A 57,671-nucleotide genomic window follows, 5' to 3' on the forward strand; every position below is an offset into this window, starting at 1 on the left:
TACAAGCGTGGCATTGGTCTGTAACTGTAACCTTATTTTCTGGGCAAGCCTCACAGGCAATTTTGATAACTGATACTAATGGTGGATGGTAGATTCTCCTATCAGCATCCATATCAGCAAGACCTTGTGTAATGGCTTCGGTTTTGTCAGCTGTTCTTGCGTCAAGACCTATACACATCCTTAGTCTTTCGCCCATTACAGCTCTTTCCCTGAAGATATTTTCCCTGTAGGATGCTTCTTCACCAGGGAGGATATTATATACTTCTAGGCCTATATCTGTCAGTGGCCTATTCTCATAAGCAATCTTCGCAATTGCCTCAAAGGCCATCCTTCTTATGTTTAAAATATCTATGTACGATTCTTTCATTTAATACCTCAACTAACTTAATCTTTTCTTATTTATTGGCTTCTGCCCTTCTCTTGTCCCTATCAACTTTGATAGTCGCATACATTTTTTCCATAAGAACTTCTGGTTTAGCTTTGGTTATGTACTCGTCATCTATTTTTAAAATAGGTGATAATCTTTTTGAATTTTCTACTTCATCCATTATGTTCTTATAAACTATTTCGATTTCTGGCGCATCGCCAAGACCATCTACTTCATAAGCAATTTCAACATCTTTCTTTACAAGCTCAGCGGAATCATGTAAGTATTCATTTCCGTGGGCTGTACATCTTGCACATGAACATATAGTTACCTTCATCTCAGTCTCCTTTTTATATTCTCAGTATGATTGTATCAAATATAACGAAATATTTCAATATGAATTATATATAATCATCAATTGGTATTTCTATTATAAAAGTAGAACCCTCTCCGAGTTTACTTTCTATGTCTAGATTGAAAGAAAGTGTATCAGCAATATGTTTTACAATAGAAAGGCCAAGTCCAGTTGATTTTAACTTCCTATCTCTTGATTTATCAACCACAAAAAACCTCTCAAAAACCCTTTTTATATCGGAACTTCCTATTCCAATGCCAGTGTCTTTTATAAAAATCCTAAGCGACCTATCTATAAGAATCGAAGAAATTTCGATAGATCCACCTTCCTTGTTGTATTTGATGGCATTTTCATAAATGTTTGATAAAAGGTCCACAAAAAGAGATTTGACTGTGTGAATCCTGTAGGAAGTCAAATTATTTTCCACTTTTATATTTTTCTTAACTGAATTTTGCCTAAACTTATCGATGATAATATCCATCTCTTCCTTGATATCAACGTAGGATTTTTCTATGTCTAGGCCTTTTTCATCAAGTTTTGAAAGTCTAAGGATATCGTCAATTATTTCAAGGAGCCTATTTCCCTCATCAAAAATTATCTGGGCAAATTTCTTAACATCTTCTTTTTTGGCAATCCCTGTAGCAATGAGCTCTGCATAGCCATTTATAGAGGTGAGTGGACTTTTTAGTTCGTGGGTGACATTGGCAGAAAATTCCCTTCTCATAAGCTCTGCCTTCCTTGTTTCTGAATAATCAATGATAATTACTACAAAACCCATGTTTCCATCATCATAAATTGGGTCGATAAAAATCTTTAGGTGGTAGGAATTTACATCAAGGGCCAGGCTTTTTGACCTGGATAAAATCCTTGCTTCTCTTAAGGCAAGCTTGTATTCTTTGTCATCTATGAGCTTATCAAGCCTAACCTTCTCATCCTTATTTAAAAAAACCTTGGCCGAATCATTCATCAGTTCTACCTCACCCTTAGGATCAAATACTATAAAGCCTTCTTCCATATTTGAGGTAATATTTTTTAACTCTTTGATTTGCCTTTTTAAGATGGAAATGTTTTTCTCAAGTTTGATATTTTTGTTAAGAAGCTTGCCATAAATCTTGCCTACATCTTCAAAATCTTCGCCAATGTGGTCAAAGTCGTAGTATTTGTCAAATTTCGAAATTTCTTTGGCATAGGTATCTAGTCTTTTGTCGATATAAAAGTGAGATGATGCCAACAAAATCATTAGAATTGCCCAAAATAAAAGACAGAGTATGTATTGGTTTGTATAAAAACTAACAACCACAGCAAGGGCGGTAGCTATGGTTGTTGTAATAATTAATGATTTTTTAGTTAACTTTTTCATATCTCTCCAAATTTATAACCAAGGTTTCTTACGGTTGAAATGTAGGAGCCTGCATCCTTTAGCTTGGATCTGAGGCTTGCTATATGAACATCAACAGTCCTAGTCTCGCCTTGGTAGTCATAACCCCAGATTTTTAGGAGGAAATCTTCCCTGGTAATGACATTGGCAATATTGTTCATAAATAAAGATAACATCTCAAATTCCTTGTAGGTAAGGTCGATTTTTTCTCCATTAACCTTCACAGTTCGTTTTTTGGTATTAATGCTTAGATTTTTGTAGGTGAGATGGTCGTTATCAGCCTTATTTACTCGACGCAAGATAGCTTTAACCCTTGATAGAAGTTCTAGGATAGAAAATGGTTTGGTGATATAATCATCAGCCCCACTTTCAAGGCCCAAAACCTTGTCAAATTCATCAGTTTTTGCTGTAAGAATTATAACAGGTATATCAGAAAATTCCCTAAGCTCTTTTAGGATTGTGACTCCGTCCTTTTCTGGAAGCATGAGGTCTAGAAGCAAAAGTTCGCAGGGATTTTCCCTAATTTCCTTTACTATTGACCTACCATCCTCAAAGGATTTTACTTGATAGCCTTTTTCAGTAAGAGCATAGGATACTAGATTTCTAATTGCTCCATCATCTTCAACTACATATATCATTATAACCTCGTTGCTAATTCTGCCACCCTGGCAAGCCTGTCGCCAAGCCTTTCAAAGTATTTAAAAAGTAAAATTTTATTCGATAATTCTACTGCACTAATCTTGTCGTTTTTATTTTCATCTGCCGCAAAGTTAATGGCATCAATAAATAAGTCGTTATTAATTTGGTCTTTCTCGATTGTATCAAGGGCTAGGTCCTTATTATTGGTCACAAAGGCCTTGATGCCATCTTCTAGCATATTTTTTTCATTTTCGATGAATTTTTTAAGAAAATCTATTTCTTTTTCAGAAAGCCAATAGGATTTTAAGATTTCTGCTGCTGAATTTAGGTGACTTGCTATTCTTTTGAAGGTTGAGGCAAGTTTTATTTCCATTTGCAAGAGCCTAAGATCTTTGGCCACAGGTTGTTGGAGGGCCAAGAGTTCAAAGCAAAAGCTCTCTACTCCAGATGCTCCCCTTCTGATATCGTCATAGAGTTCTATGACATGATCTAAATTTTCATCGTTTTTATTGTCAAGATAAAGGTCAATCCTATCATAGGAAATAAGGATTAATTGGCTTACTTCCCTGGTCATATCCTTGATTGATCCCAAATTACTATTAAACCTAGTCCTCATTATCCAAACCTTCCTGTAATATAATCTTCAGTCCTTTTATCAGCTGGGTCTTCAAAAATCTTTTTGGTTTCATCCATCTCTATTACCTCTCCTGTTAGGAAGAAGGCTGTTTGGTCTGATATCCTTGCTGCCTGCTGCATGTTGTGGGTTACAATTACTATGGTGTATTTTTCCTTTAACTCATCCATCAAGTCTTCTATGGCAGATGTGGATATTGGGTCAAGGGCACTTGTAGGCTCGTCCATTAGGATTATTTCAGGATTTACAGAAAGGGTTCTAGCTATACAAATCCTCTGTTGCTGGCCACCGGAGAATGACAAAGCGTTTTGGTCGAGTTTATCCTTAACTTCATCCCAAATTGCAGCGGCCTTTAGAGAATTTTCTACAATTCCATCTAAAGTTTCCTTATCCTTAATGCCTGATAACTTTGGTCCATAGGTAATATTGTCATAAACTGACTTGGAGAAAGGGTTTGGTGCTTGAAAGACCATACCAACATTTCTACGCAAACTTACAACATCCACGTCTTTTTTGTAAATGTCAGATCCTTCTATTTCTATTAAACCTTCTATCCTACATGAATCAACAAGGTCGTTCATCCTATTAAAACATTTGAGAGTTGTAGACTTGCCACAACCAGAAGGTCCTATAAAGGCTGTAACCTTGCCCTTTTTGATATCCATATTTATTTTTTTAAGAGCTTTAAAATCTCCATACCATAAATCTAAATCTTTGACTAAGATGGCTGTGCCCTTATCTTCAACATTTCTTTGGGCTATTATTGATTTGTTTTTCTTATTTATTTGCTGGGCCTTTTTATAGATGTCATCTTCTAAGGGCCCATTTTTATTTATATTATCCATTCTTTCTCCTAAGATTTTACAATTTTTTTACTAATCTTTGCTGAAACGAAGTTTATTACGACAACAAAGACTAGGAGGAGTACTGCTGTGGCGTAAGCTTCCTTAACGTGGAAACCTTCTGACGAAAGTACGTACATGTGAACTGCCATGGTCCTTGCAGACTTAAATAAGCCCTTTGGTATATCAGTATTAGTGCCCATTGTGAAAATTAGGGCGGCTGATTCACCTACAATCCTACCTGTTGATAAGAATATTCCTCCTAGAATTCCGTCCATGGCATCTGGCAATATGACCTTAAAAATAGTTTGGATTTTTGTGGCCCCAAGGGCAAGGGAGGCGTGGGCTTGTAGAGGGTTAACTGTCAAAATAGCCTCCTCAGTTGTCCTTATTATGGTCGGAAGAACCATAATTGCCACTGTCAAACATCCTGCTAGGAGGGAATACTTCGTTCCTAAGCCGAAGCCTGTTCCTGATACAAAAAACAAGTAACCAAAAAGACCGTAAACTATAGAGGGAATTGATGATAGGATTTCAGTTGAAAACCTAACGGACTTGATAAGAAACTTATTTTTTGCATAGTTTGAAAGATAGATTGCAGTAAAAATTCCTACAGGAAGGGCAATTATCAAAGTCAATCCTATGGTCATCAAAGTTGTTATTAAGGCAGGCATGAGGGAAACATTTTCTGTAGTATATTTTATTTCAAATAAGGATGGGCTGATATTTGGTATGCCCTTTATTAAAATATAGGCAATAATAATCCCAGCCATGGCATAGCCAAGAAATGTTAGACCTATTATTAAAGCCTTATAAATTTTACTCATAAAAATCTCCTATAATCATTCTTCGGTTTTATTTCTTATAATATTAAAGATAATATTTATTATCAGGATAAAGACAAATAAAACCATGCCTGTGGCGATTAGGGATTGTCTATGCAAACCTGATGCATATCCCATTTCTAGGACTATATTGGTTGTTAAGGTCCTTGCACCTTTTAAGATTGAGCTTGGCATTACTGGTTGGTTACCTATAACTAAGTAAACTGCCATGGTTTCACCTATGGCCCTACCGATGGCAAGGATTATTGACGAAAATATACCAGATCTAGCATAAGGCACTAAGATTTTTCTGATGGTTTCTTCCTTTGTAGCCCCAAGGGCGAGAGACCCCGTCATAAAGGTCTTAGGCACTTGCCTTAGGGAGTTTTCAGATATATTTACCATGGTTGGCAAAATCATAAAAGCTAGGAGGATGGATGCACTTAGCATATTCATACCTGATTTAGCATTAAAAATATCTTTTATTAGAGGCACAAGGACCATCATAGCAAAAAATCCATATACAACTGATGGTATAGCTGCCATAAGGTTCATTAGGGCCTTCAATACCCCATAGGATTTTTTTGCATAATAGGCCATAAATATTGAAATTGCAAGACCAAATGGAAGTGCTATTAAGGTTGATAAGCTGGTTACTATTAAAGAACCTATAATCATTGGATAGATTCCAAATCTCGGATTGCCTGCAGTTGGTTTCCAAACCTTGCCGGTTACGAATTTTAAAAGTCCGTATTCATTTACAAACTTAATACCTTCAGAAAATATGAAGAAGATGATAAGTAGTATCAAAAATACGGACATTACTGCAGACAAGAGAAAAATTATTTCGCCAACTTTTTCTCTTATCTTTCCCATTTTACTTTCCTAGTTCGCTTGTATTTCTAAGCTCGCCCTTAAAGATTTGTTTAAGTTCATCCATTGTTAGGTCTTCTACCTTGCTTGATGGATTTACTACTACTGCGATACCGTCTGTTGCGATTACTTCTACGGCAAGTTTATCTTTTTCTTCATCTTTTAGCTCTCTAGAGGCCATTGCTATATCAGCTGCTCCGTCGATTACTGCTTCTATACCTGCAGATGAACCTGTTGATTGGATTTCAATCTTAGCGTCTGGGTTAAGCTCTTGGTATTTTTCTGCCATTTTTTGCATAAGTGGGGTTACAGATGTAGAACCAGCTACTGTGAGGGTACCAGATACTTTAGCTGGTTCATATTTCTCTGTATCCTTTAGTGGAACATAACCTTCTTCTAAGGTAAGGGTTTGGGCTTGTTCTGATAGACAGAATTTTAAAAAGTCTTTGGCTAGATCATTTATTTCAGCTTCTTTGAAAGCTAAATTAAATGGTCTTGAAATTTTGTAGGTGCCATTTACTATATTTTCTTCTGTGGCTTCTACACCTTCGATTTTTACTGCTTTTACAGTATCATTTAGGGAGCCTAGGGAAATGTATCCGATAGCTTCTGTATCTTGGCTTACTGTCTGCATAACACCGTTAGTTGAGTTTTGGACAATGGCTTCCTGGGTTGTCATATCTTCCTTAGACCCGTCAACTTCTTCTTCAATGCCAACAAGTTCTATGAAAGCACCCCTTGTACCTGAACCTTCTTCACGAGATACAACTGAGAAATCATAATCTTCTTGATTTGCTGTTTTAGTTGATTCTTCTTTTTCTGCTGGTGCTTCAGCAGTTTCAGTTGTTTCAGTTTTAGCTGGTTTTTCTTCTGCCTTTTGATCCTTACCACATCCAGCAAGGATAAGTCCAAGTGAAAGTGTTGCTGCTAGTATTTTTTTATTTGTGATTTTCATTTTAATCTCCTTAAGTTTCTTAACTTTAAGTCTATGATACTAGGTCATTATTCGAAAGGTTTTAAATCTTTGTAAAACTTATGTAAAATAAATCATAAAAAAAGACGAAGATTTCCTCGCCTAAAAAATATTATTTTTCTTAATCAGCTATTACTTCATCAAGGGCTTTTTCTTGTCTTTTGTCCGCTTCTGTTTCTGGAATCATTACATTCATCAAAATTGATGTGAGAGCAGCAAGGACTACTGGTGATACACCGATTGCATTTTTAAGAGCCTCTGGCATAAATGTTATGCCTGCAGATTCAGCAGTTGTAACTATGGTTGTAAAACCAAAACCAATTGCAATTGCGATTCCTACTATAGAAGTATTTCTCACTGTGAGTGGTTGTTCGGTTATCATCCTAATTCCATTCATAGTGATAGCTGCAAATACTGAAAGAGTTGCGCCTCCTACTACAGGTGCTGGGATGGTAGTTAGTAATGAAGATATTTTTGGCATAAAGCCTGCCACTAGGATAATCAAACCTGCCCCAAAAAATACTCTCCTATTAATAACCTTATTTACTGAGACTATTCCAACATTTTGTGAAAATGTAGCTGTTGGAAGACATCCTATAAAGGCACCTATAACATTTGCCACACCAAAACCTACAATTCCTCCCCTAAGCTCATCATCTGTTGGGTTTCTGTCCATACCGCCGATGGTTGTTGATGACATATCGCCAATTCCTTCTATACATGTAACCATAAAGATGATTACAAAGGAAATTATGGCTGATGGTTCAAATTTTATGCCAAAGTGAAGTGGAGCTGCTACTGATAACCAACCTGCTTCCCTAACTGGTGATAGGTCTACCATATCAAAGAAAAATGCTATGATATAGCCAACAACCATGGCAAATAATACTGAAGCAAGTTTAGTAATGCCCTTGCCAAAGTGGTTAAGACCAACATTTACAAGAAGGGTGATTATACCAACAAGCCAATATTGCCATGCTCCCCAACCTGGGGCCATAACTGATCCTGCTCCACCCATATTTGTAATAGCAACTGGATATAGGGTAAGGCCTATAGCCAAAACTACAGTTCCTGATACAAGTGGTGGAAAAAATGGTGTTATATATTTGAGGGCAAGGCCAAATACTATAGAAACAATAGCTCCTATTAATTGACTTCCTAAAACTACAGCCACAATTCCAGCAGGACCTGCTGATTCAAATTGACCACAAAGGGCAATCATGGTTGGCACATATGGGAAGGCTACACCATAAATCATAGGTAATCTACTACCCAAAATCCCTATTGGATAAAGCATCAAAAATGAAGTAAGGGCTGAACCTATGAGGGCCATCTGGACAAGGATAATGCTATCAGCGTGGCTAAGGCCTGCTGCATCAGCAAAGATCAAAGCTGGAGCTACACAACCTGCTATCATGGCGATTACGTGTTGTAAAGCTAGTGGGAAGGCTTCTTTGAAAGAAACTTTGCCTTCAAATTGAAACAATTCTTTAAATTTACTTTCCATTATCTCTCCTTTTTTATTTTGGACAAAGAAAAAGCCACCTACAGGTGACAAGCTTATTCATTTATCCTAGTTCTTTTTTTGAAATGGCTAGTATAAGTATGTATAATCAAAAATTTATTTCTACCATTTCTAGATAAGTTATACAGTTAAAATCCCTTAAGTCAAGTTATTTCTAAGCCTTATTTTTTATGGTAATTTCAAAAGAAAATTTTAGTTTTGTACAATTTTTATTTTCCTATAAAAGAAGTAAAATAGAAGAATAATAGCGAAAGATAAAAGACGGAGAATTAATAATGAAATTACTAATACCAGAAGCTTACAAGTCAAACGAGGATCTTTACAGGACTCAAGTTTTAATAAAGGAAATAAAAGATTATTTTCAAATCAACCTTGCCAACAATTTAAATTTGAAAAGGGTATCTGCACCTCTTTTTGTATCAAAAAAATCAGGTCTTAACGACAACCTAAATGGTGTAGAAGAACCTGTCTCATTCAATCTCCCAGAGGCTGATAACGAAGAAATGGAAATTGTCCACTCCCTTGCAAAATGGAAGAGATACGCCCTTATGGAGTACAAATTCAAAGTCCACGAAGGTTTATATACAGATATGAATGCCATTAGAGCAAGCGAAGAGCCTGACAACACCCATTCCTTTTATGTCGACCAATGGGATTGGGAAAAAATAATAGATAAGGACGATAGAAACGAAACCTATCTTAAACAAACTGTGGAAACCATCTACAGGACAATGAAAAGCCTTGACGAATATCTTTGTGGCCTTATACCTACAAGGTCAAAACTTCTAAAAGATCAAATTAGATTTATTACAAGTCAAGAGCTTCTTGATATGTATCCTGATAAGGATGCTAAAGAGAGAGAAAAACTTGCGGCAAAAGAATTTGGTTCAATATTCTTATTACAAATAGGCTCTCTCCTATCAAATGGCGAAAAACACGATGGTAGAGCCCCAGACTACGATGACTGGCTTTTAAATGGCGATATAATCGTCTACAATCCGGTTCTTGACGATGCCCTAGAGCTTTCCTCAATGGGTATCAGAGTCGATAGCTTTAGGTTAAATGAACAATTAAAACAGTCAGGCAATCTTGATAGGTTAAAATACGACTACCACAGAATGCTCCTTGATGATAAGCTACCACAAACCATAGGTGGTGGTATCGGCCAATCAAGGCTTTGTATGTTCTTTTTACAAAAAGCCCACATCGGCGAAGTCCAAGTATCCTACTGGCCAGACGACCAAAGAAGAACACTAGCCAACAAAGGCATTCAACTATTATAGAAAAAGAGACCTTGATGATAAAAAATCATTCAAGGTCTTTTATTATTTATCTATAGATAAGATTAATAACATCTTAAATTTTGTAATTGCACTCACATTATGGATTACATTTGCTGGGAAAACTAATTGTTCACCAGCTTCAATCACAACTTCTTCATCTCCAACAAGAAGCTTTGCCTTTCCCTCAAGGGCCATGACAAGAGCATCTCCAGGAGCCTTGTGGGGTTTTAGACCCTCGTTTTCATCAAAAGCCATCATTACTACCCTAACATCATCTTTTGAAACAAGGTCAATATTGGCTATAGCTCCGTCTATATAATCCAAGTAGTCAACTAATTTTATTTTCTTTCCCTTATCGATATTTTTCATCTCTTCCTCCTTTAAATTGATTCCTATTTCTAAAAAAATACTTTCCTTATCTGTCTCAATGCCAAAAAGCTTATTTTTTTCGAAAAATATTAATTCATTGTTAATAAGTTTTTCCTTATTAAAGTTAATTTCTCCTTTTAAAACAAGGTATATCCTCACTTGGTCATAAAATTCTGGAGAAATGCTTGTATTTTGGCCAAGACTCATAAGTAAAATGTGTAAATCCTCCAAATCTATAAGTTTCTTGCTTATAGTTTGGTTTTCTCTTAGGGGAATCATCCCTTCTGCCTTTAAGATTACTCCCTTACTAATATTTTTCATTTTAATCTCCTACTATACTAAGTGGAATAATTGTATTATAATATTCTTCATCTTTTTTTATTTTTTCAAGTATAACTTCTACCCCAAATGCTTCCCTTATATTTTCCTGGCAAATAATATCAGATGTTTTGCCAATTTTATACCTAGCATCTTTCATTAAAATCAAACACTTATCTGCTATTTCAAGAGCGTGGGCTGGATAATGTGTATTTATAATAACGCTAATATTTTCTTTTTTGGATAGGTTTTTGATTAAAGAAATTATTCTGAGTTGGTTTTTAAAATCAAGACCACTTTCTGGTTCATCTAGTATAATCAGGCTCGGATTAGAAATCAAAGCCCTTGCTATGAGAACCATCTGGAGCTCTCCCCCACTCATTACTGAACAAGACTTATCCTTAAGCTTTTCTATGGCTAAACTTTTCATGAGTTTTTCTGCCTTGTCATAGTCTTTTTGACCCGGTTTTGCAAAAGGCCCAAGCTTACTAGCAAGACCTAGAACTACCATATCTATACCCGAATATTCAAAAGAAAATGACCTTTTTTGTGGAACGTATGATATATTGGACCATAATTCCCTTCGGCTAAAGGATGCAATATCCTTTCCGTCCAAATAACTTTTACCAAATTTCCATTTTTCAAAATCACATATGCACCTTATAAGGCTTGTTTTGCCAACTCCATTAGGTCCTAATATTGATAAAACCTGACCTTGGTCTAGGCAAAAAGATAAATTTTTAAATAATACATGATTTTTATCATAATAAAATCCTGCATCTTTGAATTCTAATTTAATTGAAACCACCCCCAGTTTTTCTAATTAGGCTTATAAAAATAGGAGCACCTATAATTGCTGTAAGGACTGAAATAGGTAATTCTATTACAGAAACCGTCCTTGATAAGGCTTCTATTAATACCATCAGGCTTGCTCCTAAAGATATACTAAAGGGGAGGGTGTGGGTGTTGTTTGCTCCCACCATCATCCTTGCCATGTGAGGAATTATCAAACCAATCCATCCAACTTGACCACACATTGATATGGATGACGCTGTAATAAGAGTGGATGCAAATATGAAAAGAAGCCTAGTTCTTTTGACATTTACACCAAGACTCTTTGCTTCGTCTTCTGAAAGGCTCATAATATTTAATCTAAAAATCAAAAGTCTAATCAAAATTATACCAAAAATTATTAGTGGAGCTGAAAGCACCAAGTTTTTGTAAGATGATCTTGCAAAAGAACCCATGAGCCAATAGCTAATTGCTGGCAACTTGTCTGTAGGGTCAGCTGTATATTTTAATAAGGATGCAAAGGCGTTTGTTAAGGAAGAAACTACCAGACCTGCTAAGATAAGCATTATTGTTGATGACCTAGTCCTAGTCTTTCCTATATATAGGGTTAATACCACTCCAATTAATCCAAAAACTAAAGCTAAGGCTTGGATGGATAGGGTTGAAAGTGATAGGAGTATGCCAATTACTGCCCCAAGACTTGCAGCAGAGCTTACTCCTAAAATATCTGGAGTTGCCAAGGGGTTTGAAAAAACCCCTTGAAAGGCAAGACCAGCTGTGGAAAGACCAGCTCCGACTACAAGGCCTGTAATAATTCTTGGCAGACGTACATTAATTATTACAGATTCAAGCATGGGATCAAAGTCTCTACCACCTAAATAAGCACCTAAAAATTCTATAATCTGCCCTAGACTAAGTGGCATCCTACCTATGGCAAGTGCCATAATACTTATTAATATGGGTAGAATTATAAGTATTAGATATGAAGTTGATTTTATTTTTTTATCTTTGATAAAGATTTCTTTAATCATATATCAAACATATCCTCGATTTGTTCATCATTTAATTCATATCCATACCATTTTTGATAATATTCTTTAATCATAGACTTAAGGTCATAGTCTTTAAATTCATCTGGATAGGTTGATTTTGCAAGCCAAGCTAGGACAAGTGGACCATCTGGGTTTGGTGTGAACCAATTCCACATACCAAGTTTTGTATTGTAGACTTTTTTATCCTTGACTGCTTTCATATTTGAAAAATCTATACCTTCTACAGAATTTGCAAATACATCTTTTGTTGTTATATCAAGTAAACCAGGTCCATCAAGATAAAGTATATCTGGATTCCATTGGTAAATTTGCTCTACAGATACTTTAGCAAAGCCCTTTGCTTCTTCAGCCAGATTTTTGACCCCAATTCTCTTTAGCCAAAAATCTCCAAACACTCCCTTACCAGCAACCATTGGTACACCTTGAGTATATTTCCATAAAATCATGCCGGTTGGTTTTTTGCTATCATCTATTTTTGCAATTCTTTCTTCAACATCTTTTACAATTTCTTGACCGGCTTTAATGAAATCATCTGTCTTTCCACTTTCACCAAAAACATCTTCTAGAAGTTTTAACCATTGGGTGTATCTATCTATTGGGTCAGCTGGACCATTGGTACCAACAGTGGCAAAACCAACACATGGTATGCCCGTTTTAGATAAGGCTTCATAATGTTCTTTATTTGATGCGTTGTAGAAAATAACATCTGGTTTAAGCTTCATTATTTCCTCAATATTTATGTCAGATTGAGCTTGAACAGTATTTTGACTATCAAGAAGTTCTGGAGCAATGTCCTTTAAAACTGTATTTGAAATTACTTGCTTAAGTGAACCAGCATAACCTGCTATATATGGAGCCTTTCCATGATGGTAAGCCATATAAGTTGATAGAATCGGAATTTGATCTATAACTATTTTTTCAATTTTTTCTGGAACTTCAACCTTATTGCCTGCATGGTCTGTTATTGTCCTTGTTTTTTTACTTTCATCCTTATTTTCTTCAGGCTTTTCTTCTTTTTTATCTGCCTTTTCATCTTCTTTTTCTTCTTTATTTTCGCTTTGAACTACTTCCTTGCTTTCTGACTTTTGTTCGGTTTTTTCCTTACCACAAGCTGTCATACTTGTTAAAGCAAAGGCTTGTAAACATAAAATTAATAGTATTTTTTTAATATTTTTCATCTAATCCTCCTTTTTACTTGCCAAAACTATATATGAATTATTTGAGCTCTTAGACCTTTCTAGCATTTTTGTAAACCTTGCCCTATTTTCTTCGGAATAAGCATTTCTATAAAAATTTGCAGCCCCAACTGGTCCCTCATCCTTTATGATTGTATCCCTGTCTAAAAGAATCATCCTGCCGGTCCTTTGTGAAAAAGGTCTAAAAGAATTTTCTATAAATACTTTATTCCAATTTTCTACGGTTAGAGGATAAACATTCATATTTGTAAATTTTGAAAGTTGCCTTCTTATATCTTCACTTTCATTTTCAACTGCCACATCATGAGTTAGTAAGTAACCACCCTTTTTTAAAACTCTGTGATAATTTTTAAGAGCCTTTGCTTTGTCTTCATTTGTAAGCATGGTAAGCATGGCCTCATTAATTATTAAATCAAATGTTTCATCCTCAAAATCTAAATTTAAGGCATCCATATTCACGACTTCAATTTCCTTATCTAAACTCAAGAGATTTATATTCTCCAGAGCTTGGTCTATGGCAACTTGATCAATGTCTATACCTATTATTTTACATTTATATTTAGTATAAACTCTTATTAGGTTATCTCCTCTATTGCAAGCTACTTCCAAAACTTTCATATCTTTATCAATTTGGACCTGATCTAATAACCAATCGGTCATAAGACCTCCTCCTGGTCTTAATCTTGTCCTACCAAGCATCTTTAAAAAATCATGTCCAAATGTAATTTTATTTTGTTCCATTTATTTTCTCCTTCTTGATAACGATAATCATTACACATATAATTATAACATAGATAATTTTTATTGCAGTTGCTAAAGCAACAAGAGAGGATTTTATGGAAGAAATTATTTTAAAAAGTGAATTATTTAATGGTTTAGATGAGGCTACTATAAAACATATTTTTTCATGTATAGACCATAAAATCTTAAATTTCTCTAAAGACGAATACATGTATGACTTTTCCACAGGTTTTAAGGCTGGTATCGTCCTAAGGGGAAGGATTGATTTATGTACCATAGATGATGACAGGGAAATTATAGACAGGATTTATAGGGTTTCTGATTCTTTTTCTATTAATTTTTCTTCCCTAGCTGATAGGTTTATGGTTTGTAAAAAAGATTGTAAAGTATTGGTCCTTGATGTTTGCAAGGTATTCGAAAAGCATAAAAGGGCCTGCACAAGCAGACCACTTTTTATGGAAAATATTATAGAATTGTATGATGAGCAAATTTCATACTTGGCTTACAAATTAGATATATATTCCAAGCCAAAAATCAGGGAAAGAATCAACAAATATATTGATAAATATGGTGTAAATTCTCTATTTTCTAATAACTTATCGAGGGAAGATTTGGCTAAATTTTTAGCTTGCAATAGGTCTGCTCTTTCAAGAGAGCTATCCCTTATGAAAAAAGAAGGTTTGATATAAAATTATGGACTGATTAAGCAAAAAATAATCAGTCCTCCGAATCTTTATTTTTTAAAATCAAATAATCTTTTATTTCTTCAATAAACAAGTCCCCATATTGGATTAGTTTCTTTTCTCCTACACCCTTTACCCCTAAAAATTCTTCTTCATTCTTTGGTTTTTTGATTGCCATATCCTTTAGGGTTTGATCTGAAAATATAATAAAAGGTGGGATTTTCCTAAGTTTTGATAGGTCTAACCTTAATTTTTTTAGTTTTTCAAATAGATCTTGGTCGCCTTGGCTTCCTAGATTTTGCTCTTTATGTTTGACCGATTTTTTAGCTTCAGTCTTCCTTGCATAAAATTTGGTCTTAGAAAATAAAATATCCTTAGATTTTTCTGTAAGTGCAAGGACTGGATAATCAAGACCAACGACTTTGATATAGCCATCTGCAATCAAAACCCCAATCAAATCTTTAATCTCTTCGGCAGATTTTTCTTTCATGATGCCGTAGGTGGAGATATTTTCAAGCTCCTTCTCCCTAGCATTTTTATTTTTCGACCCCTTAAGACAGTCAACAACTGTACTTATCCCATACTTTTGATCAAGCCTAAAGATACAGGATAGGATTTTTTGGGCATCGACAGTCTTATCTTCTTTTTTAATATCATCAAGACAATTTGAACAAAAATCGCAAGGTCCTTCATATTCTTGGCCGAAATATTCAAGTATAAAGGCCCTGAGACATTTATTTGTGTTGACGTAATTTATAATTGTCTGAAGCTTTTCAAGTTGAATTTTCCTGTAGGCAAGGTTACTGCTTTGATTTATCAGGTGCTTATTTATAATAATATCCTGGGCAGAATAAAGAAGGATACAATCAGCATCTTCTCCGTCCCTGCCAGCACGACCTGCCTCTTGGTAGTAGGATTCCATGTCTTTGGGCATATTGTAATGGATAACAAAGTTCACATTTGACTTATCAATCCCCATACCAAAGGCATTTGTAGCAACAACCAAATCTTTTTTATCAAAAATAAAATCTTCCTGGGCCCTTTTTCTCTCGGCCTCACTAAGGCCAGCGTGGTATTTGGTCACGCTTAAGCCTCCAGCAGCCAAGTATCTCTGGAGCTTATCGACCCTATTTCTAGTAGAGGCATAAATTATGCCTGATTTTCCCTGGCGATCTTCCAAATAATCTTTCAAAAATTTAAGCTTGTCTTTGGGTTTTCTTACGATAAATTTTAAATTCGGCCTGTCAAAACCAGTCACTTTCACAAAAGGATCTTTAAGAGATAAATTATTTATGATATCATCTCTTACTTCCCTGGTTGCTGTGGCTGTAAAGGCTGCTATTTGCACATGAGGTCCAATAATATTATAAAGGTCAGCAATTAATTTGTAGGAAGGCCTAAAATCGTGGCCCCATTGGGAAATACAATGGGCCTCATCGACTGCCACAAAAGATAGGTTAATATTCCTCAAAAAATCCCTAAAAAACTCATTATCTAGCCTTTCTGGAGAAATATAAAGGAGTTTTATTTTCCCTTTTCTAACATCTTCTAGGGTATCGATATAGGTTTCAAAATCAAGGCTTGAATTAATAAAACTTGCATCAATCCCATCTTCCCTTAGGGCATCGACCTGGTCTTTCATAAGGCTAATTAAGGGAGAAATCACTAGGGTTAGCCCATCTTTCATAAGGGCTGGAAGCTGATAACAAATCGACTTGCCCCCTCCTGTTGGTAAAACTCCCAAAACATCCTTGCCCTCTAGGATTTTTTCTATAATTTCCCTTTGTCCCTTCCTAAAGGTGTCAAAACCAAAATATTTTTTTAAATTACTTGTGATTTGTCTTGTCATATTTTTCCTAAAAAAAATAATTAAGCCCTAGGACCTAATTATTTTCTTCTTCCTCATTAGAAGATTCGTCTAATTCTTCATCTATATCTTCTGAATCTTCCTCATTTTTTTCTTTTTCTTTACGCTTTTTATTTTCCTTTTCAGTATTTTTGACATTTCTCTCTAGGGCATTTTCTTCAGCATCCTTGATTTTAGAATCATTGGTTAGGTATTCCTCGTTTTCAATCTTGGCACCCTCGCCCTTATTAAAGACAATATCACCAATTTTTGTCCTAAGATCAATGTTATTTTTGGCCTTATTATTAGCCTGGTAACCGTCTGTGATGTTCCTGTAAGAAATATTTCCTAGTACAAAATTACCAACTTCTAGGTAGGCATTTATATTGTAATTGTCAATAGTATCCTTAGCATCAATTAAAATATCACCTGTAGATGTGGTGAAATCAAGTCTATTTCCTAGCTTTGATTCCTTGATGATAATGTCACCTGCAACTGTAGATAGTTTGGTATTTGACAATTCACTTTTATTAAGATTTATAGATCCTGATTCGTTTTTGATAGAACCTTGGAAAAATCCATTATTAAGACTGATATTACCGGATTTTATCCTTAGGTCAAAGTTTTTCACTTCAAGGTCATCAATTTTGACATCACCAGCACCGATTGTGCCCTTGATTTCTTCAATACCGCCCTCGGAAGGAAGGAAAATCCTTACTATCGGAATTTTATCCTTCATATAAAGTTCCTTGCCTTCAACCTTATTTTTAAGCTTTAGAACACCTTCCTCAAAGCTCACATCAAGCCTGTAGGCATTGTCTTCTCCTCTGAAAAGCTCTGTGTATTCTATATATGGATTAGTATTGGACCTTTGGATTCTTACATCTGATGAACCAAGGTCAAAGTCAATTGACTTTATCTTGTTTAAATCAACCCTCATGATACGGGACTGGTTATAAGAGTTTTCATCAATTTGACTAGTTGTTGCTGCATTTTGGATTGAAGCATTTTTCTTTGAAGAAATCATGAAAATCACAAGGATAAATAAGACTAGGCCAACTAAGCCAAAAATCAAATTCCTCTTATTAACTCCATCAAGCCACTTAAAAGGATTTGGCTTTTCACTTTCCTTGTTAGTCTTTTCCTTATTTTCTTCTTTTTCTTCGATTAATTCTTCATCTATCTTTATTTTCTTATCGTCCACTCTTACCACCGCCTAGTTTCTCTAAAAGTATAAGTCCTGATGTCAGGGCAAATAGCCATCCTATATATAAAATAGTTTGGTCTTTTTCTATAAAAACACTAAAAACTTTTTCTAAAAGTTTAGAAGATATATCTCCTTGTATTAAATATTGTATCACAAAAAGCAAAGTAAATACATTAAGACTTGCAATTATTAAATAAAAAATATTTTTACTTATAACAAGGTCATTGACCCTGATATAAAAACTAAGTCCAAAGAGAAATACAGAAATTACCCCGAAGAGGATTGTCATGTAGGATTCTTTTACAAGAAAAACTGACAATACGCAAAATATTAAGATTATAAGAGCCTTAAGCTCCTTAAAAATGTCTATTACAATCAATATTCTACCTCCCATAGGTAAAGACCAGCTGGGCTTAGGGCAGGATTTGCCCTCACATTTGACTCTGGGTCAAAATAAGCCTTAAAATCTTCTAGAGAATTTTTCCCTCTGGCAAGTTCAATCAAGCTCCCCGTCATAATCCTCACCTGATTATGGAGAAAGGATTCTGCCTTAAAGAAAATCTCTAGCCTATTTTTTTCTCTTTTGAAATAACAATCGTCTATTCTTCTATTTGTATTTATCTCAATATCCTTATCTTCCTTCATAAAAAGCCTAAAATCATGGTCACCCTTAAGGACCTGAAGGCCCTGGTCAAGCTTGTCATAATCAAGCTTGTAGGTTATATTTTCCATATAGGTCCTATAGATTGGGTGGGGATTTTTTTCCTGGTTTATTACATACTTATAAGTTTTTGACTTACAAGAAAACCTAGCATGAAAACCAAGGCCTACTTCTTTTGAAGATAAGGCCAAAATATCATCTGGAAGATATGGCTGGATATGGTAGGCAAAACCTTTTGGGGAAACATGGCTGGCTGTGAGAAAATTTACATAAAAACTTCTCGCATGGACACCCGCATCTGTCCTACCACAGGCTATAATCCTATTATCTTCGCCAGTCACCTCGTGGATGGCTTTTTTAAGCTCTTCATCTACTGTTCTTTGGTCTATCTGGTACTGGTAACCCTTAAAGTCCCTACCGTCAAAACACAAATTTACCAATACATTTTTTATCATAGGAAGTATAAAACAATTATAATGACACAAAAGATTGTGAAACCAATAATAGAAATCCAATCAGTCTTCGCCATATAAATCTCGTTGAGTTTTGTTCTTTCTTCACCAATCCTGTAAAGTCTCGCTTCCATAGCGGTTGCAAGATCTCCAGACCTTTTTAAGGCATTTATAAAAAGTGGGACCAAAAGTGGGATCATAGACATGGCCCTGTCAAAGATATTTCCAGATTCAAAGTCCGCTCCCCTTGCCATTTGGGCCATCTTAATCTTGTTTGCCTCATCGAAAAGGGTTGGGATAAATCTTAGGGAAATTGAAATCATCATTGCAAGTTCCCCTGCTGGAAAACCAAATCTTTTCATTGGTGAGAAAAGTTTTTCAAGGCCATAGGTTAATTCCATTGGGCTTGTGGTGTAGGTTAAAACTGATGTTGAAAGGATAATCAAGACTAGCCTTAGGATTGTAAAAGCAGTCCTAAATACGCCTTCTTCAGTTATAGAAAACTTCCAAATGGTGAAGATTTCCCTACCTGGTGTTGTGACTAAGTTAATTACACCTGTCAAGACAATAATAAATATCAAGGGTTTTAAAGACTTTACAATCGCCTTAAAAGGGATCTTTGCTATAGCCAAAAGGGCAATCAATAGGACTATAAAAGGTATATAAGTGATAAAGTCCTTTACAAAAAATATGGTAATTATATATAAAAATACTCCTATGATTTTGACCCTTGGATCTAGCCTATGGACAAAACTATCAAAAGGGAGGTATTGACCTATGGATATATTAGTCATTTTCGCCTCCTAAGTGTTTGTATAATTCATTAATAGCAGCGTCCACTGTGTAGATTTTTTCATCCACATCTGGATTTTTCTTTTTGTAAGCTCTCATAAATTTAGTTATCTGTGGCACATCTAGGCCTATTGTATCAAGGTCGACTGATGTGAAAGTATCAAATGTAGACTTATCTGAATAAACCTTGCCACCATTCATAACTATGACCCTATCAACATATTCTGCTACATCTTCCATAGAATGGCTAACGAGGACAATACTTAGCTCATCATCGGCTTCGTAGATTTTCATAAGTTCCTTAAAAATTTCCTGGCGCCCTATTGGGTCAAGGCCAGCTGTTAGTTCGTCAAGGACAAGGACTTTTGGATTCATGGATAAAATTCCTGCTACAGCCACCCTTCTTTGTTGGCCGCCGGATATTTCAAATGGTGATACATCCTTGTAGGTTTCATAATCAAGGCCAACTTTTTCCATAGCTGACTTTACTCTTGCGTGAATTTCATCTTCCTTTAGGCCCATATTTTTTGGACCAAAGGCAATGTCTCTGGCAATAGTCTCTTCAAATAATTGGTTTTCTGGATATTGGAAAACTAGGCCAACCTTAAATCTTGCAGCCTTTCTCTTGGATTTTTCCTTAGAATTTATACCGTCAATTATAACATCACCGTTTGTAGGGATTAAAAGGCCATTTAAAAGCTGGACTAGGGTTGATTTACCAGATCCAGTTTGGCCAATAAGGCCAATTATTTCCCTGCTATTTATTTCTAAATTTATATCTTTTAGGGCATAAACCTCGTTGGGAAGGCCCTGGTTGTAGATATAGTCAACGTTTTTTATCTCTATTTTCATAAGCTTTCTAAAAACTCCTCGACAGTCAAAGGAAGCCTGTCAAATTTTATTCCCTTTTGGCTTAGGCCATAGGCTACTTCTGTAACTTGTGGAACTGTAAGGCCTAATTCTTTCATCTTTTTAACTTGGGAAAAAACTTCCCTGCTATTACCTTCGAGTGCCTTCTTGCCCCTGTCTAAAACTACAATTTTATCAGCAAGAACTGCCTCCTCCATGTAGTGGGTGATGTAAATTATGGTTTTGCCATAATCTTTATTTAGACTTTTGATTAGCTCAATTACATCCTTCCTACCTTGGGGATCAAGCATGGCTGTTGGCTCGTCAAAGATTATATAGTCTGATAGCATTGCAATTACACCCGCTATTGACACTCTTTGTTTTTGGCCACCTGAAAGATTCGATGGATTTCTATGCTTAAAGTTAGACATACCTACTTGTTCGATTGCCCTATCAACCCTCTGTCTTAATTCAGGGTGTTCTACCCTTAGATTTTCAGGACCAAAGGCTACTTCTTCTTCAACCGTGGTTGCAACCATCTGGTTGTCTGGGTTTTGGAAAACCATTGAACATTTTTTTCTAATATCCCATTCACTTCCCTCAGTAGAGGAAGAAATATCATCTACGAGGATTTCTCCACTTGTTGGTTTGATTTGGGCATTTAAAAGCTTGCCTAAGGTTGACTTGCCGGAACCATTGTGGCCTAAAATTGCCACAAAGTCTCCCTTATTTATATCTATTGATAGATCATCAAGAGCAGTTTTTCCCTGGCTACCCTCATCAATTCCAGGGTAGGTGTAAGTTACATTTTTTATTTTTATCATTTTTAATCCTAATAGCTCATTGCTGGGCTGTAATTTGTACTTGATTCATAAACAACTACTGGGGTGCCGTGAGGAGCGAGCTCAAATAATTTTCCTGCAATAGCTGGTGGCATATTTAAGCATCCGTGGCTGCCATTTGTGAAATAGATTCCTCCACCAAAGGCCCCTCTCCAAGGTGCATCGTGGAAGCCTTCGCCGTCCCAACCTATTGGCATCCAGTATTTTACTGGGGTTTCATATCTTGAACCATCAAAGCCAGCGCCTCTTAGGGTTTGGTTGGCTGCTTTTGAAAGGATTGAGCCAACACCAACATTGGTTGCCCATTGGGTTGTGTTTGGCATGCCTGAAACAATATTAGTTTCTAGAACAACTTCTCCATCCAAATAAAACCACATGTATTGGCGGGAAAGGTCTACTTCTATATAGGTGTTGCCTATATCAGTTCCATCGGCTTCTCTCCTAAAACCTGTTCTTTCGTAAACTGGTTCTACATTTCCAGATTTTCTTTCATTTACTAATTTATAAACAGCATCAACTGTGCCTGGCACATCAAGAATAAATCCATAAACCCCTGGATTTACGGTGATTTTACCAATGCCTGTAGCATTGAAGTTCCTATTTTTTCCGTAGGTATCAGTTTGATCTGCAATTTCTTTGACATATGAAGTTAGCTTGTCATAATTTAGCTCAAAACTTCCCTTTTCTGTATCAAACATATCAATTAACTTTTCGCCTTCAAGTTTAAAGTCAAAACCATTGAAATTAAAACCGATTTTCATCCCTTCTATGGTCTTACCATCCTCAAGAAGGGCTGCAAGTTCCTTAGAATTATTCTTTACTGTAGGATTTATATAATCATTGTCATCAAGGACAATCTCATCCTTGTGATTATAGATAGCGTCCTTAATCTTTGCAGAAAGTTTTCCAAAGTCAACCTTGTTTCCCATCACTTCTGGAAGGATTTTAAAGGCGCCATTTTCATACTTAAGACTAGCATTTTCTGGTTCTTTGACATTGGCCAAAAGCGCTTGGCTTTTTAGGTTTTTGTCAAGTTTCGCTTCGTTATATTTAACATTATAATCAAATGTAAAATCATCGTTTGCGATATTTGCAAAGGCAAGTGGCCATTTAAAAGGATTTTGATCAATAGATGCAGATTTTGGAATACTCGCACTATAGTCAATTTCCCTTAGGTCAATTGTAGCCTTTCTTTCATCCCTGCCTACTACAGTGATTGTAAAAGGTTCAGCTGGTTTTCTAAGGGCCTCATCTTTTGAGGCATAGGAAATATCCCTGCCGTTTACCTTAGTGTTTGGTAGGGCTATAAAAGTAAATATTACTGTAACTATTAAATAAAGTGCTATTATTACAAGAATAAATAGGGTTAGGGCCCTAGATTTCTTTTTGTTGTTTGCTTCTGTTATGACGTCCTCCTTAATCCGGTCTCTTGCCAAAATACTGGTAAAAATCTACCTTTTGGCCTCCATTGTATAATTTTCTTTTCTTAGATATTTTTCTCTTAAAGGCTCTATCAAATTTCTCGTCAGCTGTTATAAAATAAAGTGACCAGGTATCAAGTCCTGCCAATTTATTGTTGATTTTTTTATAAATATCAGCTAGATCATTGTCTGATAACCTCATTCCGTAGGGTGGGTTTGAAATAAAAACCCCATAGTCATCGCCTAGGGCAACAGAGCCAAAATCTCTTGTGATAAAAGAAATATCTTCACCAACTCCCGCATTTATGGCGTTTTGCTTGGCTAGTGAGATTGCCCTACCTGATATATCCGAACCTAGGATATTTAACTTTTTGGAATAGTCGATTTTTTCCATCGCTTCTTTTTTAGCATCCTTAAAATATTTGGAATCCATAAATTTAAAGCTTGTAAAATCAAAGTCCCTATCGATGCCAGGTGCAATATTTCGAGCAAGCCTAGCTGCTTCTATAAGTATTGTCCCAGACCCGCAAAATCCGTCAAACAAAAACCTGTCCGGATTATAAAATGATAGGTCAACTAAGGCTGCTGCCAAGTTTTCCCTAAGAGGAGCTTTGACAGTGCCTTCCCTGTAGCCTCTTTTGTGAAGGCCATCTCCAGATGTGTCTAGGCAAACTTTGGCAATATTTTTTTCTATCATTATTTCGATATTAACTCTTTCGGCTGATTTTTCAAAAAAAGATTTTTTATAGTAAGTTTTTAACTTATCTATAATTGCCTTTTCGCTTATGGACTGAATCGACCTTAAAGAAAATAATTTTGACTTATAGGATCTTGCATTTACAATAAAGTTGCTATCCTCATTTAAAATATCCTGCCAATCTATTTTATTTACATTTTCAAAAAGCTCTTCAAAGTCCATGGCCTTAAAACTTTTTACTTCTAAATAGACCCTGTCAGCGTGTTTTAGGTTTATATTTAATTTTGCTAAGTCGGATAGACCACCTTTAAGGCTAATCAATCCATCACTTACTTCAAAATCCTTGTAGCCCATATCCCTAAGTTGGAACTTAACTAGGCTTTCTAGACCGAAGCTTGTGGTAATTAGTATTTTTTCCATACTTGTATTATAACTGATTTTTGACTCTTTTCATCTTTTTTTACAAAGGAAAAGCCACTTTCGTGGCGATTAATTTTCTTCAAAAAAATTATAGGACATTTCGTAGAGAGTTTTTCTCTGATCTTCGTTAGTAAAGGAGTGATCAGCACCTTCAATTTCAAAATATCTAGAATTTGGGTAGGCGTCTCTGAGTTTTTCATTTGAGTCTCTAAATACTAAAGTATCATCTGTACCCCTTATGATTAAAACATTGCCGTCATATTTTCTTGCTGACCCATATATATCTTTTACAATAAAATCTATTAGGAAATTTATGTGAATTTTAACTCCACCTATGTCAGCTTCTTTAACTTTTGAAATTAAGCTTTCATATGGCATGTTGCTTTCCAACTTGGTTTTGCCTGAAACCTCTCCTTCAAAAACAGTTTTAGCCATAACTTTCAAATAATCTTTGTTATTCATGTCGCTTGCAGGGGCTAAAAGTGCCATGGCCCTTGGTTTTAATTTAAAGGCCATAAGGCTTGCTAGAACTCCACCTAAGGAATGACCAATCCAATAAAGCCTATCCTTATCTACATAATATTTCATCTTGGCAAAATCATGGATCATTTCAAGTTCTTTTTCTTCACGGCTTACAGTCATGTCATAAAAAGACCCGTCAGATTCACCAGAACCTGAAAAATCAAACCTAAAGACCACATAGCCCCTCTCTGTAAGGTACTTGGCGTGGTTTAGCCTGAAATTTACACTACCATTCCTATCTCCACCAAAACCGTGGAAAATTATTACACTTGGGTATTTTTTATTTTCGTCAAAGTCATCTGGGGTGTTTATCACACCCCTCATGACTATGCCATCTTCTTTTTTTATCTGTTCATAAAAATATTTCATTAAGCAAGTACCCTAGCAACTTCAATACCGCACGCAGAGGCTTGGGATAAAGAGTGAGTCGCACCTGAACCGTCGCCTACACAGTAAAGTCCCTTTTGTTTTGATTCGAATTTCTCATCTACTTCTATTTCTGAATTGTAGAACTTAACTTCGATTCCATATAAAAGTGTATCGTCATTTGCCATACCTGGGGCAATCTTGTCTAGCTGGTAGATCATCTCGATTATATCGTCAAGCTGCCTTTTTGGCATAACAAGAGAAAGGTCGCCGGCAGTTGCATTCATAGTTGGCTTGGTGAAAGATTTTTCCATCCTTCTTTCCGAAGAACGACGACCTTTGACAAGGTCACCAAATCTTTGCATCAAAACTCCTCCGCCTAACATATTAGACAGTCTTGCTATTGATTCACCATATTCATTTGAATCTTTAAATGGCTCTGTAAACCTATTTGTAACCAATAGGGCAAAGTTGGTATTTTGTGATTGAAGTTTTGGGTCTGTAAAGGAATGGCCATTTACAGTTAGGATGCCATTGGTGTTTTCTGTTACAACGTGGCCATAAGGATTCATACAAAATGTCCTTACGATGTCGTTGTATTGCTTGGTTTGATACATTATTTTAGCTTCGTAAACATCATCTGTAATGTGTTTAAATACCTCTGCTGGCACTTCTATTCTAAGACCTATATCCACCCTGTTTCTCTTAGATTCGATGCCAAATTTGTCGCAAACATCACCTATCCATTTAGATCCAGACCTTCCTGCCGCAAGAACTAAATCATCAGCCGAAAATTCCTCGCCCTTGTTGGTTTTAACTATGTACTTTCCATTTTCATAATCCACGTCTTCTACCATGGTAGAAAATTCAAAATCTACTGTATCTTTCACATAATCGTAGATTTTTTGTAGGATTATCTTGTTTCTGTCTGTACCAAAATGACGAACTTTTGCATCTAATAAATGTAGGTCGTGACGTAGACATTTGGTCTTAAGGTCGTTTTTATCTGTGCTATATAATTCCAAATCGTCTCCACCATCAAAGGCCATTAAGACGCTATCAACATATTCCATAAGTTCCATGGCTTTTTTCTCGCCAACATAGCGGTGAAGGTCGCCACCAAAATTAGTTGTGATATTGTATTTACCATCAGATAGGGTACCTGCACCACCAAAGCCGTACATGATATTACATGGTTTGCAGCCTATACAATGGCCAACCTTGCCTTCTGTGATAGGGCAAGTTCTGTGTTCGACCTTGCGGCCCCCATCAATTACAAGGACCTTTTTCTTTGTATTTAATTTTGTAAGCTCATAAGCAAGAAAAGCTCCAGAAGCCCCTGCTCCTACTACAATAATGTCATAGTTTTTCATGATTTCTCCTATCCTCTTTAATAAAAATTCAGGACATTTTTCTAATTTAGCCTGCTATATTATACAAGTTAAATGCCTAATTTCAAACTATCCTTTACATTTTGAAAATATATGTTAAAATATATGTAATTTATTGAATCACTTGTAAGTACTAAGTAAAATATATGTAAATACCTACATAGGATCTCAAGAAAAATTCACTTAGAAAGGAAAGCTAATGAAAAAAGCATTCAAAAAAGCCTTCCCTTATACTATACCCGTTATAATCGGTTATATGTTTTTGGGAATCACCTATGGCATAATGGTTAGCAAAGAAGGTTTCAATCCCCTATTTGCTCCATTAATGTCACTGACAATGTATGCTGGCAGCATGCAATTTGTAATCCTACCCCTTCTCAAATCCGATATTTCTATTATTGCAATTATTATTCTAACCCTATCGGTTAATTTTAGGATGATGTTTTACGGGGTAAGCTTATTAAAAGAATATAAGGATTCAAGATCAAAATTTCTCTTTATCCTGACCCTTTCAGACGAAACTTTCGCCCTTGATACATCAATCAAACCACCAGCAGATGTAAATAAAGCTGATTTTTTCCTTGCTATAGGAATAATTAACTACCTAGTTTGGATTCTAGCTTCCTACATTGGGGCCTTGCTAGGAACTTTAATTAGCTTTAATACCATGGGTATGGATTTTGTCCTTACAGCCCTTTTCCTAGTTTTACTAGTTGAACAATACTACTCAACACCAAACCACAAACCTCTTAAACTAGGTCTTTGCCTATCAATAATTGCCCTTTTAATCTTTAAACCAGGCAATTTTATGATTCCAGCCCTACTTTTGATAGCCTTAAGTTTGTTTGGTCTTAGAAAAAGAATTGAGGAAGTAAATGACTAAGATTTTAATTTTAATACTAGCATCATCAATTACAACTTTTTTAATAAGGTCAACCCCATTTTTCTTTTTCTCGAAAAAAGAAATCCCAGACTTAATACAGTATTTTGGTAAGTACCTACCTTTTGCCCTCATGCCACTTTTAGTGGTCTTTGCCCTTAGAAATATAAACCTATCGGCATATCCATATGGCTTGCCTGAAATAATAGCTAGTGCTTCAGTTATAATCCTTCATGCCAAGTTCAAAAAGCTATTCCTTTCAATTTCTTTTGGAACTTTTATATATATGGTCCTCATTCAATTAGTTTTTGTCTAAAATTGTAGTAAAGTATTATTATAGAAAAGAATTAATAAAAATGAGGTTAATATGAAAAAAGATATAAGTATATCAAACAATAAGGCCGTGATTAACTTTTCAAAGGCCTTTTTTAATGACACAGACGACTTATTAAGAAGCAAAGGATTCTTTGATGTAATCTGCTCCTTTGTAGCCTACCACAAGGAAAACCAAACAAGAATCTATACCTACCTAGAAAAATTTTTTAGGGCAAGCGATATAGAAATTCTTGCAGGAGAGATTAGGGATATTACCAAAATCTTAACTGTAATGAGCCTTGATGAGATTTCCGAAAAAATCAACAAGTACCACGACCTAGACAAGGAAAGAGATGCCCTAATTAGGATTGTAGAAGACATCTATGACTATTGGAGAAAGCTTGAAAGGTATTCTATTATCGAGCAGTCTGACTATGACAGGGGTATAGAAGTAGAAAACTTCCTTTCTTCAAACATCAATTTCAAGGACCTAATCCTTGATATCTACAGAAAAGCAGAATTTTCTGTCACAGGCAAGACACCAAAAGTCTTTAGACAAGTACCAGCAGGAGCCAATGCTTCAATAATTGTCAAAAATTTTGAAATTAACTACCCTGAAGACCTAAGGTTTTTAAATGAAATTCCATTTATAACCAAGGTAATGATCGAAACTCCTTACATAACCTACACCAAGTCCAACAAAAGGGATGGGTTCTTTGAGGAAGTTTATGAAAATCCAATCAAAGATTTAGATATAGATACAGACGAATTTTTGTGTTATCCTGCAAAAGTAGGTGACAACCTAGTATATATCTACTTCCACCACAACCTAATCACCCACGGCATATCTGCCTCAAACCTCTTTGACCTAGCCGATGAAGAGGAAATCCAATCCAAAAGACCAGACGCAATTTATTTATTCGGTGGAGAAAATTCTAAGAATCAAAATGTTTTCTATGAAAATAAAAACGGCCTTCTAATCGGATATGTAAACTATACAGACAAGAAAGACTACTTTGGCTATCTAAAAAAGATGTGCCTAACCCTTTCAAATATCATCTCAATGAAAAAATCCTACCTCCCAATCCACGGAGCTGGGGTAAATGTTGTTTTACAAAATGGAAAATCAGCCAACGTTGTAATCCTAGGTGACTCTGGAGCTGGTAAAAGCGAATCTATCGAAGCTTTCAGAACTCTTGCCAAGGACTACATCAAGGACATGACAGTAATCTTTGACGACATGGGAACTTTTAGGCTCAAAGACGATAAGGTTTTAGCCTTCGGTACTGAAATCGGTGCCTTTGTAAGGCTTGACGACCTAGATGCTGGATATGCCTTTAAGCAAATAGACAGGTCCATCTTCATGAACCCGGATAAGGTAAATGCAAGGTTAATTATGCCAGTTGCTGACTACAACCAAATAATGGCAGGCTATGAAGTTGACTTCTTCCTATATGCAAATAACTATGACAAACTAAAAAATGGTGAAGACTCTATTTCAATCCTAGATGACGAAAAAGAGGCCATCAAGATTTTTAAAAGAGGAGCGAGATTTGCCAAGGGTACAACTACAGAAACTGGCCTAGTAGAATCCTACTTTGCCAACCCATTCGGCCCTTACCAAAAGCAAGATACTTGCGATAAGTTAATCGAAACCTACTTTAACAAACTTTATGAAAACAATAAAAAAGTCGGCCAAATCAAAACCCAACTTGGCGTAGAAGGAATGGAAACAGATGGCCCACTAAAATCAGCTAAGGAACTTTTTGAAATAATCAAGGCCCTTTAAGAGAAAAAATTATCACCTGGAAGACCAGGTGATTTTTTTATCCCTAATAAAAATCCTAGCAAAATTTATACTAGTTTTTTTAAAATATATCAATTTTAAAAGCACAACTAAGCTTGGCTTATCCCAGCGCCATCCAGAATATTTTGCCATGAAGGAAGAGGAATAGAAATGTTTTTCTATATTTTTTATTAACAAAATAATTTCTAAGACTAAAATCTTGCTGATGGTGCTGGTTTTAAGCCAAAGGCTAGAGGTTAAATTTTCATTTCTTTTAAAACTTTTTAGCTCAATCTCTTGTATTTAATTAATATGCTATTTTCTATTATCTTTTATTTAAATTTTGCATTTATAGACTTTAAACCATAAAGCTTCTAGGACCTTAAAAAATTTCTTCTCTTATCCCCTACCCATAAATGATAGAACCTTTTCGTAGAGTGGCCCTGAAAATGAATAATCTATTACTGTCTTATCCCAGTCTAAAATACTATTTGCATCTATTATCTCTGGGTTTAGGCCAGTAAGATTGCCATTTTTATCTAAACTTACAAGGCTTTCTATTTCCTTATCCCTGTAGGCGATTTTGATTTTCACACTTGGAGTGTCTTTTTCTTGACTCTGGCAAATAAGTACGGTTGACCTCTGGCAAATCCCATCAAGAAAGTCATTATCTTTTTCAATGACCCTTCCATTATCTGCCTTCTCAACAGACCTTAGACTTACAAGAGCATTCTCCCATTTTGGAACGACTAGGTAAAAATCATTACCAGTTAGAAAAGCCTCATAATTTTCAGGATCTCTCTGACCTTCTAGGATTAGTCTTGGGTCTTTATAGTCTGCAAAACATGCTTGCCAGGCAAATAGTTTACTCATTACATTAGGTAGAGTATCTTCAGCATTGGCCCTGCCCATATAGATTATAAAGGCATTTACCTTTTCATCATCTGGGTCTATGCCAAGCCATGCAGCCATCCTTACAAAGTCATCTGAATATCGGTTAGTTTTATAATCAGGTCCAGCTAGGGTTTGGGTTTCTGTTGCTACCCCTATGCCTGCATCTGTATAGATTTTGCTAAAAAACATTAGCCTACCTACTTCGTTTACATAAAATATATTAGGATTTTCTTGCCACAAGTCTTTGATGGCAAAACCCTCTTTATTGCCCATGTCATACTGGTAGGAAGGATTTGAAATATAACTGTCATAATGGTCAATTATGTGCCTATAGTAGTCCGCTAGGCTTTTTTCCATGAGGTCTAATATCTCATCAGGACTAATATCAAAATAGGATAATAGCTCATCATCTGTAAGACGCTTGCCATCTTTTATTGAAAAATTATAGGTCCTATATACTTGAAAACCTGAGTCAATATTATTGTAGAGATGGATAAAGAGGCTTAGGATTTCTTCGTCTTGGTAGGTTGAAAACTCAGCATGAACAAAGGGTTCATCGCTATCTTTAGAATATTCATCCGCATCCTTGTACATGGCCTTTAGGTTTTCGAGGTCCTTTTCTATTTCCTCATTGGCTAGGTCCGCATCCTTTGAATCTAGCAAAATTTTTGGTAGGTGGATACCAAAGATGGGTCCCTTGGCCTTTTCCATTTGCTTGTCAATCACAAAGTCTTTCCAAACCTCCCTATCTTCAACAAGAGTAGAGTTACTTCCTGCTAGAGCGCCTGTTACAGGATGCCCCTTAATTGGCTCTCTCTTTGCTATTTCACTTTCAGAAGGCTTATCCAAATTATTTTGACTTTCTCCTGAAGATTTACCCAGACTTTCATTGTCATTATTTTTATTTACTGGTTTTTCTTCTTGGCTTATTGGCTTCGGATCATCAGTTTTGCCTTCTTTATTAGCACAAGCAGTCAAGGCTAAGCCTAAGCAAAGGATAAGGATTTTATACTTTTTCATCACCATGATCACATCCTTCTTTGTTAAATTTTATCTTATTTCCCTTGATTTCACAGCTATTTTCTCCATCAATACAATAGTTTTCAAGGCCGTATTCATGCCTTATAAATTCATCAAGGCTTATAAGATTAGTCACTTCGTGTTTACTTTCAACCTCATAGGAGTGCCTTGCATCCTGGTTCCTATATTTGCTGTAGACATTATAATAATATATGAAACCAGCAACTAAGAGTAACCAGAAAAAGTCTTTGGAATCTTGAAACTTTGTATCATCAAATATATCAAAGGCTGCAACGAACCATAGGACAAGGGCTATTAAGAAGCTTATAACTTCCACAAGGGCTGATGCCATAAATAGTTTTTTGAAATTTATAGGCACTGATCCCATGGTTTCCTTAGTCCTTGCATTTACTGCAACATAGTGTAAAACGTGTTTATCACCCTTATTTTCCATATAGGAGTAAAGCCAAACCGGCAAATAGGAAGCCTTCCAAGAATCGCCTTTTACAATAAATTCTTCTTCTTCCCAGTTAACTCCTCTGTCATATTCTTCGATGGTATCTTTGATGGCAAATCTAGCCACATCTGAGCCCCACACGTCTGTAATTTTTTTAAGATCAGATACATTGGTATCTCTCTTTTCGGATGTATAGCCTTTTAGGTAGTTGGCATTGTATTTGACACAATTTTCTGTATCAAAAGGCATGATAGAATTTATGATATTTGTTGTCTTTTCCTTTGATGAATAGTCAAGCTTATCCATACTTGATTCTATTGATAAATCATCAATGCTTATGTCAAAGTCCCTGCCTACCCTGTAAAGATCAGCATCATAAACGGTTTTTTCATTATCACCATCTTTTACTGTCCTAGTATCGGTTAAGATTTCTCCCTTGCCACTAAGTTTCATATGGCCGTTTATATCAACAAGCATATATGGAAAATACACCCCACATATATTTTCGGCATTAAATTCCTTAATAAATTGTGGGTGAGCAAAGGTCTTTCTTTGACCAACAAAATTTTCAATCTCTTCTTTTGCTTCATTCTTAGTCACAGCAAATGGCAAAATTACGTCAGGTACAGCTCCATTATCAATTTTAGAATTTATTGAAAGGGTATTTCTGCACCAATGACACCTGGCTTGGGTAGAAGTTGCTGTATCGATAACTACTTCAGCCCCACAACTCTCACATTTTAAGGTTATAATATCATCAGCATTTGAATCTATATCTGCCGCTCCTGTCCCTAGGTAATTTCCTTGTAAACTAGAAATATCAGCATCTTCTTCCGCAAGTTCTGGGTCAAATTCATGCCTGCAGAAATTGCACCTAAGCTTGCCAGTCTTGGTATTTGTAGAAATATCAGTAGAACCACACTTTGGACACTTAACCTGGCCATCTTTTACTTGGTCTGTATCTTTAATTATGTTTATGTTTTCATTATTATCTCTTTCGCCTGCCATAGCCTCCTCCTTAGAATCCTAAAAGATCAGATTTAGCCTTATCAAATTCTTCCTGGCTAATAACTCCTGCATCTAAAAGTTTTTTCATTTGGATTAATTTTTCTGTTGGATCGACTTGTGCGTTATTTGACGCTTGTTGGTTTTGTTGATTTTGGTTTGGAATATTTTGTCCTACTCCAAAATTAGGTTGGTAAGAATTTGCTCCCCCTGGCTGGTTAAGTCCACCTGCCATGGATCCTGCAGCATTCATTCCCATGCCCATAAAGGCCATTCCTGCACCACCGCCATTTTCTCCTGCACTTTGCATACCCCTAGCAACTGATTGTTGGAAGAATGAATTTCCACGATTTCCAGAAAGAGCATCCGCTTTTTTGACATCTGATAATAATTTTTTTGTATCTTCGTCATATTCGATAGCAAGGATTGCTGTCTTTATAATTTCAAGTCCCCTATCTGTCTTCCATTGGTAGGCATCCTCAACAGCCTTGGTTAGGGACTTCGCAAAACCAATTTGATCACCCTGGATTTTGCTCATCCTATTTCCCCTTGAAGGGTCATTTGTATAATTAGAAAAAGCTGCGGATAGGCTGCCTACAACTTCGTTAAAGAGTTGTTCACCTAGCTCATTATCTATATCACCAAAGTCAAAAACAGGTGCATCCTCAATTAAGTATTTTTGAGGAAGGAAATTTTTGACAAAAAGAAGGGGATCGACAATCTTAAGTGTATATGTTCCCCTGGTTACAGCCCCTACTTGGGTGCCAAGATAGGCATCATCCCAATAAATTTCACTTTGAGTTCCAAAACGGTTGTTTGGTATTTCTTTTAAATTTACATAAAAAGCAAGTTGCTCTGCCCCTGGTTGGCCGCCAAACTTAATCTTTTCCCAAGATGACTGAATTAGCGAACCCATGACTCCATCACCTACGAAAATTGACTTGGAACTTGTTTCGTCACTTGAATATATAAAGCCACCGGCTTCTGCAACTACGCCAGTAATCATCCCATTTTCGATGGTAATGAGAGCTGTGCCTTCAGGGACGATTATCTTAGACCCATTAGAAATAACATTTTCACTTGACCTGGTGTTTGAGCCTCTACCTTGATTAGTTCCTTGGCTAACAGCTGGAAATATACCTGCTGTTGCTGGTATGCCTGGCATAGGTTTGTAAAAATCTAGCCATTGGTCTGCAAAACTTCCTCCGAGTGCTCCTGTAAATGCTTTTATAAATCCCATTTTTACCTCCTAATTTTTATCTTGGATTTAAGTAAAATATTTTTTTACTCTTGTTCTTAGTTTTATTAAATCACATTAAATTGATAAAATAAATAGACCAGAGGTCAATCTTTGGCTAAATTTACAAAGATAGACCTTTGGTCTATATAAAAAAACCTATTAAAATAAAAAAACACCTCCCTATTGCTAGCATAATTACTAAAATAAGGAAGTGGTTTATAACTTTCTTTTATTCTATTTTTTCATTGACCTGGTCATTTTCTTCATTAACATTTCCTATTATCTGATCAACCATTCCACAGCCTTTAATAAGGTCAAGGTAAAGAAGTAATTCTCCCCTAGATGATACATTAAGTTTTTTATAAATTTTCAAAATATGGTGTTTGGCAGTACTCTTGCTAATATAAAGTATTTCTGGAAGCTGGTCTACGTCATAACCCTTTATCAAAAGAACTAAAACATTTAACTCAGCGGGAGTGAGGCTTGAGGTTGCTTCAATAAATTTCTTGAACTTGTATCCTAGATAAGGAGGTAGCCCCTTGATTGGCCTATCTTTAATTTTTTCCCTAACATTTTCCAAAAACTTATTTATCTCGTAAAAACCAGAGTCTAAAATGTCTTGCCTGTAGTCTTCGTCTAAGATTTTCTCCTGGTTTTCTATTAGGGAAAGTCCATCTGTAATTGGGCTTATGTACCTTCTAGTAAAATTCCAGCTAATGACTATAGCAAAAAATAAAAATAAGACAACAGAAATTGCAATATTGGATATATTTTTAAAAATATCCCTATTATATTCATCAAGAGGAACCATAGAAATAATTAAGGACTTATCCCCGTTTTCTATTAGGGAAACTTCTCTCAATAAACCTATGTATTTGGATTTTGAGCCTACAAATTCCTTTAAGTCCCTACCATGATCTTTGATTTCTAAAATATCATCTGGTAGAAAATAATATCCCTCCTGGGTTCCGCTGCTAAGGGCCTTTTCGGTATCTATTTTACTATCAGCCACAGGCAAAAATACAGAACTTAACCTCTTCATCTTGGATGGTTGGGCAATTTTTTCCTTAAAATACATTTCTTCTACTTCAAAGCCACAGACTCCATAAAGCTTGCCATCCCTACTCGCAATAGGAAGGCTTATTAACATGACCTTTTCACTTGTTCCAGGTAGGGTAAATACTTTGGTCATCCTATAGGAATCATAAATAGACTTATTTACATTTTTAGCAAGGAGAGCGTAGGCAGGTAGATTTGATAAATCATATTCTAACTTCCACTTCCTATGGGGCATTGCCGAGTGTTTCTTAGCCACATCTGCATCTCCCCTATATACAGTAACAGACGATTCCTTCAAGCTCCTAGAATCAAGTTTTAAATACAAACCAGACCTAGAATCTTTTGCCCCCTTATTTTTAGAATTAACAGTTGTATTGAACAAGACAAAGGCTCCTGATGTATCTGCGTAAAACATGGAGCTTTTCAGGTTTTCGAATATCCTATCCTGTATTTGATTAAGGAGTTTTTGATTATCTCTCAAATCTTCAAAAGAAATTTTTTCCTCATCCAAAATCTCTTCTAGGATGTCACTTGTATCTTGGGATAAGTGCATAGCAGAAATAGCTGACTTATCAAAATAACCCTTTATTTCCTTATCCAGCATAGATACTTGGATATCAAGGCTCTTTACATAATCTTTTCTGACATTTTTGTATTGGTCAAATAAAACCAAAGCCAAAACTATGAAAAATAGCAAAAGCCCAGCAAAAATAATCATATAGGAAAAAAGCTTTCTATACATTGAATTTTTTTGATATTTCTTATTTATATCAAACAAGGGCTGCTCCTAAAATTATCCTATCAGCTTTTCCCAGCATTCTTCTATCAGACTATTAACATCTTCGCCATTTTTATATCTTTCTTCAAAGGATTTTTGATTAGCCCTAAGCCAATCATAAAAATTTAAAACCTTATTATAATCATAAGACTCTGAGAGAAAGCTGTAGTCTTTTTCCATCTTTGATAAGCTATGGTATAACTCCTTATAATCGTGGTTTTCAAATTCCATAGTTAAAACTTTGTTAAAGGCCTCATTTCTTACAGGCATATAGCCAGTTTTTGTAACAAAGTCTAAGTTTCTCCCACTTTCTGTAATCCATTTGGCAAATATGGCTGCCGCCTTTGCCTTTTCATCAGTAGTCTTATAGGCGCAAAGCCCTGTACCAGCTAGGGTATCAAACTTATTTCCACTCTTATTTATTGGCAAAGCTAAAACTTTTAGATCCATAGGCTCAGACCTATTGTCTGGGTAGGTCACCATATCATTATAATACAAAACAGCGGCAGATGAACTTATCCCTGCTAGGGTCTCCCCTGTCATCATCTGGGTATTGGCATAAAGATCTGACACAATGATATGGCCCTTTACTAGGGAGGTCATAAATTTATCAAATTCCTTTTTAAATTCCATGTTATTTTTATCATACCAGCCCTGGTCGTTATGGAGTTTGGCATTTGGATTTGTTGAAAGATTGGCCAATTCGATTTCCCTTAAAATGTAGTCCATGGCACAAAAAGCCTTGCCATTAGACCATTCATAAAATTTCTCAGCTGCATCAAAAAATCCATCCCAAGTTAATAAATCTTCATAATCAAGGCCTGTATCTTTAGAAAACCTAGCAAACATAGACCCATTAATAAAGAGCATATGGGTCGATTTTGAGATAGGAAAAACTAAAAGCTTATCTCCCACCTTGCCATCTTCTAAAAAATCTTCCTGATAATCACTGAGTTCTTCTTTTGTAAAATAATCTTGCCAATCAATTAGGTTTTCACTCCCCAAATCATCGGCATTTCCACTATGGCAAAAGAACAAATCTGGCATTTTTTTTGCCCCGGACTTGCCCGCCTGAGAATCTAAAAGCTCATCTCCAATTTCTGCTGAATTACTTGTCGCAGTAACATTTATAACAATTCCTTCCTTACTACCCACAGTTTCGTTAAAGTCATCAACGAGCTTATCCATAGGCGATGAAGCCTGTTCGCCATAAACGTGCCACATTGTGAGGCTTACAGGTTCTTTTTTATTTCTTGAAAAAATAATGAATATAGTAATAATAATAAAAATTAATAAAAAAATTATTCCCACATTCTTGTATTTACTATTTTTCATCCTATCCTCGATTCAAAATTAAAAACATCTTCCTATATTAAAACTATCATAGTTAATCCACCTTGTCAAGATAAGCTTATAAAGAACTTGGTTAATTTTCTTCTAATTTTCTTTGATATTTTACTTTAAAAATAATTCCCAAAATATTTTTAAAATAATTAAGAAAAATTTCTAAACAAAAAAAGATGAAGTCCTCAAATAGTATTAACTATTCTAACCTTCATCTTTTATTGGTATTAAATTTGATTTTACTTTCCTATAGCATTTTCTCTTCCATAATAAAATAGGTATTGTTGGGCATAACCTGCAAGGTCTCCGAATATTTCTCTGGCATAGTCGTCTACTTGTTTTTTTGGTACTTCCTTGCCGATAAAAAGTGTTTCCATCACCCTTTTAATCCACACATCAACAGGGAATGTCTCCCTCCTATGGTAGGCAAAAAGCATGATGCAATCCGCAACCTTTGGGCCAATGCCTGGGAGCTCTTTTAATTTGTTGTGGAGGGCCTTGTCTGTAAGATTTTTTTCATCTTCAAAATTTAAGTATCCATCCACAAAGGCCTTTGCAGTTTCAACTATCCTTACATCACGAAAACCAACTCTGGCATGTTCCCTTAAATCTATTGGGTCAACCTTTGCTAAAACTTCCGGACTTGGGAAGGAATAATATTCTTCTCCCATATATTCTCCCAGATAATCTCCGTACCTTTCAGAAATTATCCTGACAGCTTTTTTTATCCTTGGAATTTGATTGTTGGCTGAAATTATAAATGAAATTGTAGTTTCAAATAATTCTTGGTTTAAAATCCTAATGCCGTATCCATAGCCTGTGGCCTTATTTAGAATTTCTGATTCTGACAAGGCTTCTTTTATCATTCCATAATCTGTGCCTAGGTCAAAGTAATCATAAAAAATTTCGTAAAATTCATCAAGACTTACATTTCTAATTAGGGTATAGCCGTCGCATTCAAGAAGGTTTATAATTTTTCCCAAAAATACGGCTGTATATGACCCGTCGTCATTTTTTCTAAAATTAAAACATTGACCACATTCGAAAATATGGTCAACTTTAAAAGAGTCTTCCCTGAGGATAAGACCACGAGGAGACTCTTCTATATTTAATTTTCTCTTTTCACTTGTTTGGTATCTCATTATTTAATCCTAACAGCGTGGATAGCTAGCCTTTGATCTTCATAATCATATTGGCATGTTGATAGGGTAATGATTTTGTCATCATCTGTAAAAGGTCGGGTATCAAGTTTTACTTCAGAATTTGACCTAAGTTTGTTAAAGTAAGGCACCTTATCTCCATCATAGGTAAAGTCTAAGGTCCTATAGTCAGAGCTTGATGGTGTACCATAGGCTGAAAAGATTAGATATTCCCTAAGTCCTTCTTCTGTAGTTAGGTAAATTGTCCTATTTTTTTCGGCAAATTCTTGCTTCCTAAATTGGTCTAGAGGAGTAAACATTGAGTCAATCTCTAGATGGTGACCATAAATTACAGAGTTGTCATCGTTTATATCTGCTGAATTGTAGACATCCATAAAGATAGAACCTGCTATGTCGTATTCCTTATTAAGGCCCTTTCTAAGGTAGAATTCATTATCAGGTCCTTGGAGTATCGGGTATTTTATCCCAGTTCCAGGAATTTCTAAAACTGCTATTACATCAGAATTTTGCTCTTTTAATTTTTTTAATAAGGTCAAGTGGATTTTTTCAAGCCTAGCTAGGGGATCCTTGATTTCTTCTGTTGGAACATTTGCATAATCATTAGAATCCACATCCGCTTCTGCTTGTTTGGATAAGTCCTCTATATATCTATTGTTTTTCATGTTTGTCCAATAATCAAGACCTCTCTTGCCTAAGATACTAATGCAGGCTAGGATTATTAAAATTAGGACAAATCTAATGAATGCCATTATTTTTGATTTCATTTTACCACCTTTAAAAAGTTTCGTTTCATTAGTATAATATACCATAAGAGAGAGTAAATAAAAGTTTTTTGTAAAAAAAAGGAGGACCTATGAAAGATTACAAGTTATATGTAGGAACAGTATGTAGATTTTGTAAAAAAGTTGAAGATTTCATGAAAGAAAATAATATAGATATTCCCCTAGTAAATATAAACGAAGACCGCAAGGCCATGATGGAATTAATGGAAAAAGGCGGCAAGAGACAAATTCCTTGCCTCTACCACGATGGCGAGTACCTCTATGAATCCGATGATATCATAGAATATCTAAAAGAAAATTACAAATAAGGATAAAAATGATTAAACTAATAGCATCTGATATTGATGAAACCATAATAAGTAAGGACCAAAAAGTACCAGAAAGAAATAAAAAAGCTATTAAACAAGCAATTGAAAAAGGCCTAATAGTCACACTTGCAACAGGCAGAGGCCCATACGAAATTTTCGATATACCACAACAAGCTGGTGTCATTGCTGATGATAGGTATATAATTTGTTGTAACGGCGCAGTTATAATGAATGTTAAGACTAAGGAAATTATTGATGTGGTTGACTTAGACTTTGCCTATGCAAAAAATGTTTTTTCCTATGCCTACGAGAACAAACTCACTTTTTACCTATATACCCTAGATAAAAAATACGGTATCAATTTAACTGACGATACAATAGTTGCAGAAAAGCATATTAATATATTAGATACTGACAATATTGATTTTCTAAAGGATGAAACCATTCTCAAGCTAATAATCAAAAATGAAGATATGAACCATCTCCAGGCTTTGGAAGTTGATATAGCAAGACTTACTAACTATGACCTTGAGATTTCTTATTCTTCAAATATGTATATGGAAATAAATGCCAAAGGCGTAAATAAGGCCGTAGCACTAAAAAAAGTCTGCGACCATTATGGAATAGATATGAAAGATGTCTTAGCCATTGGTGATAACTACAACGACGTGGCTATGCTAGAAGAAGCTGGCAGGTCTGTAGCAGTAAAAAACGCAAGACTCCAAGTAAAACAAACAGCCGACTATGTCACAAGCCTTGATCACAGCAAGGGTGCAGTTGGGGAAGCAATAGAAAAATTTGTCTTAAACTTATAGAAAATTTACAAAGAAAAAGGGGCTGTTGCAGAATGAATAAATCGTCCCAATATCACCAGAGGAACCTCTTAGAAAATTTTGCCTCCATGAGCCGGCAGGCTATATAAAAAATTTTCTAAGAGAGCCCTCTGCTGATGGGACGATAGTTATTCACAATTTGCAACAGCCTCTTATTTTTATCCAAAATATTAATAATAATCCCTATTTGTCATATACCTATATCCAAAATAGATAAGTCCCCCAAAGATAATTAGAGGTAGAAGGTGGGTTAGGATACCAAAGATAATTACTATTGGTAAGATTATAAGACCACCAATTAGTAAAAATGGCAGGCTTACAAGGCCAAGAGTAAGACCTAGGACTCCTAAGATCAATTTAAAAACTAATTTTATAAGTGGGATGCCAATGAAAAAGGCCCCTATAATTAAAAGTAAGGTTAACATATTGAACTCCTTTTGATAATATTATACATATCTTAAGTTTTGTGTCAAGTATCTTAATATTATTTTTAATATTTTTTTATATCTTAAGTTCGATTTCAATATATGTAAGGGACAAAAAAAGGGAGCCTAGCTCCCCTAAAATTATTTTCTATAACCAAGTTCATGGTCAAGGATGTAGATTCCACCCCAGTTTCCGTTGATTCTTTCAAGTCTTGTTACGATTTTACCTACAGAATTTTCTTCTTCAACTTGTTCGTCGATGAAGCCTTTGATGAAAGAAAATACTCTAAGATCTTCATCTTTAGCAACTTCTGCTATTTCGTGAATTCTTCTTGTGACTTCTTGTTCATGAGCAAGAGCAGCCTTAAATACATCTACTAGGCTTTCGTAGTCATATTGTGGTTCAGGAATTGCTTTATATCTAACATCATATCCTACTTCTTGAAGGAAATGTTTCATTGCTTCACCGTGTCCGATTTCTTCTTTAACTTGTTCATCAAACCAGTTGGTGATTCCATCAAGTTCAAGCCTATCTGTATAAGCAGCCATTGCCTTATATACATAAGCTGATTCATATTCAAAGTTCATTTGTTCATTTAATAAATCTAATACTTTACTCATTTATTTCTCCTTTTTCTAGCATCTCGCCGTATGGGATATACACTCCGTATATCTCTAAGTTTCTGGCCAAAATCTCCTTTATTACTTGTGTCGTATTTTCGGAGTTTATTTTAACTGTAAAAGTCTTATCCTTAATCATAAACTCATCCTCAGTTACTATACCCTTTGATTTTAGGGCGCAAAAAATTTCCATTGCCTCCTTCTTAGTTAATTTGTCATCTAACTGGAAGCTAAAGGGAAAAACTTCTGCATTTTCTTCTAAAGGATTTATTTTTTTTATTAAAAGTAAGTCTTTCATAGCCATCTCCTATTAGTAAAGATACCCATTTTTCAAAAAACTTAACAATTATTTTCTTCCATCTCTTTTTTTGAAAAAATACAGCCACAATATTCTTGCCTATAAATCCCATATTCTTTGGAAAGCTCGATTGATTTTTTGTAACCGTCCCTTTTCTTAAAGTCAGCGAAAAGATATTTAACCCCATATTCTTTTTCGAGTTCTTCGCCTATTTCATTAAGCCACTGGGCGTTTTTGTAAGGAGAAATTGAAAGGCTGGTTGTAAAATAATCATAGGATTTTTCCTTGGCAAGCCTTGCAGTTTCTCTTAGCCTGAGCTTATAACAATCATAGCAAGCCTCTCCAAACTCCTTATCGTCCTTTCTTTTTCGGGCGATATGGTCAAAGTCTTTCATATCATTAGATGGGATTATCACTTGTCCACCAAAGTGAGATTTCTCCGCCACTATCTTTAAATTTTCAGCACGCTTATTAAGTTCTTCCCTTGGATAGATCATAGGATTATAAAAATATAGGTCCATGTCAAAATGGTCCCTAAGCCTTTCTATAACCTCAGTTGAGCAAGGCCCACAGCAAACCTGGAGCAAGAGCTTTGGTTTTTCGCCATTTTTATCAAGTTTTTTTATAATATCTTCCATGACCTTATTGTAGTTAATCTTGTTCATATAAAACCTTTCAAGCAAAAAAATCGCAAGAATAAAATTCCTGCGATTTGCCTTTGTATATTATCTCTTTGAGAATTGTGAAGATTTTCTTGCCTTTTTGAAACCAGGTTTCTTTCTTTCTTTTTTACGTGAATCACGTGTTAAGAAACCAGCTCTCTTTAGGGCAATTCTTAGGTCAGGGTTTGCTTCAACTAAAGCTCTTGCGATAGCGTGTCTGATAGCTCCTGCTTGACCATTAAATCCACCACCGTTAACATTTACCCTAATGTCATAGCTTGTTAGGTTTTCTGTTAATGTTAGTGGGCTTCTTACAATAATTTTAAGAGATTCAAAATCAAAATATTGATCTAAATCTTTTCCGTTTACGATTATATTTCCAGATCCTGGTACCATTGTTACTCTTGCAACAGAGGTTTTTCTTCTACCAGTTGATTGAATAATGTTTCCTGCCATATTTTACTCCTTACTTAAGATCCAAAGCTTCTGGGAATTGTGCTTCATGACCGTGGTCGCTACCAGCATAAACTCTTAGTTTCTTTGCCATAGCACGACCTAGTTTGTTGTGTGGAAGCATTCCTACGATTGCATGTTCAACAATTCTTTCTGGATATTTAGCCTTCATATCTTTGAATTTAGTGATTTTTAGACCACCTGTGTATCCAGAATATCTCTTGTATTCTTTTTGATCTTCTTTGTTTCCTGTAAGCACTACCTTGTCAGCGTTGATTACTATTACATAATCTCCTGTGTCAAAGTGTGGAGTAAAGGTTGGTTTGTTCTTTCCTCTTAGTATTGCTGCAACTTGACTAGCTAGTCTACCTAGAACCATGCCTTCTGCATCAACAACATACCATTTTCTTTCGATGTTTGATGGAGTCGCAGTCCATGTCTTTTGATGTTTCATCTCATCCTCCTATAATTTTTTCGGCTACTATATTTAGACACCGCACTAGTAGCTTGCGGCTGTACTCGTCCTGGCATTTTTATATCGCTCCCAGGATATGCGATCGTCTCGATTCCTTATGAAGGTCTGAGTCGACTGATATATAATACTTGCTTTTGAAGCTTTTGTCAAGATTTTCTTATTTTTTTGCCATCCTTTTGTAAGAATATGGAGAAAATAGCAAGAGCATTGGATAAAGCTCTAGCCTTCCAAATAGCATGGCCAAAGTTAGGGTGAATTTAGAAATTGGTGCCATTGATGCAAAGGAAGATACTGGCCCAAAATCTTTAAGTCCAGGTCCCACGTTGTTGTAAGTTGTGGCAACAGCTGCAAAGGCCGATTCAAAATTCTCAACATCACGGCTAACTATTATCATAAAGAGGATAAATAAAAGTATATATAGGACCAAATACTTATTAACCGCCTCTTCGAGGTCATCGTCCATCCTCTTTCCATCAAGCTTGGTAATGGTAACTCTCTTTGGGTTTATTACTTTTTTGATGTGGTTGATTGTAGATTTAAAAAGGATTAAAAACCTTGAAACCTTAAAACCACCTGCAGTTGATCCAGCAGATGCTCCTATAAACATTAACAAAATTAAGATATTTCTAGAAAACATCGGCCAAGAACCGTAGTCTGCCGATACATAGCCCGTAGTTGTCATTATGGACGAGACCGTAAAGAGAGACTGGATTCCTGTATAAACAAGGTCCCCATAATAGTCTCTGATATTATAAAATATTAGGCCTGTCGCAAGGGCTACAATACCAAAATACCAATAAAGCTCTTCAGATTTAAAGCCTTCCCTAACTGACCTAATTAGGGCAAAGTAGTATAGATTGAAGTTTACTCCAAATAAGAGCATGGCAACAGAAAGGACAATTTCTATATACCTAGAATCATAGTATCCTACTGATAATCCCTTGTTGGCAAATCCTCCAGTTCCTGCCGCTCCCATGGCATAAATTATCGAATCAAACAAATCCATACCGCCAAAAAGTAAAAATATTACAGTTATTAGGGTCATTACGAGATAGATTATGTATAAGACTCTAGCTGTATAAGTAAGTTTTGGAGCAATTTTTCCAAAAGATGGTCCTGGCATTTCTGCTTTTAAGAGGCTTGATGATTCCTTGTTTGATTTTGGAAGTATAGCAAGGGTGAAAACCAAAATTCCCATACCTCCAATCAAGTGGGATAGGGACCTCCAAATAATTATTGAATGTGAAAGTAATTCCACATCATTTGCTACAGATGCCCCACAGGTTGTAAAACCACTGGCCATCTCAAAAAAGGCATCTAAAAAGGTGGGATAATTTGTCGGTGTCAAATACAAGGGTATAGCCCCAATTATAGAAAATAGGACCCAAGCGGCAGCTGTTGTAAATAAACCCTCCCTGGTATAAATATGACCTTGTTCGTCACCGATTTTAACTAAGATACTTCCTGTAAAGCTTGCTATTAAAATTGGTATAAGAAAATATAATTTATCATAAAATCCTTCTCGGTAGATAAATGCCACCATTAATGGCACCAACATTAGTAGGGCCAACACTTGGAGCAATCTACCTAGGATGTAATTTATAACCTTACGATTCATATTTACTCCAATATATCATCTAAAACCTTGAAGCTGTGGTTGGTTGTTGCTACTAGGACTGAGTCGCCAAGGTTTATTTTTGACCTACCATTTGGGATTTCTATCTCAACCTGACCGTGGTCTATAGCAAGAACTAGGCTGTCGTCCCTGATATTTAGGTCTTTTAGAGGAGTGTCAAGGATTTTGGAATGGTCTATGGCCTTAAATTCTATTACTTCAACTGCCCCATCCTCTAATCTATACAAGGACGAAATAGAAGATCCTCTTGCATTTACCTTAGACCTTACACGCCTGTTAATGACATCTGATGCAGCCATTTTTGGCGCAAATGTCGTATCATTATCCAAAATTCCAGTCATTTTCAAAAGTTTTGTCCTATTTACTTTTGCAATTACCTTCTCAAGTCCAGATTTTTGAGCAAGTAAGGAAATTAAAATATTTTCCTCATCTATACCTGTGAGGGCTAAAAGCGCATCAAAATGGTTTAGCCTTAGTTCTTCTAAGACTTCTGGGCTTGTACCATCGGCGTTAATAACGACCGCTTCTTCATGCATTTCGCTAATGTCTTCGGCTTTTTTTCTGTCAATTTCTACGACTGTTACCTTAAAGCCCCTTTCGATTAAAAGACCAACTAGGTATTTAGAAATATTTCCAGCTCCTATTACCAGGATGTTTTTTATATCGTAGGCACCTTTCTGTTCATACCTGTAGAAGATATCCACATCTTCTTTTTCGCCTATGACATAAATTTTATCCCCGCTTTTAAGGACGTCATAACCGTGAGGTATATTTACTTTTCCGTCAGAGTTTATAATACCAATTAGGGTGTGGTAGTTTTCCGAATATGAAGTTAGGTCAGAAAGCTTCTTTCCATCAAGGGCAGAGCCTTCTTCTATAACTAATTCCATCATGATTGCCCTGTCTTTAAAGAAGGACTCAACATTAAGGGCATGGGAGTATTTCAAGGTCCTTTGTAAGTCCTTGGCTGCTATGTATTCTGGGTTTACTATTGACATGGCATCGGTAACCTGGCCTATAAATTTCCTATGCTTAACATAGCGAGGTTCCCTCATCCTTATAATTATATTCTTTGCTCCCAGATTTTTGGCAAAGGTCGATGCAATTAGGTTTACATCGTCAGATTGGCTGATGGCTATGAAAAGATCACAATCTTCTGCCCCAGCCTCGATTAGGGCTTCAACATCACGGCCGTCTCCAACTAGGCCCATAACGTCGTTGGTTGCCAAAAGTTCATCTAAAACTTCCTTGTCTCTATCGATTACAACTATATCATGACCTTCATTTGATAGGTCTTGTGTCACAAAAGAGCCGACTTTGCCGGCTCCCAAAATAATTATTTTCATTAAAGCTCCTTGGGAATTTTAAAAATCTACTAATATCTTACCGCTTTTATAAATTTCCCCATAAGATTTGCTTATTTCTCTAGATAATCGTAGGCATAACGAGCTAAAAGTTCAGCCCCGTATTTCATTGCCCTTTCATCTGGATTGAAGTCTGTGGCGTGATTTTGTGGGTAGGTCGCCTTATTTTCTGGGTCCCTACCGCCTATAAACATATAGGTTCCAGCCACACCTGGCACTTCCTTGTAGCCTGATAAATAAAACCCAAAATCTTCAGAGCCTGCTAGTTTTAAATCTGTTTGAACATTGTCTTCGCCAAATATTTCCTTGGCGATTTTTACAGATAGGTCCGTAGACTTTTCCTCATTTATAACAGCCCCAGCTCCCATATGGTAATCAAATTCAGCACTTCCACCGTAGATTTCTGCAGAAAGTTTTGCTGCTTTTTCTAATTGTCTTACCATAAAGTCAACTGACTCATTAGAAAAGGACCTGAAAGACCCATCGAGTTTTATATCAGCTGCAACTGCATTTGCTGCTGATCCGCCTTCTACAACTCCTAGGTTTAATACAACTGGGTGGAAAACATTGTCAATTTTTCTTGCCTGTATAGCATAGGCTACATTTATGAAGTTCGCAAGCATAAGCATGGCGTCATTTCCTTGATAAGGAGTAGATGAATGTGCAGATGTGCCTTTAAATTTCACTGTAAAGAAGGTGTTATTTGCCATCACTTCGCCATAACCAGTTGAGGCCTTGCCCAGATCCCAGCCTGTGTGGATGTGAATGGCAAAGGCTGAATCAACGTCCTTGGTGTAGCCTCCACTTACAACGGCCCTGCCACCCTCGCCTGTTTCTTCGCCAGGTTGGAAAATTATCCTCACCCTGCCATTTAATTCATCTTTTACTTTCAAAAGTGCTTTTGTAGCGTTTAAAAGCATGGCAGCATGGATATCGTGCCCGCAAGCGTGGCTTAGCCCTTCGGTTTGACTTTTAAAGTCAAAATCATTTGTTTCCTTTATTGGAAGGGCATCTATATCCGCCCTTAGGAGAACAGTTTTGCCATCGCTTTCTGGATTTATCTCAACCATAAGACCAGTCGGGTCAATTTCGACTGGGTCAAAGCCCATAGCCTCCAGTTCTTTTTTGATAAAGGCAGTTGTCTTTACCTCCTCCATAGCAAGTTCTGGGTGGGCGTGCATATATCTTCTATCGTCTATCATTTTTTCTTCATTTTCTAAAATTGATTGTTTAATTATGTCTGTCATATCCCTTCCTTTCATTTTCTAACTTATATATACCCAAACAAAAAGACTTGGTTATAAATAAGCATTATTTTTGCTTAACCAAGTCTTATTAGCTAATCTGCTTGTGGGGCTATTTTTAAGTCTAAAAACAAGTCATTGTACAAAATAGTAGTTTCCTTGCCGAGATGTTTGAAAACTGCCAATTTATCGATAACGTCGTCATCTGGATAGATGGTCTTGTCTGCCCTGGATTCTGGGTCGATTAAATCCATTGCTTTTTTATTTGGGGTAGCATACCTGATATAGTCAGCATTTCTTGCAGCCACTTCTGGCCTTAGAAGATAGTTAATAAGGGCATAGGCCCCTTCTTTATTCTTGCTAGTTTTTGGTATAACCATGGTATCAAACCAAATATTCGACCCTTCCTTAGGGATAATATAGGAAAGATTTTCATTCATACTTTCAGCTATTGCAGCCTCACCAGAGAAGGTAATTCCTATATCGGCCTCTTCTTTAGCCATATACATCCTAATCTCATCCGCCAAAAGAGCCTTGACATTCTTCATAAAAGGCACAAGGTCGTTTTTGACTTTTCTTAAAATTTTTTCATTTTTTTCATTTATATCATAGCCATCTGTCAAAAGTCCAATGCCTAATGTTTCCCTGGCCCCATCGAAGCAAAGAATTTCCCCTTCAAACTTAGGGTCCCAAAGTTTTTTCCAAGAATCAAGGTCTTCTGGATTGTATTTTTCACTATTGTAAATTATTCCAAAAGTTCCCCAAAAATATGGAATTGAATATTCATTACCAGGGTCATAGACCTGGTCTAAAAATCTCTGGTCAATGTTATCTAGTCCCTTGATTTTTGAGTGGTCTAGCTTTTCCAAAAGCCCCTTTTCTCTCATCATTTCAACTGTGTATTCAGATGGGAAGGCAATGTCGTAGTGGGTCTTTCCTTGTTCAATTTTAGCCATCATAGCCTCATTGGAATCGAAAGTTTCATAGATTATCTTATAACCAGTTTCCTTTTCAAAATCGCTTAGGATTTCTGGATCTACATAGTCGCCCCAGTTATAAAAATATATATCCTTATCATTGGTCCCATTTGAGCTTGAATTTAATCTTTCCTTGCCAAAAACTAGAAGTAGGGTTAGGGTCAAAATCCCTAGGACAAATTTATAAACCTTGTTCATATTTCTTTGCCTCCCTTCTTTCTATCATGTAATAAATAACCACCATAATAAGTGATATAGCAAACATTAGGGCAGATAGGGCGTTGATTTCAAGGGAAATTCCTGTTCTCACCCTAGAATAAATTTCTATAGAAAGGGTCGAAAAACCGGAACCCGTTACGAAAAATGTCACCGCAAAATCATCTAGGGAATAAGTCAACGCCATAAAAAAGCCTGCAAAAATACCGCTTGCGATATTTGGCAAAATTATCTTATTTAAGATAGTCATATCATTTGCCCCCAAGTCTTCGGCAGCCCTTATCATATCTTCATTAAGGGCATAGAGCCTTGGAAGGATCATTAAAACTACAATAGGGATTGAAAAAGCTATGTGGGCCAAAAGGACCGACAAAAATCCCATAGGAATTTTTATTAACATGGAAAATAAAATCAAGAAACTCGCACCCATCATGATGTCTGGGAGGACCATCAAAACTGAATTTAAGCTCAGGATTCGTTTCCTAATTTTTTTGTTTTTTGTATAATAAATCGAAATCGCACCTAAAGTACCGATAACACTTGCAATTAAGGATGACAAAAGGGCCAAAATAAGCGTATTTAAAACTATATTTATAAGCCTCTTATCAGAAAAAACTGCCAAGTAGTGGTCTAGAGTGAAGGATTCGAAAGTATTCATGTTGCCGCCGCTATTGAAGGAATAAAAAATCAAATATCCCAGAGGTAGGTACATAATTACAAAAACGAAAATCAAAAATAAATTTGAAAATTTAGTTGATCTATTTTCCATTTACGTCCCCCCTCCTGTTCAAAAATGAAATCACTGCAAACATGATTCCGATTAGGACAAGGCCAATAGTTGATCCCATGCCCCAGTTTTGGGTCACTAGATAGTGCTGTTCGACAGCTGTTCCCAGTGTAATTATCTTATTGCCCCCGATTATCCTTGTGATTAAAAATAGGGATAGGGATGGGATAAAAACCGCTTGAAAACCAGCTATAACCCCATCCATTGAAAGAGGCAAAATTATCTTCCTAAAGGTTTGGAACTTAGTCGCTCCCAAATCTTCGCTTGCGATTATATATTCCCTTGGAATTGTATCTATGGACCTAAATATAGGCAAGATCATAAAGGGAAGTTCTACATAAGATGCAACCATGATGAAGGCTGGGTTCGTAAAAAGAAAACCCTGGCTTGCTAGGCCCAAAAGTCCTACGATTGTTCCGTTTTTGTTAAAAAGTCCGATAAAGGCATATGCCTTAAGAACTAGATTTATCCAGGTTGGCAAAATTACCAAGAGCAAAATCAAATCCTTGTGCTTAGCCTTGGTCAAAAAATATGAAAAAGGATAAGCCCACAAAAGGGTAAAGGAAGTGATTAAAAAGGCTGTCAAGAATGAATTTAGGGTCATTATTATATAGTTTTTGCTCGTAAAATAGGCTATATAATTATCAAAGGTAAAATTGCCATAAATATCAAAAAATGACTGGTAGAGCAAAAGGAGGATTGGCGCAATTATAAATACTAAAATCCAAATATAGTAAATAAAGGTTAATTTTTGGTATTTTTTAGCCATCGCTTTCTCCTGTAGCATATTTTTCGATTCTCTTATCAAAGGCCTCTTCGGATTCGCCATATCTCATAACGTGGATATTATCAGGATCTATCTTGATTCCAATGTCATCTCCCTCTTCAAAACGCCTAGTTGTGTGGATTTTCCAAGAAAAATTCCTCTTATCAATTGCTATAAGTTCGTTAAATACCCCACGATAAAGGATATTGTCTATATTTACCACAATATCAGCGCCTTGGGCTGGGACAAGCTCTATATCTTCAGGTCTTATAACGACTTCTACCCTTTCGCCCTTTGCAATACCAGCGTCAGAACAATCAAAGACCTTGCCCGCAAATTCTACCTTGTAGTCATCTACCATTTTAGCCTTTAGGATATTGGATTCGCCGATAAACTGAGCAACATAGCGGTTAATTGGCTCATCGTATATGTCTTTTGGTGGTCCTTGTTGGACAATTTTCCCCTTATCCATAACAAAAATATGGTCGCTTAAAGCTAAGGCCTCTTCCTGGTCGTGGGTTACAAAAACGAAGGTAATCCCCAACTCCCACTGGATATCAGAAAGAAGGACCTGCATGGACTTTCTTAATTTCATATCAAGGGCTGAAAGTGGCTCGTCTAAAAGGAGAACGTCTGGTTTATTGACAATAGCACGAGCAATAGCCACCCTTTGCTTTTGCCCACCAGACATTTGGCTTACCTCACGCTTTTCAAAACCAGCTAGGTTTACCATAGCAAGGGCTTTTTTAACTTCTTTTTGTATTATGGCCTTATCAGTTTTTTTGATTTCAAGGCCAAAGGCCACGTTGTCGTAAACATTCATGTGAGGAAAAAGCGAATAGTTTTGAAAAACCGTATTTACAGTCCTCTTACTTGCTGGGACATCTCCCACATTTTTTCCATTTATGTAAACAGAGCCACTTGTCGGCTCCAAAAATCCTGCTATTAAATTTAAAATAGTAGTCTTGCCGCAACCAGAAGGACCTAAAAGGGTATAAAATTTCCCTTTTTCAAGCTCTAGGTCGACAGATTTTAGGACTTCCTCATCGCCAAAAGACTTGGAAACCCCGTCAAGAACTACCGAATATTTTTCAAAATTTTTATCCATTTGACAACCCCCCAACATTTTCTCATTATAAAAAGTATACCGCTTTTTATGTCAATTATTAGAAGCATTTGTAAAACTTCTTAGACTTATTAATTTTTTTCACCAAAAATGGGCAAAAAAAATGTACCGGACCTAGGCCCAGTACATTTTCTATTCTTATTTATTATCTTCTACGACTGTCTTTGCTGCAGTCCTACCTGATGCAATTATTTCTGTAATAGCATTGCCGCCAAGCCTGTTACCACCGTGGATACCGCCTGTAACTTCTCCTGCTGCATATAGACCTGTAATTGGTCTTCCTTCCTTATCTAAAACTCTTCTGTTCTCGTCAACTTTGAGTCCGCCCATGGTGTGGTGGGTTGAAGGAGCCAAAAATCTTACTCTAATTTTGCCAATCTTGTAAGTATCTGGTTTATATTTTCCATTTTCGTCCTTTTCAGCTATTCCTATTAAAGACCTATAAGATTCTTTAGAAACTTCCAAGTGATCAGTTTGACCCATTACGTAAGAGTCGTATTCTTTAATGGCATCTTCTATTTGTTTGCCTGTAAGGTCTATTTTTAGCTCTTTGAATAGGTCATCAAGTTCGCTTATTTCTCTTACGTATTGTCTTAAGTTTACATCTTCATCCTTGTATGGATATGGTCCAGGAATTGGGCTTTCAACATTTCCTACTTCTACAAAGACACCCTTTGTGCCATTTATTTCTATACCATTTTCAAAGGCACCCTTAGATAAAACGTCACGTTCTGCAGATTCGTCTACATACCTCTTGCCAGTTTTTGGTGAAATATAAATTACATCTTCACCGCCACCAAAGGCAAGGTTGCCGTCTTGGATCCAAGAAATTGGCATCATTTGAGTAAAGCCTTCGCCTGTAGTGTCAGCTCCAACTTCCTTACCCATTCTAATACCATCACCCATTAGGGAATTTCTATTGGTGGTCTTTAGAGAGCCTTCTAGAGCTTCTGGGTCCCAGTATTCGTTGGTTTCCTTAACCATTTCTATATTAGCTGCATAACCACCAGTTGCAAGGATTACCCCCTTATTTGCCTTAAGAGTGAAAGGTGTGCCGTCAAAGAGCTCGCCTTCTACACCTGCTACCTTACCATTTTCTTCTATAAGTTTTTTAGCTTCGGCTCTTCTGTAGATTTTGTTTTCTTTGTTTAATTCTTCAAACTTGTGGATAGGTGCCTTAAAGTAGGTTGCCCATCTTCCTTCTTCCATTTGACCGTCAATTTCTGAACCTATGAATTGATTTTCTCTTTGCCATAAGCAACCGATTAGGGTTCTTTGAGTTGAATCATCAAATTTTGATCCCATTTCATTTAACCATGGCTTAATTTCTTGGCCTTCATTTATAAATTGGCTAACTAATCCTTCATTTCCATAAATCCAAGCTGTTCTTTCGAAGTTTGGTCTGATTCCACCGTAATAGGTTTGGAAAATGTGGAGATTGATGGTTGAGAAAAGAGTTAGGTCAGTTTCTTGCTTACCAGCTTCTAGTTGTGGTTTGGCCCAGTCAAGATAAGCCTTGATTTCTTCTTTTAGGGACTTCAACACTGGTAGGTATTCTTCGTGAACACCTCTTTTTGAAAGGGCTTCGATGTCGCCAATTACAAATTCTTCCCCATCTTCAAGTTTTTCGTTAAATGGTTCTTCTGACCAGTTGTAAATGGTCTCTAGGGTGTGAATCCTACCATTATCTGATTTTACTTTTTCAAATTTTTCGCCATTGTGTTCGCCTTCTGTAGCGTCAGGATTTTCCTTATCCCAAACTAGGTAAGGCATTACTGATTGGTATTGACCTCCTGAAACTAAGGTGTTGCCACCGATTTCAACGTTCTTTTCAATAATTGCAACCTTATTTCCTGCTTGGGCTGCTTCTACAGCTGCTGATACACCGGCACCACCTGCACCTACAACTACCACGTCATAAGTTTCTTCGATGGCTTCTTGTGGCTTAACTTCGATTGTATTTTTCTTAAAGCCTTCAAGGTCAGAAACTTCTGCCTCTTCTGCCGCCTTGTTAATTGCAGCTTTAAATCCAGCTGAAGTGATTGTTGCACCTGATACATTGTCAACTCCAGTACCATTTGCAGCTATAACATCTGCTTTTATAATATCAAAAGCAGGTGTACCTACATGGTCTGTTTCGACATTTTCTACTACTTCGATATCTTCAATCTTATTTTCGGCAAATTTAACAGAGACCTTCATTGGGCCATTGCAGCCATTTGCCTCCGCCTCATATGTGCCTGGTTTGAAGGTCAATTCTGTGGTTTGGGCTTTTTCTCCCTCTTCCTTTCCTTCTTCTTTCACTTCTTCGGCCTTTTCTTCTACCTTTGCATCTTCCTTAGGCTCTTCTTTTTTGTCAGCCTCGTTTTGGCAAGCGGTCAGTGAAAGGCCAGCGATTAACATAATCGCCAAGAGTTTCGATTTTTTCATATTTCCTCCTAATAATATTAAATGAATATTTCGTCAATCAAACGTTTTCATATCTGTCAGAAAATTAGAAATATCCACCTGTTCCTTATGATTAGAGTATAACACAAAAATGTATAGGCTGTATAAAATATTATTAACATTTTGAAAAATTTCCCTAAAAAAATACTGGCCACTAGGACCAGTATAATTTATGCTTCAATTCCGTATTTGTCATCTAAATATACATCAGAAAATCTTACCATAAGGATAATACTTGTTATCAAAATAGTAATTACAAAGCCAACTATAAATATTGCAAGATAGACAACGACTAGCATTTCATCTTTTACTAATAGCATAGATAACATTAAGCCTATGAGGACTAAAAGTGGTATACCTATCCATTTTAAACCTAGGATTAGAGTCTTCTTAAAAAGTCTCTTTCCTTGGCTAAAAATTTTACCAATTATTTCCATAACCCCATCTTCTGTATCGTAATGATCTGCTAGATAGAAGTTTGAATAGGCAAAAAACATAGCAATTACTAAAAATATTATTAATAATACAATAGGCAATACAATCGCACCTATTACAAAAACCGAACTATTGCTTGGGCTTGCCATGGCTTTAAATACACTAATAGCCCCGCTTGCTGAAAAAGCGTATTGGCAAATAGCTTGGGCAATAGAAATAATAAATCCTACTGTAAGGACCTTCATATTTAAGTAATTTACCTGGTTTAGATAGTCTCCAACTGATCCCATCCTATTTCTTATAAGACCGCTTGATATAGAGAACACAAATACAAAGGAAATTATTCCTGTAATTAAGTCTCCTAAAAATTCTAGGATGAAATTATCTTTACCAAGGGCTGTAATAAGGTTATATAAAAGGTAATTTGTAATTCCACCTATAATAACTATCAAAAGTATAGATGAAAATTTATATTCTCTTTTCATAAAATTCTCCAATTCTTAAATTTGTCACTTATAATTTACTACATTTAATAATTATTTACCACAAAAATTTATAATTGGGTATTAATCTACTGAGGTGATATAATGATAAAAGTAAAAATGAATCCAGATAAATTTAGGGCTGAAGCCCTTGATGATGAAAAAATAATAGGCCTTTGCGAATACAAGATAAATGGTGATGTCCTTGATGTCTACCACACAGAGGTCGACAAGGCCTATGGCGGAAAGGGTCTTGCAGGAAAACTCCTAGACCAAGTAGTAGACTTTGCAAGAGCTGAAAAGAAAAAAATATATCCAACTTGCTCCTACGTCCTTAAAAAATTCGACCAAGACGAATCATATAAGGACCTTGATGCAAGATAGGAACTAGACCCAGCTATGGTTGGGTCATTTTCTTTGTGAATAATTTCCCTTATCTAGCCATAAGGATTTTTAGGTGGTATTATAAGGGTAGTTAACAAGGGAGGTGAAAAATGGAAAATTCAAATAAACATAGGTTTAGAAAAGAGGGAATCTTATCAGTTTCTCTAATCTTGGCAGTAAACGCCATCATCAGCGGGGCTTTGATTTTTATCAAGGACGAGCTTGGCATAAGCCTAGCTAGCGCAGAATTTCTTTTGAGCCTTCCATCAATTACAACCATTATCGCAATCCTTTTAAGCGAACCAATTAGCCAAAAAATTGGCATTAAAAAATGTGTGAGCTTGGGGCTTTTTTTAGTTGGTACATCTGCTTTTTTGCCAATTTTTATTAGGACCTACCCAAGTGTATTCATCTCAAGACTCATACTTGGTTTTGGAGTCGGCCTTTATAACGGCCATGCAGCAAGTCTTATAAATATTTTCTACAAAGGCGACGAGGCGGCAAGCCTCCATGGAATTAGAAATTCCTGTGAACACATAGGCCTAATGTTGCTTTTATTTATAGCAGGCCTTATTATAAAAATATCCTGGCACTATGTATTTTTAACCTACACCTTTGCCTTTTTGATTTTGATAATTTTTAACCTTACAGTAGAAGACGTGGTCCACCCAAAGACCCTAGCTGAAGAAAAATTTAAAATCACCCTTCAAACTATCTTCTTTATGGTCTTTGCAGGTGTGATTTTGATGGACACAACAGCTGTCACAGTCAGGTTTTCAACCATAGCCACAGCAAATCTAGGAGCAAATGCCAACATCAACATGCTAACCATGATTTTCCCAATTTTTGGAATGACAACAGGATTTTTCTTTGGAAAAATAAATAGGAGATTAAGGTCAAAAACTATTTTATTAGGCCTCCTCCTCTATATATTTAAAGATCTAACACTCGCCATATTCGGCCAAAACCTTTATATTTACATGATCTGCATAGCACTTACAGCCATCTCCCAAAGTCTGTGCTTCCCATATATCTTTGCGGAAGTAGCGAGAGTCACCAGGTCCTCTTCATCAAGGATAGTAAACAACCTCATCTTTGTGGGTTCTAATATCGGAGGATTTTTGGCATCAAGCTTTTTAAGTATCATAACTCTAATATTTAACATAAAGAGCCCAACAACAGCCTTCATGGGCTTTTCAGTCCTCTATTTAGGATTTTTCGCAGTTTACTTCTACGAATACCTAAGTGTTAGGTCTTTTAGGAGAATATAAATAAAAATCTCGGAAAATATAGCTTCCCAAGATTTTTAATTGATTATTTATTTAAAAAATATAAATAGGGTCAATTTATAATTATAGACCTAAATTTTAATAAATATATATGAAGCCTAACTCCTATTGGAAAAACATCTTTAAAAATCTTATATTAGATTTATTTTTAAGATTTTTTCTCTTTGTAGAGCTTAATTCCAACTAGGAATAAACTTTTATAAAAATTGTTAAAGTTTATATTTTTTAATTAGCTAAAATATTATATCCTATTAGTGTAGCCCCTATTCCTGATAGCACAACCATTAATATTCCAATTCTTATAATCAAATTAGAATCCGAATTATCGTCAGCATGCAACATAGCTATAGGAGCAAATGAAGATGGCAATACATATGCTAAAGATCCACACATAGTTGTTGTTATGCATAAGGCCTGTGGACTAAGGCTAGGTGAAACCATAGCTATGCTTGCAGCAACCCCTGTCATTATTGTAATTGTTGATACATTAGATGAAAAATTTGTTAAGGTACATGTTCCTAATGCAAACAAAAGTACAACAAGCATTGTTGATGAATTATCTATTATTGGTCTAAGCTTAAGAATTACAAAATCATTTAGGCCTACACCTTCATTAGATACTGCACTCCCCAATAATACTCCTATCGATATAAAAAATATTGTTGCCCATGGAATTTTCTTATTCATCTCTCCTTTTAAATCTATTAGAGGCTCATTATCTATCCTTATAAAAGCCAGCAAAATAACAGATAAGAAGGCCCAGAAGGTTATGGAGTATTTTTTAAACATCATGAGGATTTGATTGTCTTTTGGCAGTAATATTTGTAAAATACCTGGCAGAACCCAAAACAAAACAGTTATAAAAAATATACTTGCTATTGTTTTTTCTCTTAATTGCATAGGTTTTATATCTTCCGAAAACTTGTCAACATCTAAATCTTTCGCTTTTTCAACATCTGGTTTTATTATAAACCTGATTATCGCAAAAAGTGAAGCTAGTAATATTAGTGTTGTAGGAACTGCATAGACCATATACTCAAATAAACTTATCTCCATCTGTGTAGTTTGTTCAAATATACCAATACCCAAAATTGCTAAGGGATGGGAAATAGGTGTTGCGGCTCCTCCTAAGATTACGGAAAAAATTGATCCAAGTACTAAGGTGTTGGAAAATTTACTTTTTTCCTCATATCCAATTTTATTGATTATTTCATTGGAAAATGCTAAGAAGAAAGCTGTCGCAGGAACTTGGTCCATAAAACATCCTACCAAATAGCATATTCCAAAATATACAAACATGAAGGACCAAGGACTTTTTCTGGAAATCTTCATAGTAAGAATTTTGCTAGTAAGCCTAGCGGTAAATCCAGACTCATTCAAAGCATTTGTCATTATCATGCTTGCTACAACGA

At 35.9% G+C, this 57,671-nt stretch carries 58 protein-coding genes (2 of these 58 cut by a window edge); 9 read left to right on the forward strand and 49 right to left on the reverse strand.

The window, feature by feature from the left end:
- The 10 genes from J2Z38_RS04535 to J2Z38_RS04580 all read right to left on the reverse strand — a co-directional run.
- Window positions 1–367 carry the start of a 4Fe-4S dicluster domain-containing protein gene (locus J2Z38_RS04535; protein ID WP_209772932.1) on the reverse strand. Its footprint begins 1,160 nt before the window's first position, so 367 of the gene's 1,527 nt are visible here — the first part of the coding sequence; the start codon lies at window positions 365–367; its stop codon lies beyond the left edge, outside the window.
- Window positions 368–395: 28 nt separating this feature from the next.
- Window positions 396–704, reverse strand: a complete 309-nt coding sequence (locus J2Z38_RS04540) for a hypothetical protein (protein ID WP_209772935.1) — start codon at window positions 702–704, stop codon at window positions 396–398.
- 64 nt (window positions 705–768) lie between these two features.
- Window positions 769–2,082 carry a sensor histidine kinase gene (locus tag J2Z38_RS04545; protein ID WP_209772937.1) on the reverse strand — a complete coding sequence of 438 codons (1,314 nt, stop codon included), beginning with the start codon at window positions 2,080–2,082 and terminating at the stop codon, window positions 769–771.
- Complete coding sequence (locus tag J2Z38_RS04550) at window positions 2,079–2,738, reverse strand: response regulator transcription factor (protein ID WP_209772939.1); 660 nt, start codon at window positions 2,736–2,738, stop codon at window positions 2,079–2,081. Before J2Z38_RS04550 ends, J2Z38_RS04545 begins: the two co-directional genes overlap by 4 nt.
- Window positions 2,738–3,355, reverse strand: coding sequence for a phosphate signaling complex PhoU family protein (locus J2Z38_RS04555; RefSeq protein WP_209772941.1), 618 nt, complete (start codon window positions 3,353–3,355; stop codon window positions 2,738–2,740). Before J2Z38_RS04555 ends, J2Z38_RS04550 begins: the two co-directional genes overlap by 1 nt.
- Entirely contained in the window at window positions 3,355–4,218 is an 864-nt protein-coding gene (pstB, locus tag J2Z38_RS04560) for a phosphate ABC transporter ATP-binding protein PstB (protein ID WP_209772943.1), read from the reverse strand. The genes J2Z38_RS04555 and pstB overlap by 1 nt, the downstream gene beginning before the upstream one ends.
- A gap of 8 nt (window positions 4,219–4,226) precedes the next feature.
- On the reverse strand, window positions 4,227–5,042 hold the full coding sequence (pstA, locus tag J2Z38_RS04565) for a phosphate ABC transporter permease PstA (RefSeq protein WP_209772945.1): 816 nt from the start codon (window positions 5,040–5,042) through the stop codon (window positions 4,227–4,229).
- Window positions 5,043–5,057: 15 nt separating this feature from the next.
- Window positions 5,058–5,915 carry a phosphate ABC transporter permease subunit PstC gene (gene pstC / locus J2Z38_RS04570; protein ID WP_209772947.1) on the reverse strand — a complete coding sequence of 286 codons (858 nt, stop codon included), beginning with the start codon at window positions 5,913–5,915 and terminating at the stop codon, window positions 5,058–5,060.
- Window position 5,916: 1 nt separating this feature from the next.
- A complete protein-coding gene (locus J2Z38_RS04575; protein WP_209772948.1) occupies window positions 5,917–6,867 on the reverse strand; it encodes a substrate-binding domain-containing protein in 951 nt (316 codons plus the stop codon).
- A 139-nt stretch (window positions 6,868–7,006) separates the two neighbouring features.
- Window positions 7,007–8,392, reverse strand: coding sequence for a uracil-xanthine permease family protein (locus J2Z38_RS04580; protein WP_209772949.1), 1,386 nt, complete (start codon window positions 8,390–8,392; stop codon window positions 7,007–7,009).
- A gap of 290 nt (window positions 8,393–8,682) precedes the next feature.
- On the opposite strand from J2Z38_RS04580, the gene asnA reads away from it, so the two are divergent.
- Window positions 8,683–9,693 (forward strand): aspartate--ammonia ligase, encoded by a 1,011-nt coding sequence (gene asnA, locus J2Z38_RS04585; RefSeq protein ID WP_318527696.1) that lies wholly within the window; start codon window positions 8,683–8,685, stop codon window positions 9,691–9,693.
- Between the two features lie 42 nt (window positions 9,694–9,735).
- On the opposite strand, the gene J2Z38_RS04590 is transcribed toward asnA, so the two are convergent.
- Genes J2Z38_RS04590 through J2Z38_RS04610 form a run of 5 tightly spaced genes read right to left on the reverse strand, consistent with a single transcriptional unit; the run spans window position 9,736 to window position 14,161 of the window.
- Window positions 9,736–10,383, reverse strand: a complete 648-nt coding sequence (locus tag J2Z38_RS04590; protein ID WP_209772951.1) for a cupin domain-containing protein — start codon at window positions 10,381–10,383, stop codon at window positions 9,736–9,738.
- Window position 10,384: 1 nt separating this feature from the next.
- A complete protein-coding gene (locus J2Z38_RS04595) occupies window positions 10,385–11,188 on the reverse strand; it encodes an ABC transporter ATP-binding protein (protein WP_209772952.1) in 804 nt (267 codons plus the stop codon).
- Window positions 11,175–12,203 (reverse strand): FecCD family ABC transporter permease, encoded by a 1,029-nt coding sequence (locus tag J2Z38_RS04600; RefSeq protein ID WP_209772954.1) that lies wholly within the window; start codon window positions 12,201–12,203, stop codon window positions 11,175–11,177. The genes J2Z38_RS04595 and J2Z38_RS04600 overlap by 14 nt, the downstream gene beginning before the upstream one ends.
- Window positions 12,200–13,402 (reverse strand): ABC transporter substrate-binding protein, encoded by a 1,203-nt coding sequence (locus J2Z38_RS04605; protein ID WP_209772955.1) that lies wholly within the window; start codon window positions 13,400–13,402, stop codon window positions 12,200–12,202. Before J2Z38_RS04605 ends, J2Z38_RS04600 begins: the two co-directional genes overlap by 4 nt.
- The gene (locus J2Z38_RS04610; RefSeq protein ID WP_209772956.1) at window positions 13,403–14,161 is read right to left on the reverse strand and encodes a class I SAM-dependent methyltransferase; all 759 of its coding nucleotides are present in this window, start codon (window positions 14,159–14,161) and stop codon (window positions 13,403–13,405) included.
- 95 nt (window positions 14,162–14,256) lie between these two features.
- Between J2Z38_RS04610 and J2Z38_RS04615 the strand changes: the two genes are divergently transcribed.
- Window positions 14,257–14,850, forward strand: a complete 594-nt coding sequence (locus tag J2Z38_RS04615; protein ID WP_209772957.1) for a Crp/Fnr family transcriptional regulator — start codon at window positions 14,257–14,259, stop codon at window positions 14,848–14,850.
- Window positions 14,851–14,878: 28 nt separating this feature from the next.
- Here the strand turns inward: J2Z38_RS04615 and recQ are convergent, their stop codons facing one another.
- From recQ to J2Z38_RS04670, 11 genes are all read right to left on the reverse strand, one after another.
- Window positions 14,879–16,693 (reverse strand): DNA helicase RecQ, encoded by a 1,815-nt coding sequence (gene recQ / locus J2Z38_RS04620; RefSeq protein WP_209772958.1) that lies wholly within the window; start codon window positions 16,691–16,693, stop codon window positions 14,879–14,881.
- Window positions 16,694–16,727: 34 nt separating this feature from the next.
- Window positions 16,728–17,894, reverse strand: a complete 1,167-nt coding sequence (locus J2Z38_RS04625; protein ID WP_209772959.1) for a DUF4097 family beta strand repeat-containing protein — start codon at window positions 17,892–17,894, stop codon at window positions 16,728–16,730.
- A complete protein-coding gene (locus tag J2Z38_RS04630) occupies window positions 17,884–18,276 on the reverse strand; it encodes a hypothetical protein (RefSeq protein WP_209772960.1) in 393 nt (130 codons plus the stop codon). Before J2Z38_RS04630 ends, J2Z38_RS04625 begins: the two co-directional genes overlap by 11 nt.
- Window positions 18,273–19,013, reverse strand: coding sequence for a tRNA pseudouridine(38-40) synthase TruA (truA, locus tag J2Z38_RS04635; protein ID WP_209772961.1), 741 nt, complete (start codon window positions 19,011–19,013; stop codon window positions 18,273–18,275). Before truA ends, J2Z38_RS04630 begins: the two co-directional genes overlap by 4 nt.
- Window positions 19,010–19,804: an energy-coupling factor transporter transmembrane component T family protein gene (locus J2Z38_RS04640; RefSeq protein ID WP_209772962.1), complete on the reverse strand. Its 795-nt coding sequence runs from the start codon at window positions 19,802–19,804 to the stop codon at window positions 19,010–19,012. The genes truA and J2Z38_RS04640 overlap by 4 nt, the downstream gene beginning before the upstream one ends.
- Window positions 19,797–20,654 carry an energy-coupling factor transporter ATPase gene (locus tag J2Z38_RS04645; RefSeq protein WP_209772963.1) on the reverse strand — a complete coding sequence of 286 codons (858 nt, stop codon included), beginning with the start codon at window positions 20,652–20,654 and terminating at the stop codon, window positions 19,797–19,799. Before J2Z38_RS04645 ends, J2Z38_RS04640 begins: the two co-directional genes overlap by 8 nt.
- Window positions 20,651–21,475: an energy-coupling factor transporter ATPase gene (locus tag J2Z38_RS04650; protein ID WP_209772964.1), complete on the reverse strand. Its 825-nt coding sequence runs from the start codon at window positions 21,473–21,475 to the stop codon at window positions 20,651–20,653. Before J2Z38_RS04650 ends, J2Z38_RS04645 begins: the two co-directional genes overlap by 4 nt.
- Before the next feature lie 8 nt (window positions 21,476–21,483).
- Window positions 21,484–22,929, reverse strand: coding sequence for a L,D-transpeptidase family protein (locus tag J2Z38_RS04655; RefSeq protein ID WP_209772965.1), 1,446 nt, complete (start codon window positions 22,927–22,929; stop codon window positions 21,484–21,486).
- Window positions 22,910–24,031, reverse strand: a complete 1,122-nt coding sequence (locus J2Z38_RS04660) for a THUMP domain-containing class I SAM-dependent RNA methyltransferase (RefSeq protein ID WP_209772967.1) — start codon at window positions 24,029–24,031, stop codon at window positions 22,910–22,912. The genes J2Z38_RS04655 and J2Z38_RS04660 overlap by 20 nt, the downstream gene beginning before the upstream one ends.
- Before the next feature lie 69 nt (window positions 24,032–24,100).
- Window positions 24,101–24,922, reverse strand: coding sequence for an alpha/beta hydrolase family protein (locus J2Z38_RS04665; RefSeq protein ID WP_209772970.1), 822 nt, complete (start codon window positions 24,920–24,922; stop codon window positions 24,101–24,103).
- A complete protein-coding gene (locus J2Z38_RS04670; protein ID WP_209772973.1) occupies window positions 24,922–26,292 on the reverse strand; it encodes an NAD(P)/FAD-dependent oxidoreductase in 1,371 nt (456 codons plus the stop codon). Before J2Z38_RS04670 ends, J2Z38_RS04665 begins: the two co-directional genes overlap by 1 nt.
- 217 nt (window positions 26,293–26,509) lie before the next feature.
- On the opposite strand from J2Z38_RS04670, the gene J2Z38_RS04675 reads away from it, so the two are divergent.
- Genes J2Z38_RS04675 through J2Z38_RS04685 form a run of 3 tightly spaced genes read left to right on the forward strand, consistent with a single transcriptional unit; the run spans window position 26,510 to window position 29,294 of the window.
- The gene (locus J2Z38_RS04675; protein ID WP_209772976.1) at window positions 26,510–27,193 is read left to right on the forward strand and encodes an AzlC family ABC transporter permease; all 684 of its coding nucleotides are present in this window, start codon (window positions 26,510–26,512) and stop codon (window positions 27,191–27,193) included.
- Window positions 27,186–27,506, forward strand: coding sequence for a branched-chain amino acid transporter permease (locus J2Z38_RS04680; protein WP_209772979.1), 321 nt, complete (start codon window positions 27,186–27,188; stop codon window positions 27,504–27,506). Before J2Z38_RS04675 ends, J2Z38_RS04680 begins: the two co-directional genes overlap by 8 nt.
- Window positions 27,507–27,557: 51 nt before the next feature.
- Window positions 27,558–29,294 (forward strand): phosphoenolpyruvate carboxykinase, encoded by a 1,737-nt coding sequence (locus tag J2Z38_RS04685; RefSeq protein WP_209772982.1) that lies wholly within the window; start codon window positions 27,558–27,560, stop codon window positions 29,292–29,294.
- A gap of 396 nt (window positions 29,295–29,690) precedes the next feature.
- On the opposite strand, the gene J2Z38_RS04690 is transcribed toward J2Z38_RS04685, so the two are convergent.
- The 7 genes from J2Z38_RS04690 to srtB all read right to left on the reverse strand — a co-directional run bounded on the left by J2Z38_RS04690 (window position 29,691) and on the right by srtB (window position 39,012).
- Window positions 29,691–31,205 (reverse strand): hypothetical protein, encoded by a 1,515-nt coding sequence (locus J2Z38_RS04690; protein WP_209772985.1) that lies wholly within the window; start codon window positions 31,203–31,205, stop codon window positions 29,691–29,693.
- On the reverse strand, window positions 31,192–32,670 hold the full coding sequence (locus J2Z38_RS04695) for a TFIIB-type zinc ribbon-containing protein (protein WP_209772986.1): 1,479 nt from the start codon (window positions 32,668–32,670) through the stop codon (window positions 31,192–31,194). The genes J2Z38_RS04690 and J2Z38_RS04695 overlap by 14 nt, the downstream gene beginning before the upstream one ends.
- Window positions 32,671–32,680: 10 nt before the next feature.
- Window positions 32,681–33,907: an SHOCT domain-containing protein gene (locus J2Z38_RS04700; protein ID WP_209772989.1), complete on the reverse strand. Its 1,227-nt coding sequence runs from the start codon at window positions 33,905–33,907 to the stop codon at window positions 32,681–32,683.
- A gap of 229 nt (window positions 33,908–34,136) precedes the next feature.
- On the reverse strand, window positions 34,137–35,744 hold the full coding sequence (locus J2Z38_RS04705) for a helix-turn-helix transcriptional regulator (RefSeq protein WP_225304617.1): 1,608 nt from the start codon (window positions 35,742–35,744) through the stop codon (window positions 34,137–34,139).
- Between the two features lie 15 nt (window positions 35,745–35,759).
- On the reverse strand, window positions 35,760–37,079 hold the full coding sequence (locus J2Z38_RS04710) for an ABC transporter substrate-binding protein (protein ID WP_209772992.1): 1,320 nt from the start codon (window positions 37,077–37,079) through the stop codon (window positions 35,760–35,762).
- Window positions 37,080–37,327: 248 nt separating this feature from the next.
- Window positions 37,328–38,233 (reverse strand): DNA-3-methyladenine glycosylase family protein, encoded by a 906-nt coding sequence (locus tag J2Z38_RS04715; protein WP_404800244.1) that lies wholly within the window; start codon window positions 38,231–38,233, stop codon window positions 37,328–37,330.
- Complete coding sequence (srtB, locus tag J2Z38_RS04720) at window positions 38,230–39,012, reverse strand: class B sortase (protein ID WP_209772997.1); 783 nt, start codon at window positions 39,010–39,012, stop codon at window positions 38,230–38,232. The genes J2Z38_RS04715 and srtB overlap by 4 nt, the downstream gene beginning before the upstream one ends.
- An 89-nt stretch (window positions 39,013–39,101) precedes the next feature.
- Here srtB and J2Z38_RS04725 point away from each other — a divergent pair, with 89 nt between their 5' ends.
- Both J2Z38_RS04725 and J2Z38_RS04730 read left to right on the forward strand, forming a co-directional pair.
- A complete protein-coding gene (locus J2Z38_RS04725; RefSeq protein ID WP_209772999.1) occupies window positions 39,102–39,338 on the forward strand; it encodes a glutaredoxin family protein in 237 nt (78 codons plus the stop codon).
- Between the two features lie 8 nt (window positions 39,339–39,346).
- A complete protein-coding gene (locus J2Z38_RS04730) occupies window positions 39,347–40,153 on the forward strand; it encodes a Cof-type HAD-IIB family hydrolase (protein WP_209773001.1) in 807 nt (268 codons plus the stop codon).
- A 188-nt stretch (window positions 40,154–40,341) separates the two neighbouring features.
- Here the strand turns inward: J2Z38_RS04730 and J2Z38_RS04735 are convergent, their stop codons facing one another.
- From J2Z38_RS04735 to J2Z38_RS04805, 15 genes are all read right to left on the reverse strand, one after another.
- The gene (locus J2Z38_RS04735; RefSeq protein WP_209773002.1) at window positions 40,342–40,596 is read right to left on the reverse strand and encodes a hypothetical protein; all 255 of its coding nucleotides are present in this window, start codon (window positions 40,594–40,596) and stop codon (window positions 40,342–40,344) included.
- 141 nt (window positions 40,597–40,737) lie between these two features.
- Window positions 40,738–41,217, reverse strand: coding sequence for a ferritin (locus tag J2Z38_RS04740; protein WP_209773003.1), 480 nt, complete (start codon window positions 41,215–41,217; stop codon window positions 40,738–40,740).
- A complete protein-coding gene (locus J2Z38_RS04745) occupies window positions 41,210–41,515 on the reverse strand; it encodes a hypothetical protein (protein ID WP_209773004.1) in 306 nt (101 codons plus the stop codon). Before J2Z38_RS04745 ends, J2Z38_RS04740 begins: the two co-directional genes overlap by 8 nt.
- A 41-nt stretch (window positions 41,516–41,556) precedes the next feature.
- Window positions 41,557–42,180, reverse strand: a complete 624-nt coding sequence (locus J2Z38_RS04750; protein WP_209773005.1) for an epoxyqueuosine reductase QueH — start codon at window positions 42,178–42,180, stop codon at window positions 41,557–41,559.
- Between the two features lie 60 nt (window positions 42,181–42,240).
- Window positions 42,241–42,633: a 30S ribosomal protein S9 gene (gene rpsI / locus J2Z38_RS04755; protein WP_209773007.1), complete on the reverse strand. Its 393-nt coding sequence runs from the start codon at window positions 42,631–42,633 to the stop codon at window positions 42,241–42,243.
- A 10-nt stretch (window positions 42,634–42,643) separates the two neighbouring features.
- Window positions 42,644–43,084, reverse strand: coding sequence for a 50S ribosomal protein L13 (gene rplM, locus J2Z38_RS04760; RefSeq protein ID WP_209773008.1), 441 nt, complete (start codon window positions 43,082–43,084; stop codon window positions 42,644–42,646).
- Between the two features lie 178 nt (window positions 43,085–43,262).
- On the reverse strand, window positions 43,263–44,723 hold the full coding sequence (locus J2Z38_RS04765; protein ID WP_209773011.1) for a TrkH family potassium uptake protein: 1,461 nt from the start codon (window positions 44,721–44,723) through the stop codon (window positions 43,263–43,265).
- Window positions 44,724–44,725: 2 nt separating this feature from the next.
- Entirely contained in the window at window positions 44,726–46,087 is a 1,362-nt protein-coding gene (trkA, locus tag J2Z38_RS04770) for a Trk system potassium transporter TrkA (protein ID WP_209773014.1), read from the reverse strand.
- 71 nt (window positions 46,088–46,158) lie between these two features.
- Window positions 46,159–47,352, reverse strand: coding sequence for a M20 metallopeptidase family protein (locus tag J2Z38_RS04775; protein ID WP_209773016.1), 1,194 nt, complete (start codon window positions 47,350–47,352; stop codon window positions 46,159–46,161).
- 92 nt (window positions 47,353–47,444) lie between these two features.
- Window positions 47,445–48,524 (reverse strand): ABC transporter substrate-binding protein, encoded by a 1,080-nt coding sequence (locus J2Z38_RS04780; protein WP_209773018.1) that lies wholly within the window; start codon window positions 48,522–48,524, stop codon window positions 47,445–47,447.
- Window positions 48,508–49,311, reverse strand: a complete 804-nt coding sequence (locus J2Z38_RS04785; RefSeq protein ID WP_209773021.1) for an ABC transporter permease — start codon at window positions 49,309–49,311, stop codon at window positions 48,508–48,510. Before J2Z38_RS04785 ends, J2Z38_RS04780 begins: the two co-directional genes overlap by 17 nt.
- The gene (locus J2Z38_RS04790) at window positions 49,301–50,098 is read right to left on the reverse strand and encodes an ABC transporter permease (RefSeq protein WP_209773022.1); all 798 of its coding nucleotides are present in this window, start codon (window positions 50,096–50,098) and stop codon (window positions 49,301–49,303) included. Before J2Z38_RS04790 ends, J2Z38_RS04785 begins: the two co-directional genes overlap by 11 nt.
- Window positions 50,091–51,203, reverse strand: coding sequence for an ABC transporter ATP-binding protein (locus tag J2Z38_RS04795; RefSeq protein ID WP_209773023.1), 1,113 nt, complete (start codon window positions 51,201–51,203; stop codon window positions 50,091–50,093). Before J2Z38_RS04795 ends, J2Z38_RS04790 begins: the two co-directional genes overlap by 8 nt.
- A gap of 156 nt (window positions 51,204–51,359) precedes the next feature.
- Complete coding sequence (locus tag J2Z38_RS10700) at window positions 51,360–53,651, reverse strand: FAD-dependent oxidoreductase (protein WP_209773024.1); 2,292 nt, start codon at window positions 53,649–53,651, stop codon at window positions 51,360–51,362.
- A gap of 188 nt (window positions 53,652–53,839) precedes the next feature.
- The gene (locus J2Z38_RS04805) at window positions 53,840–54,589 is read right to left on the reverse strand and encodes a hypothetical protein (protein ID WP_209773026.1); all 750 of its coding nucleotides are present in this window, start codon (window positions 54,587–54,589) and stop codon (window positions 53,840–53,842) included.
- 102 nt (window positions 54,590–54,691) lie between these two features.
- On the opposite strand from J2Z38_RS04805, the gene J2Z38_RS04810 reads away from it, so the two are divergent.
- Together J2Z38_RS04810 and J2Z38_RS04815 are read left to right on the forward strand one after the other, a co-directional pair.
- Window positions 54,692–54,970 carry a GNAT family N-acetyltransferase gene (locus J2Z38_RS04810; protein WP_209773028.1) on the forward strand — a complete coding sequence of 93 codons (279 nt, stop codon included), beginning with the start codon at window positions 54,692–54,694 and terminating at the stop codon, window positions 54,968–54,970.
- A 110-nt stretch (window positions 54,971–55,080) separates the two neighbouring features.
- The gene (locus tag J2Z38_RS04815) at window positions 55,081–56,241 is read left to right on the forward strand and encodes an MFS transporter (protein WP_209773029.1); all 1,161 of its coding nucleotides are present in this window, start codon (window positions 55,081–55,083) and stop codon (window positions 56,239–56,241) included.
- 243 nt (window positions 56,242–56,484) lie between these two features.
- Here J2Z38_RS04815 and J2Z38_RS04820 read toward each other — a convergent pair whose 3' ends face one another.
- A protein-coding gene (locus J2Z38_RS04820) for an SLC13 family permease (protein ID WP_209773030.1) crosses the window boundary here: on the reverse strand, window positions 56,485–57,671 show its 3' portion. 280 nt of this gene lie beyond the right edge of the window; only the last 1,187 of its 1,467 coding nucleotides appear in the window; its start codon lies beyond the right edge, outside the window; the stop codon is at window positions 56,485–56,487.

The organism is Anaerococcus degeneri (assembly GCF_017874475.1).
GTDB classification, from domain to species: domain Bacteria; phylum Bacillota; class Clostridia; order Tissierellales; family Peptoniphilaceae; genus Anaerococcus; species Anaerococcus degeneri.

Excerpts from the sequence above, each read along its gene's own strand:
- J2Z38_RS04540 (WP_209772935.1), bottom strand. The coding sequence starts at position 704 with ATGAAGGTAACTATATGTTCATGTGCAAGATGTACAGCCCACGGAAAT.
- J2Z38_RS04545 (WP_209772937.1), bottom strand. The coding sequence starts at position 2,082 with ATGAAAAAGTTAACTAAAAAATCATTAATTATTACAACAACCATAGCT.
- J2Z38_RS04550 (WP_209772939.1), bottom strand. The coding sequence starts at position 2,738 with ATGATATATGTAGTTGAAGATGATGGAGCAATTAGAAATCTAGTATCC.
- J2Z38_RS04555 (WP_209772941.1), bottom strand. The coding sequence starts at position 3,355 with ATGAGGACTAGGTTTAATAGTAATTTGGGATCAATCAAGGATATGACC.
- pstB (WP_209772943.1), bottom strand. The coding sequence starts at position 4,218 with ATGGATAATATAAATAAAAATGGGCCCTTAGAAGATGACATCTATAAA.
- pstA (WP_209772945.1), bottom strand. The coding sequence starts at position 5,042 with ATGAGTAAAATTTATAAGGCTTTAATAATAGGTCTAACATTTCTTGGC.
- pstC (WP_209772947.1), bottom strand. The coding sequence starts at position 5,915 with ATGGGAAAGATAAGAGAAAAAGTTGGCGAAATAATTTTTCTCTTGTCT.
- J2Z38_RS04575 (WP_209772948.1), bottom strand. The coding sequence starts at position 6,867 with ATGAAAATCACAAATAAAAAAATACTAGCAGCAACACTTTCACTTGGA.
- J2Z38_RS04580 (WP_209772949.1), bottom strand. The coding sequence starts at position 8,392 with ATGGAAAGTAAATTTAAAGAATTGTTTCAATTTGAAGGCAAAGTTTCT.
- J2Z38_RS04590 (WP_209772951.1), bottom strand. The coding sequence starts at position 10,383 with ATGAAAAATATTAGTAAGGGAGTAATCTTAAAGGCAGAAGGGATGATT.
- J2Z38_RS04600 (WP_209772954.1), bottom strand. The coding sequence starts at position 12,203 with ATGATTAAAGAAATCTTTATCAAAGATAAAAAAATAAAATCAACTTCA.
- J2Z38_RS04605 (WP_209772955.1), bottom strand. The coding sequence starts at position 13,402 with ATGAAAAATATTAAAAAAATACTATTAATTTTATGTTTACAAGCCTTT.
- J2Z38_RS04610 (WP_209772956.1), bottom strand. The coding sequence starts at position 14,161 with ATGGAACAAAATAAAATTACATTTGGACATGATTTTTTAAAGATGCTT.
- J2Z38_RS04615 (WP_209772957.1), top strand. The coding sequence starts at position 14,257 with ATGGAAGAAATTATTTTAAAAAGTGAATTATTTAATGGTTTAGATGAG.
- recQ (WP_209772958.1), bottom strand. The coding sequence starts at position 16,693 with ATGACAAGACAAATCACAAGTAATTTAAAAAAATATTTTGGTTTTGAC.
- truA (WP_209772961.1), bottom strand. The coding sequence starts at position 19,013 with ATGATAAAAAATGTATTGGTAAATTTGTGTTTTGACGGTAGGGACTTT.
- J2Z38_RS04640 (WP_209772962.1), bottom strand. The coding sequence starts at position 19,804 with ATGACTAATATATCCATAGGTCAATACCTCCCTTTTGATAGTTTTGTC.
- J2Z38_RS04645 (WP_209772963.1), bottom strand. The coding sequence starts at position 20,654 with ATGAAAATAGAGATAAAAAACGTTGACTATATCTACAACCAGGGCCTT.
- J2Z38_RS04650 (WP_209772964.1), bottom strand. The coding sequence starts at position 21,475 with ATGATAAAAATAAAAAATGTAACTTACACCTACCCTGGAATTGATGAG.
- J2Z38_RS04660 (WP_209772967.1), bottom strand. The coding sequence starts at position 24,031 with ATGGAAAAAATACTAATTACCACAAGCTTCGGTCTAGAAAGCCTAGTT.
- J2Z38_RS04665 (WP_209772970.1), bottom strand. The coding sequence starts at position 24,922 with ATGAAATATTTTTATGAACAGATAAAAAAAGAAGATGGCATAGTCATG.
- J2Z38_RS04670 (WP_209772973.1), bottom strand. The coding sequence starts at position 26,292 with ATGAAAAACTATGACATTATTGTAGTAGGAGCAGGGGCTTCTGGAGCT.
- J2Z38_RS04675 (WP_209772976.1), top strand. The coding sequence starts at position 26,510 with ATGAAAAAAGCATTCAAAAAAGCCTTCCCTTATACTATACCCGTTATA.
- J2Z38_RS04680 (WP_209772979.1), top strand. The coding sequence starts at position 27,186 with ATGACTAAGATTTTAATTTTAATACTAGCATCATCAATTACAACTTTT.
- J2Z38_RS04685 (WP_209772982.1), top strand. The coding sequence starts at position 27,558 with ATGAAAAAAGATATAAGTATATCAAACAATAAGGCCGTGATTAACTTT.
- J2Z38_RS04690 (WP_209772985.1), bottom strand. The coding sequence starts at position 31,205 with ATGAAAAAGTATAAAATCCTTATCCTTTGCTTAGGCTTAGCCTTGACT.
- J2Z38_RS04695 (WP_209772986.1), bottom strand. The coding sequence starts at position 32,670 with ATGGCAGGCGAAAGAGATAATAATGAAAACATAAACATAATTAAAGAT.
- J2Z38_RS04700 (WP_209772989.1), bottom strand. The coding sequence starts at position 33,907 with ATGGGATTTATAAAAGCATTTACAGGAGCACTCGGAGGAAGTTTTGCA.
- J2Z38_RS04710 (WP_209772992.1), bottom strand. The coding sequence starts at position 37,079 with ATGAAAAATAGTAAATACAAGAATGTGGGAATAATTTTTTTATTAATT.
- srtB (WP_209772997.1), bottom strand. The coding sequence starts at position 39,012 with ATGAAATCAAAAATAATGGCATTCATTAGATTTGTCCTAATTTTAATA.
- J2Z38_RS04725 (WP_209772999.1), top strand. The coding sequence starts at position 39,102 with ATGAAAGATTACAAGTTATATGTAGGAACAGTATGTAGATTTTGTAAA.
- J2Z38_RS04730 (WP_209773001.1), top strand. The coding sequence starts at position 39,347 with ATGATTAAACTAATAGCATCTGATATTGATGAAACCATAATAAGTAAG.
- J2Z38_RS04735 (WP_209773002.1), bottom strand. The coding sequence starts at position 40,596 with ATGTTAACCTTACTTTTAATTATAGGGGCCTTTTTCATTGGCATCCCA.
- J2Z38_RS04740 (WP_209773003.1), bottom strand. The coding sequence starts at position 41,217 with ATGAGTAAAGTATTAGATTTATTAAATGAACAAATGAACTTTGAATAT.
- J2Z38_RS04745 (WP_209773004.1), bottom strand. The coding sequence starts at position 41,515 with ATGAAAGACTTACTTTTAATAAAAAAAATAAATCCTTTAGAAGAAAAT.
- J2Z38_RS04750 (WP_209773005.1), bottom strand. The coding sequence starts at position 42,180 with ATGAACAAGATTAACTACAATAAGGTCATGGAAGATATTATAAAAAAA.
- rpsI (WP_209773007.1), bottom strand. The coding sequence starts at position 42,633 with ATGGCAGGAAACATTATTCAATCAACTGGTAGAAGAAAAACCTCTGTT.
- rplM (WP_209773008.1), bottom strand. The coding sequence starts at position 43,084 with ATGAAACATCAAAAGACATGGACTGCGACTCCATCAAACATCGAAAGA.
- J2Z38_RS04765 (WP_209773011.1), bottom strand. The coding sequence starts at position 44,723 with ATGAATCGTAAGGTTATAAATTACATCCTAGGTAGATTGCTCCAAGTG.
- trkA (WP_209773014.1), bottom strand. The coding sequence starts at position 46,087 with ATGAAAATAATTATTTTGGGAGCCGGCAAAGTCGGCTCTTTTGTGACA.
- J2Z38_RS04775 (WP_209773016.1), bottom strand. The coding sequence starts at position 47,352 with ATGACAGACATAATTAAACAATCAATTTTAGAAAATGAAGAAAAAATG.
- J2Z38_RS04780 (WP_209773018.1), bottom strand. The coding sequence starts at position 48,524 with ATGAACAAGGTTTATAAATTTGTCCTAGGGATTTTGACCCTAACCCTA.
- J2Z38_RS04785 (WP_209773021.1), bottom strand. The coding sequence starts at position 49,311 with ATGGAAAATAGATCAACTAAATTTTCAAATTTATTTTTGATTTTCGTT.
- J2Z38_RS04790 (WP_209773022.1), bottom strand. The coding sequence starts at position 50,098 with ATGGCTAAAAAATACCAAAAATTAACCTTTATTTACTATATTTGGATT.
- J2Z38_RS04795 (WP_209773023.1), bottom strand. The coding sequence starts at position 51,203 with ATGGATAAAAATTTTGAAAAATATTCGGTAGTTCTTGACGGGGTTTCC.
- J2Z38_RS10700 (WP_209773024.1), bottom strand. The coding sequence starts at position 53,651 with ATGAAAAAATCGAAACTCTTGGCGATTATGTTAATCGCTGGCCTTTCA.
- J2Z38_RS04805 (WP_209773026.1), bottom strand. The coding sequence starts at position 54,589 with ATGAAAAGAGAATATAAATTTTCATCTATACTTTTGATAGTTATTATA.
- J2Z38_RS04810 (WP_209773028.1), top strand. The coding sequence starts at position 54,692 with ATGATAAAAGTAAAAATGAATCCAGATAAATTTAGGGCTGAAGCCCTT.
- J2Z38_RS04815 (WP_209773029.1), top strand. The coding sequence starts at position 55,081 with ATGGAAAATTCAAATAAACATAGGTTTAGAAAAGAGGGAATCTTATCA.